Source organism: Streptomyces sp. NPDC093598 (genome assembly GCF_044764825.1).
In the GTDB taxonomy this organism is placed as follows: Bacteria; Actinomycetota; Actinomycetes; order Streptomycetales; family Streptomycetaceae; genus Streptomyces.
Map to the genome: position 1 here is coordinate 168,029 of NZ_JBIWIV010000012.1, position 54,559 is coordinate 222,587.

Annotated in this window: 56 protein-coding genes and 3 pseudogenes (2 of these 59 cut by a window edge); 33 read left to right on the forward strand and 26 right to left on the reverse strand. The window is 72.8% G+C overall.

Features of this window, described 5'->3' with window-relative positions; genetic code table 11:
* The 7 genes from ACIRDU_RS28945 to ACIRDU_RS28975 form a co-directional block, all read right to left on the reverse strand.
* Positions 1–142: the 5' end (the start) of a glycosyltransferase gene (locus ACIRDU_RS28945; RefSeq protein ID WP_403584597.1), read on the reverse strand. 824 nt of this gene lie to the left of the window's left edge; only the first 142 of its 966 coding nucleotides appear in the window; the start codon lies at positions 140–142; the stop codon falls past the left edge of the window.
* Entirely contained in the window at positions 139–1,212 is a 1,074-nt protein-coding gene (locus ACIRDU_RS28950) for a glycosyltransferase family 9 protein (protein ID WP_403584599.1), read from the reverse strand. Before ACIRDU_RS28950 ends, ACIRDU_RS28945 begins: the two co-directional genes overlap by 4 nt.
* Positions 1,209–1,817 carry a D-glycero-alpha-D-manno-heptose-1,7-bisphosphate 7-phosphatase gene (locus tag ACIRDU_RS28955; RefSeq protein ID WP_403584601.1) on the reverse strand — a complete coding sequence of 203 codons (609 nt, stop codon included), beginning with the start codon at positions 1,815–1,817 and terminating at the stop codon, positions 1,209–1,211. Before ACIRDU_RS28955 ends, ACIRDU_RS28950 begins: the two co-directional genes overlap by 4 nt.
* Positions 1,814–2,887 (reverse strand): glycosyltransferase family 2 protein, encoded by a 1,074-nt coding sequence (locus tag ACIRDU_RS28960; protein ID WP_403584603.1) that lies wholly within the window; start codon positions 2,885–2,887, stop codon positions 1,814–1,816. Before ACIRDU_RS28960 ends, ACIRDU_RS28955 begins: the two co-directional genes overlap by 4 nt.
* A complete protein-coding gene (locus ACIRDU_RS28965) occupies positions 2,884–4,560 on the reverse strand; it encodes a carbamoyltransferase (protein ID WP_403584606.1) in 1,677 nt (558 codons plus the stop codon). The genes ACIRDU_RS28960 and ACIRDU_RS28965 overlap by 4 nt, the downstream gene beginning before the upstream one ends.
* 64 nt (positions 4,561–4,624) lie before the next feature.
* Positions 4,625–5,590 (reverse strand): NAD-dependent epimerase/dehydratase family protein, encoded by a 966-nt coding sequence (locus tag ACIRDU_RS28970; RefSeq protein WP_403584608.1) that lies wholly within the window; start codon positions 5,588–5,590, stop codon positions 4,625–4,627.
* A 392-nt stretch (positions 5,591–5,982) separates the two neighbouring features.
* Positions 5,983–6,510: a hypothetical protein gene (locus ACIRDU_RS28975; protein WP_403584611.1), complete on the reverse strand. Its 528-nt coding sequence runs from the start codon at positions 6,508–6,510 to the stop codon at positions 5,983–5,985.
* Between the two features lie 193 nt (positions 6,511–6,703).
* On the opposite strand from ACIRDU_RS28975, the gene ACIRDU_RS28980 reads away from it, so the two are divergent.
* Together ACIRDU_RS28980 and ACIRDU_RS28985 are read left to right on the forward strand one after the other, a co-directional pair.
* Positions 6,704–7,393: a hypothetical protein gene (locus ACIRDU_RS28980; RefSeq protein WP_403584755.1), complete on the forward strand. Its 690-nt coding sequence runs from the start codon at positions 6,704–6,706 to the stop codon at positions 7,391–7,393.
* Entirely contained in the window at positions 7,390–7,923 is a 534-nt protein-coding gene (locus tag ACIRDU_RS28985; RefSeq protein WP_403584614.1) for a hypothetical protein, read from the forward strand. Before ACIRDU_RS28980 ends, ACIRDU_RS28985 begins: the two co-directional genes overlap by 4 nt.
* Positions 7,924–7,939: 16 nt before the next feature.
* Here ACIRDU_RS28985 and ACIRDU_RS28990 read toward each other — a convergent pair whose 3' ends face one another.
* Positions 7,940–8,263 carry a hypothetical protein gene (locus ACIRDU_RS28990; RefSeq protein ID WP_403584617.1) on the reverse strand — a complete coding sequence of 108 codons (324 nt, stop codon included), beginning with the start codon at positions 8,261–8,263 and terminating at the stop codon, positions 7,940–7,942.
* Positions 8,264–8,398: 135 nt separating this feature from the next.
* On the opposite strand from ACIRDU_RS28990, the gene ACIRDU_RS28995 reads away from it, so the two are divergent.
* On the forward strand, positions 8,399–9,253 hold the full coding sequence (locus ACIRDU_RS28995) for a fructosamine kinase family protein (RefSeq protein WP_403584620.1): 855 nt from the start codon (positions 8,399–8,401) through the stop codon (positions 9,251–9,253).
* A gap of 4 nt (positions 9,254–9,257) precedes the next feature.
* Here ACIRDU_RS28995 and ACIRDU_RS29000 read toward each other — a convergent pair whose 3' ends face one another.
* The 3 genes from ACIRDU_RS29000 to ACIRDU_RS29010 all read right to left on the reverse strand — a co-directional run bounded on the left by ACIRDU_RS29000 (position 9,258) and on the right by ACIRDU_RS29010 (position 12,127).
* Positions 9,258–10,916: a catalase gene (locus ACIRDU_RS29000; RefSeq protein WP_403584623.1), complete on the reverse strand. Its 1,659-nt coding sequence runs from the start codon at positions 10,914–10,916 to the stop codon at positions 9,258–9,260.
* A gap of 147 nt (positions 10,917–11,063) precedes the next feature.
* On the reverse strand, positions 11,064–11,219 hold the full coding sequence (locus ACIRDU_RS29005) for a hypothetical protein (protein WP_403584626.1): 156 nt from the start codon (positions 11,217–11,219) through the stop codon (positions 11,064–11,066).
* A complete protein-coding gene (locus tag ACIRDU_RS29010; protein ID WP_403584628.1) occupies positions 11,201–12,127 on the reverse strand; it encodes a hypothetical protein in 927 nt (308 codons plus the stop codon). The genes ACIRDU_RS29005 and ACIRDU_RS29010 overlap by 19 nt, the downstream gene beginning before the upstream one ends.
* Positions 12,128–12,329: 202 nt before the next feature.
* Here ACIRDU_RS29010 and ACIRDU_RS29015 point away from each other — a divergent pair, with 202 nt between their 5' ends.
* Positions 12,330–12,728, forward strand: a complete 399-nt coding sequence (locus ACIRDU_RS29015) for a hypothetical protein (RefSeq protein WP_403584630.1) — start codon at positions 12,330–12,332, stop codon at positions 12,726–12,728.
* A 55-nt stretch (positions 12,729–12,783) separates the two neighbouring features.
* Here ACIRDU_RS29015 and ACIRDU_RS29020 read toward each other — a convergent pair whose 3' ends face one another.
* Positions 12,784–13,020 (reverse strand): hypothetical protein, encoded by a 237-nt coding sequence (locus ACIRDU_RS29020; protein WP_403584632.1) that lies wholly within the window; start codon positions 13,018–13,020, stop codon positions 12,784–12,786.
* 246 nt (positions 13,021–13,266) lie between these two features.
* Here ACIRDU_RS29020 and ACIRDU_RS29025 point away from each other — a divergent pair, with 246 nt between their 5' ends.
* The 6 genes from ACIRDU_RS29025 to ACIRDU_RS29050 are packed head-to-tail and all read left to right on the forward strand — an operon-like array spanning position 13,267 to position 18,717.
* Positions 13,267–14,883 (forward strand): ATP-binding protein, encoded by a 1,617-nt coding sequence (locus ACIRDU_RS29025; RefSeq protein WP_403584634.1) that lies wholly within the window; start codon positions 13,267–13,269, stop codon positions 14,881–14,883.
* Positions 14,880–15,302, forward strand: a complete 423-nt coding sequence (locus tag ACIRDU_RS29030) for a roadblock/LC7 domain-containing protein (RefSeq protein WP_403584636.1) — start codon at positions 14,880–14,882, stop codon at positions 15,300–15,302. The genes ACIRDU_RS29025 and ACIRDU_RS29030 overlap by 4 nt, the downstream gene beginning before the upstream one ends.
* Positions 15,299–15,661: a DUF742 domain-containing protein gene (locus ACIRDU_RS29035; RefSeq protein ID WP_403584638.1), complete on the forward strand. Its 363-nt coding sequence runs from the start codon at positions 15,299–15,301 to the stop codon at positions 15,659–15,661. The genes ACIRDU_RS29030 and ACIRDU_RS29035 overlap by 4 nt, the downstream gene beginning before the upstream one ends.
* A complete protein-coding gene (locus ACIRDU_RS29040; RefSeq protein ID WP_403584641.1) occupies positions 15,633–16,259 on the forward strand; it encodes a GTP-binding protein in 627 nt (208 codons plus the stop codon). Before ACIRDU_RS29035 ends, ACIRDU_RS29040 begins: the two co-directional genes overlap by 29 nt.
* The gene (locus tag ACIRDU_RS29045) at positions 16,256–17,494 is read left to right on the forward strand and encodes a cytochrome P450 (protein WP_403584644.1); all 1,239 of its coding nucleotides are present in this window, start codon (positions 16,256–16,258) and stop codon (positions 17,492–17,494) included. Before ACIRDU_RS29040 ends, ACIRDU_RS29045 begins: the two co-directional genes overlap by 4 nt.
* The gene (locus tag ACIRDU_RS29050) at positions 17,491–18,717 is read left to right on the forward strand and encodes a cytochrome P450 (RefSeq protein ID WP_403584646.1); all 1,227 of its coding nucleotides are present in this window, start codon (positions 17,491–17,493) and stop codon (positions 18,715–18,717) included. The genes ACIRDU_RS29045 and ACIRDU_RS29050 overlap by 4 nt, the downstream gene beginning before the upstream one ends.
* A gap of 228 nt (positions 18,718–18,945) precedes the next feature.
* Here ACIRDU_RS29050 and ACIRDU_RS29055 read toward each other — a convergent pair whose 3' ends face one another.
* The gene (locus ACIRDU_RS29055; protein ID WP_403584648.1) at positions 18,946–20,439 is read right to left on the reverse strand and encodes a helix-turn-helix domain-containing protein; all 1,494 of its coding nucleotides are present in this window, start codon (positions 20,437–20,439) and stop codon (positions 18,946–18,948) included.
* Between the two features lie 170 nt (positions 20,440–20,609).
* On the opposite strand from ACIRDU_RS29055, the gene ACIRDU_RS29060 reads away from it, so the two are divergent.
* The 10 genes and pseudogenes from ACIRDU_RS29060 (at position 20,610) to ACIRDU_RS29105 (ending at position 30,168) form a co-directional block, all read left to right on the forward strand.
* Positions 20,610–21,230, forward strand: a complete 621-nt coding sequence (locus tag ACIRDU_RS29060) for an L-threonylcarbamoyladenylate synthase (protein ID WP_248511045.1) — start codon at positions 20,610–20,612, stop codon at positions 21,228–21,230.
* Between the two features lie 157 nt (positions 21,231–21,387).
* Complete coding sequence (locus ACIRDU_RS29065; protein ID WP_403584651.1) at positions 21,388–22,143, forward strand: dienelactone hydrolase family protein; 756 nt, start codon at positions 21,388–21,390, stop codon at positions 22,141–22,143.
* A gap of 118 nt (positions 22,144–22,261) precedes the next feature.
* Positions 22,262–23,092 carry an MHYT domain-containing protein gene (locus tag ACIRDU_RS29070; RefSeq protein WP_403584654.1) on the forward strand — a complete coding sequence of 277 codons (831 nt, stop codon included), beginning with the start codon at positions 22,262–22,264 and terminating at the stop codon, positions 23,090–23,092.
* Positions 23,093–23,140: 48 nt separating this feature from the next.
* A complete protein-coding gene (locus tag ACIRDU_RS29075; RefSeq protein WP_403584657.1) occupies positions 23,141–24,646 on the forward strand; it encodes a metallophosphoesterase family protein in 1,506 nt (501 codons plus the stop codon).
* Positions 24,640–25,099, forward strand: a pseudogene (locus ACIRDU_RS29080) (hypothetical protein); the annotation flags it as partial. The gene ACIRDU_RS29075 and the pseudogene ACIRDU_RS29080, both read left to right, overlap by 7 nt.
* Before the next feature lie 451 nt (positions 25,100–25,550).
* On the forward strand, positions 25,551–25,661 hold the full coding sequence (locus ACIRDU_RS29085; protein ID WP_107047813.1) for a keywimysin-related RiPP: 111 nt from the start codon (positions 25,551–25,553) through the stop codon (positions 25,659–25,661).
* A 26-nt stretch (positions 25,662–25,687) separates the two neighbouring features.
* On the forward strand, positions 25,688–27,538 hold the full coding sequence (locus ACIRDU_RS29090) for a lasso peptide isopeptide bond-forming cyclase (RefSeq protein ID WP_403584660.1): 1,851 nt from the start codon (positions 25,688–25,690) through the stop codon (positions 27,536–27,538).
* Between the two features lie 37 nt (positions 27,539–27,575).
* A complete protein-coding gene (locus tag ACIRDU_RS29095; RefSeq protein ID WP_403584663.1) occupies positions 27,576–27,830 on the forward strand; it encodes a lasso peptide biosynthesis PqqD family chaperone in 255 nt (84 codons plus the stop codon).
* Entirely contained in the window at positions 27,827–28,264 is a 438-nt protein-coding gene (locus ACIRDU_RS29100) for a lasso peptide biosynthesis B2 protein (protein WP_403584666.1), read from the forward strand. The genes ACIRDU_RS29095 and ACIRDU_RS29100 overlap by 4 nt, the downstream gene beginning before the upstream one ends.
* Complete coding sequence (locus ACIRDU_RS29105) at positions 28,261–30,168, forward strand: ABC transporter ATP-binding protein (protein ID WP_403584669.1); 1,908 nt, start codon at positions 28,261–28,263, stop codon at positions 30,166–30,168. The genes ACIRDU_RS29100 and ACIRDU_RS29105 overlap by 4 nt, the downstream gene beginning before the upstream one ends.
* Positions 30,169–30,396: 228 nt before the next feature.
* Here ACIRDU_RS29105 and ACIRDU_RS29110 read toward each other — a convergent pair whose 3' ends face one another.
* Complete coding sequence (locus tag ACIRDU_RS29110; protein ID WP_403584672.1) at positions 30,397–31,371, reverse strand: TauD/TfdA dioxygenase family protein; 975 nt, start codon at positions 31,369–31,371, stop codon at positions 30,397–30,399.
* 149 nt (positions 31,372–31,520) lie between these two features.
* Between ACIRDU_RS29110 and ACIRDU_RS29115 the strand changes: the two genes are divergently transcribed.
* Entirely contained in the window at positions 31,521–31,877 is a 357-nt protein-coding gene (locus ACIRDU_RS29115; protein ID WP_403584674.1) for a hypothetical protein, read from the forward strand.
* Here ACIRDU_RS29115 and ACIRDU_RS29120 read toward each other — a convergent pair.
* Positions 31,867–33,408 carry a glycoside hydrolase family 32 protein gene (locus ACIRDU_RS29120; protein WP_403584677.1) on the reverse strand — a complete coding sequence of 514 codons (1,542 nt, stop codon included), beginning with the start codon at positions 33,406–33,408 and terminating at the stop codon, positions 31,867–31,869. The two genes, ACIRDU_RS29115 and ACIRDU_RS29120, sit on opposite strands and share 11 nt — an antisense overlap.
* A 163-nt stretch (positions 33,409–33,571) precedes the next feature.
* Here ACIRDU_RS29120 and ACIRDU_RS29125 point away from each other — a divergent pair.
* From ACIRDU_RS29125 to ACIRDU_RS29140, 4 genes and pseudogenes are all read left to right on the forward strand, one after another.
* Positions 33,572–34,980 (forward strand): annotated as a pseudogene (locus ACIRDU_RS29125) (extracellular solute-binding protein).
* Entirely contained in the window at positions 34,977–35,933 is a 957-nt protein-coding gene (locus tag ACIRDU_RS29130) for a carbohydrate ABC transporter permease (protein ID WP_403584679.1), read from the forward strand. Before ACIRDU_RS29125 ends, ACIRDU_RS29130 begins: the two are co-directional and overlap by 4 nt.
* A gap of 17 nt (positions 35,934–35,950) precedes the next feature.
* Positions 35,951–36,805, forward strand: a complete 855-nt coding sequence (locus ACIRDU_RS29135; protein ID WP_403584682.1) for a carbohydrate ABC transporter permease — start codon at positions 35,951–35,953, stop codon at positions 36,803–36,805.
* Positions 36,802–38,178 carry a glycoside hydrolase family 32 protein gene (locus ACIRDU_RS29140; protein WP_403584686.1) on the forward strand — a complete coding sequence of 459 codons (1,377 nt, stop codon included), beginning with the start codon at positions 36,802–36,804 and terminating at the stop codon, positions 38,176–38,178. The genes ACIRDU_RS29135 and ACIRDU_RS29140 overlap by 4 nt, the downstream gene beginning before the upstream one ends.
* Here ACIRDU_RS29140 and ACIRDU_RS29145 read toward each other — a convergent pair.
* Positions 38,141–39,205, reverse strand: a complete 1,065-nt coding sequence (locus tag ACIRDU_RS29145) for a LacI family DNA-binding transcriptional regulator (protein ID WP_403584758.1) — start codon at positions 39,203–39,205, stop codon at positions 38,141–38,143. The two genes, ACIRDU_RS29140 and ACIRDU_RS29145, sit on opposite strands and share 38 nt — an antisense overlap.
* A 109-nt stretch (positions 39,206–39,314) precedes the next feature.
* Here ACIRDU_RS29145 and ACIRDU_RS29150 point away from each other — a divergent pair, with 109 nt between their 5' ends.
* Positions 39,315–40,145, forward strand: coding sequence for an aldo/keto reductase (locus ACIRDU_RS29150; protein WP_403584688.1), 831 nt, complete (start codon positions 39,315–39,317; stop codon positions 40,143–40,145).
* A 38-nt stretch (positions 40,146–40,183) separates the two neighbouring features.
* Positions 40,184–40,798, forward strand: a complete 615-nt coding sequence (locus ACIRDU_RS29155) for a DNA polymerase ligase N-terminal domain-containing protein (RefSeq protein WP_403584691.1) — start codon at positions 40,184–40,186, stop codon at positions 40,796–40,798.
* Positions 40,799–40,833: 35 nt separating this feature from the next.
* On the opposite strand, the gene ACIRDU_RS29160 is transcribed toward ACIRDU_RS29155, so the two are convergent.
* The 4 genes from ACIRDU_RS29160 to ACIRDU_RS29175 are packed head-to-tail and all read right to left on the reverse strand — an operon-like array spanning position 40,834 to position 44,893.
* On the reverse strand, positions 40,834–43,176 hold the full coding sequence (locus ACIRDU_RS29160; protein ID WP_403584693.1) for a SpoIIE family protein phosphatase: 2,343 nt from the start codon (positions 43,174–43,176) through the stop codon (positions 40,834–40,836).
* 60 nt (positions 43,177–43,236) lie between these two features.
* Entirely contained in the window at positions 43,237–43,704 is a 468-nt protein-coding gene (locus ACIRDU_RS29165; protein ID WP_403584696.1) for a peroxiredoxin, read from the reverse strand.
* Entirely contained in the window at positions 43,701–44,081 is a 381-nt protein-coding gene (locus tag ACIRDU_RS29170) for a DoxX family protein (RefSeq protein ID WP_033311794.1), read from the reverse strand. Before ACIRDU_RS29170 ends, ACIRDU_RS29165 begins: the two co-directional genes overlap by 4 nt.
* Before the next feature lie 50 nt (positions 44,082–44,131).
* On the reverse strand, positions 44,132–44,893 hold the full coding sequence (locus ACIRDU_RS29175) for an AraC family transcriptional regulator (protein WP_403584698.1): 762 nt from the start codon (positions 44,891–44,893) through the stop codon (positions 44,132–44,134).
* Positions 44,894–44,983: 90 nt separating this feature from the next.
* Between ACIRDU_RS29175 and ACIRDU_RS29180 the strand changes: the two genes are divergently transcribed.
* Positions 44,984–46,141: an MFS transporter gene (locus tag ACIRDU_RS29180; protein ID WP_403584760.1), complete on the forward strand. Its 1,158-nt coding sequence runs from the start codon at positions 44,984–44,986 to the stop codon at positions 46,139–46,141.
* Here the strand turns inward: ACIRDU_RS29180 and ACIRDU_RS29185 are convergent.
* A pseudogene (locus tag ACIRDU_RS29185) lies at positions 46,131–46,681 on the reverse strand (MarR family winged helix-turn-helix transcriptional regulator). The gene ACIRDU_RS29180 and the pseudogene ACIRDU_RS29185 overlap by 11 nt on opposite strands.
* Here ACIRDU_RS29185 and ligD point away from each other — a divergent pair.
* The 3 genes from ligD to hemC all read left to right on the forward strand — a co-directional run bounded on the left by ligD (position 46,656) and on the right by hemC (position 49,636).
* Positions 46,656–47,636 (forward strand): non-homologous end-joining DNA ligase, encoded by a 981-nt coding sequence (gene ligD, locus ACIRDU_RS29190; protein WP_403584700.1) that lies wholly within the window; start codon positions 46,656–46,658, stop codon positions 47,634–47,636. The pseudogene ACIRDU_RS29185 and the gene ligD overlap by 26 nt on opposite strands.
* A gap of 141 nt (positions 47,637–47,777) precedes the next feature.
* Positions 47,778–48,551 (forward strand): NPP1 family protein, encoded by a 774-nt coding sequence (locus tag ACIRDU_RS29195; RefSeq protein ID WP_403584703.1) that lies wholly within the window; start codon positions 47,778–47,780, stop codon positions 48,549–48,551.
* Between the two features lie 149 nt (positions 48,552–48,700).
* A complete protein-coding gene (gene hemC / locus ACIRDU_RS29200) occupies positions 48,701–49,636 on the forward strand; it encodes a hydroxymethylbilane synthase (protein ID WP_403584706.1) in 936 nt (311 codons plus the stop codon).
* Positions 49,637–49,660: 24 nt separating this feature from the next.
* Here hemC and ACIRDU_RS29205 read toward each other — a convergent pair whose 3' ends face one another.
* From ACIRDU_RS29205 to ACIRDU_RS29220, 4 genes are all read right to left on the reverse strand, one after another.
* Complete coding sequence (locus tag ACIRDU_RS29205; RefSeq protein WP_403584709.1) at positions 49,661–50,182, reverse strand: hypothetical protein; 522 nt, start codon at positions 50,180–50,182, stop codon at positions 49,661–49,663.
* A 191-nt stretch (positions 50,183–50,373) separates the two neighbouring features.
* Positions 50,374–51,234, reverse strand: a complete 861-nt coding sequence (locus ACIRDU_RS29210; RefSeq protein ID WP_403584711.1) for an ABC transporter permease — start codon at positions 51,232–51,234, stop codon at positions 50,374–50,376.
* A complete protein-coding gene (locus tag ACIRDU_RS29215; RefSeq protein ID WP_403584714.1) occupies positions 51,194–52,075 on the reverse strand; it encodes an ABC transporter ATP-binding protein in 882 nt (293 codons plus the stop codon). The genes ACIRDU_RS29210 and ACIRDU_RS29215 overlap by 41 nt, the downstream gene beginning before the upstream one ends.
* Complete coding sequence (locus tag ACIRDU_RS29220) at positions 52,072–52,527, reverse strand: MarR family winged helix-turn-helix transcriptional regulator (RefSeq protein WP_403584717.1); 456 nt, start codon at positions 52,525–52,527, stop codon at positions 52,072–52,074. The genes ACIRDU_RS29215 and ACIRDU_RS29220 overlap by 4 nt, the downstream gene beginning before the upstream one ends.
* Before the next feature lie 289 nt (positions 52,528–52,816).
* Between ACIRDU_RS29220 and ACIRDU_RS29225 the strand changes: the two genes are divergently transcribed.
* Positions 52,817–53,608, forward strand: a complete 792-nt coding sequence (locus tag ACIRDU_RS29225; protein WP_403584719.1) for an RNA polymerase sigma factor SigF — start codon at positions 52,817–52,819, stop codon at positions 53,606–53,608.
* A 37-nt stretch (positions 53,609–53,645) separates the two neighbouring features.
* Here the strand turns inward: ACIRDU_RS29225 and ACIRDU_RS29230 are convergent, their stop codons facing one another.
* Positions 53,646–53,966: an ANTAR domain-containing protein gene (locus tag ACIRDU_RS29230; protein ID WP_403584722.1), complete on the reverse strand. Its 321-nt coding sequence runs from the start codon at positions 53,964–53,966 to the stop codon at positions 53,646–53,648.
* Positions 53,967–54,212: 246 nt separating this feature from the next.
* On the opposite strand from ACIRDU_RS29230, the gene ACIRDU_RS29235 reads away from it, so the two are divergent.
* Positions 54,213–54,559: the beginning of a VOC family protein gene (locus ACIRDU_RS29235; RefSeq protein ID WP_403584724.1), read on the forward strand. 457 nt of this gene lie beyond the right edge of the window; 347 of the gene's 804 nt are visible here — the first part of the coding sequence; its start codon is at positions 54,213–54,215; its stop codon lies off the right edge, out of view.

The window sequence follows — 54,559 nt, forward strand, 5'->3', positions numbered from 1 at the left end:
CCGAGGCCGGCCAGGTGAAGGTGCGGGCCCGCCCGAGGCCGTCCGGGCCGCGGTCGGGGGTGACCGGGACGAGGTAGGTGTGCGGGCCCTGAACGAAGGCAGTCGTCCAGGAGCCGTGCACGTGCCACAGCAGGATGTTCATACGGCCGCTCCTCGTTCGGTCTGTTCTCCCCGGTCCGCCGGGTGGTCCGTGAGGGCCGCCACGGCGGCGAGCACCTCGGCGTCGCCGATGCCGTCGAGGCAGGGGTGTCCCGGCACCGGGCAGTGCCGTGCCCGGGTGTCCGCGCAGGCGGCGTGCGGGTCGCCGAGCAGGACGTGCGGCACGCCGTAGGGGGCCCAGCGCTCGGGCGGCACGACCGGCGCAAAGAGGCTCACGACGGGCGTGCCCACGGCGGCGGCGAGATGCGCCGGGCCGGTGTTGCCGGCCACCAGGGCCCGGGCCCCGGCCAGCACTCCGGCCAGTTGTGGCAGGTCGGTGGCGCCGCCGAGGTCCAAGGCGTGCCGTCCGGCGACCCGGGCGGTCAGGTCACGCTCGGTGCGCCCGCCCGTGACGACCACGCGGTGGCCCGCCGCGGACAGCGCGGCGACGGCCCGTGCCGCCCGGCCCGGGGTCCAGGCCCGCGCGGGTACGGCCGCGCCGGGGTGGAGGACGACGTACGGCTCGGGGCCGGTGAGGTGGGTGGTGCGCGGCGGCGGCAGGACGCGTGGCCGGCCGTCGTCCCCGGGCGGAAGCGCGAAACCCGCGGCCTCGGCGAGGTCGAGGGCGGCCCGTACCTCGTGCCGGTGCGGCAGCCTGCGGTGCCTGAGGTCGAGGAGCGCGCCGGGGTAGTCCTCGCAGTCGGCCGCGGTCCATCCGATCCCGGCGAGCTTCAGCAGCAGGGCGATCGGCAGCGGGCTCTGGTGGTACGACACCAGCACGAGCGCCCGGTCGAAGCGGCCTGCCGTGAGCGTCCGCATCAGCTGCCGGGTGGCCGCCCGCGTGACCGGCGGCGGTTCCAGCCCGACCCAGGGGGCGTCGTGGATCAGCACGTCGTCGACGCCGGGCAGCATCCGCCCGGCCGCTGCGCCCTGCGGTCCGCACAGCAGCGCGGTGTACGAGGATCCGGCGGCGACGGCGCGTACGGCGGGCCCTGCCAGAAGCACGTCCCCGGAGCTGTCGAGGCGCACCACGAGGGTGCGGGGAAGGCGGGCGCGGGACAGCAGGGGGCTCATCGCGCCTCCCCTGTCGGCACGGCCGAGTCCAGGGCGAGACGTACGGCCTCCGGCAGGTCCGCTGCCGTGGCGTCCGCCGCCATGACCTCCTCGGCACGAGTGACAGCCGTGGGGACCAGCACCCCGCGGGCCCCCGCCGCACGCGCGGCCTCCATGTCCGCTCCGATGTCGCCGATCACCACGGTGCGTTCGGGCGGAACGGCGAGCCGGCCGCAGGCCGCCAGGATCAGTCCGGGTGCCGGTTTGCGGCACGCGCAGCCCTCCCCCGGCCCGTGCGGGCACACGGCCCAGACGGCGAACGGCCCGAGCAGCTCCTCCACCCGCAGCCGTACGTCCGCCACCTCACGCCGGGTCAGCAGGCCCCGGGCCACGCCCGACTGGTTGGTCACGACGCCGACGGGCACCCCGGCGGCGCGCACGGTGTCCACGGCCTCCCGGGCACCCGGCATGGGCGCGACGCGCGACGGGTCGCCGTTGTAGGGCACGTCGGCGACGAGCGTGCCGTCGCGGTCGAAGAGGACGGCCGCGGGGAGCGGGCTGCCCGGGTCGTGGGGGTGCTGCCGCACGTCCCCGGGGAGCAGCCACGGGCGAAGGGGCGGCGTCATGACCGCAGCCGTTCCCGGACCGCCGGGCGGGGCGCGGGCGCCGGTTCACCGCTGCCGAACGCGGTGTGCGGCCGGGCCTTGCGGTGCACGAGCCGCCCCCGCAGCCAGTGCCAGGTCGCCGCGGGCGGAACGAGGACACTGGTCACCGTCATGGTGAGGACCTCGTCGCGGGTACCCGGTCCGGGCAGGATCCGGGCGAGGGCGAACTCGGTGGTGCCGGCCAGCCACGTGGCGGCGCAGGCCGCGGCGGCCCGGTGCCGGCCGAGCAGGGCGCAGCCGAGCGCCGTCACGCCCGCTCCGGTCACCGCCAGATGCAGGGGCAGGCGCCCGCGGGGTGCATCCGCCCGGCGCCACCAGTGACGGCCGTGCAGCCGGGTCATCAGCACGTCGTCGGCGTTGCCTGCCTGGAGCCGGACGGAGACCCAGCGCCCGGCGGGCCGGACGGGGTGGGTGGTGGTGCGCCGGCCGGCGGTGAGGGTCCATCCGGCGTCGAGCATGCGCAGGGCGAGGTCGGCGTCCTCCCGGAAGGCCCGCCGGAAGCGTTCGTCGAATCCGCCCACTGCCGTCAGCGCGGCCCTGCGGTACGCCATGTCGGCGGTGATCCAGCGGGCGCCGGCGAGTCCGGCCGTGTTGCGTTCCCAGTCCGTGGGGCGCCGGTCGGCGGGCAGGGGCACCTCGATGCGGGCGGTGATCCCGGCGGCCCGCTCGGTGGCCGCGGCCAGGTCCAGGGTCAGGTCGTCGCCCCAGGTGGGCCCGGGGACGACGTCGTCGTCGAGGAAGACGATCCAGGGCACGTCACCGGCGGCCCGCCAGCCGAGGTTGCGTGCGGCGGCGGGCCCGCGCGCCCCGCCGGGAACGACGATGGTGCGCGCGCGCAGGGAGGGCGGCACGTCGGCGGTCAGCGGTACCCGAGTCGCGTCGGGCCGGTCGTCGACGAGGACCACCCGGACGGGGCCCGGCCCGGACGCCTCGGCGAGGGCGTGCAGGCAGGCGCCCAGGCTGGGCCGGCCGAGCGTCGGGATCACGACGGCGTACTCGGCGTCGCGCGCCATGGCTTCGGGTGCGGTCATCGGGGGCCTCCGGCGTCGTCGCTGCGGGAGTCGGTACGGAAGAGGTCACCGCGCCGGATCGCGTACGGGCCGATGGCCAGCAGGTCGACGGGCGAGGAGCCGAAGCACTCCAGGGCGTCGCGCGGGTCGTCGACCATGGGCCGCCCGGCGGTGTTGAGGCTGGTGTTGACGACCACGGGCACCCCGGTGAGCCGCTCGAACTCACCGAGCATCCGGGCGACGAGTGGTTCGCGGTCCGGGTCGACGGTCTGGATGCGGGCGGTGCCGTCCACGTGCACGACGGCGGGGATGCGGTCCCGCCAGGCGGGGGCCACGTCGTGCACGAACAGCATGTACGGGCTGGGCAGCGGGCCGTCGAAGATGTCGGCGGCGCGGTCGGCGAGGACCATCGGGGCGACGGGCCGGAACTGCTCACGACCCTTGACGTCGTTGAGCCGTTCCAGATTGCCCGCGTGCCCGGGGTGGGCCAGCAGGGAGCGGTGGCCGAGCGCCCGGGGGCCGTACTCGGAGCGGCCCTGGAACCAGGCGACGATCCCGTTGTCCGCCAGGGCGCGGGCGACGGTCGCGGCGATGTCCGGCGGCCGCTCGAAGGGTACGGCCGCGGTCTTCAGCCAGGCTGCGAGCTCCGCGTCGGACCATTCCCGGCCGAGGTCGGCTCCGGCCATGGCCTCCGGTTCGTCGCCCTCCACGGCGGACAGCAGCAGGGCGCCGCCCAGCGCGGTACCGGCGTCTCCCGCCGCGGGCTGCACCCACACCCGGGAGAAGGGGCCCTCGCGGGCGATACGGGAGTTGGCGACGCAGTTGAGGGCGACGCCGCCGGCGAGGGTGAGCACCCGGTCGTGGGTCCGCCCGTGCAGCCAGCGCACGAGGTCGAGCAGGGTCTCCTCCAGCACGGCCTGGGCGGCGGCGGCAACGTCGGCGTGGTCCTGCGTCCACGGCTCGTCGGGCCTGCGGGGCGGACACAGCTCGTGCCAGGGCACGCCGGTGGCGTGGAAGCCGCCGTCACCGGTGGGGTACACGTGGCGGCGCAGTTCGGCGAGCATGCGCGGGGTGCCGTGGGAGGCGAGGGCCATCACCTTGAACTCGTCGGAGGAACGCAGGAATCCGAGGTGTTCGGTGAGTTCCTCGTAGACCAGGCCGAGCGAGTGCGGCAGGTCCTGGGCGTGCAGCGCCTCCAAGCGGTCGCCCACGCGCCGGGCGGCCAGGTGGGAGGCTCGTTCGCCGCGGCCGTCGAGGACCAGGACGGAGGAGTTCCCGGCGTCCGGTGCGGCGAAGGCACTGGAGGCCGCGTGGGCCATGTGGTGCGGCACGAAGCGGACGACGCCGGGGTCGAGGCCGGGCAGGGCGGTCGTGAGGAAGCCGGGTGCCTCCCGGGCGTAGGTCAGCCGCAGGTGGTCCCACGGGTCGTCCAGGCCCATGTCCTCGGCCGGCCGGGCGAGGGCCGGGTCGAAGGAGTAGGTGACCGCGTCGAGGTCCTGCGGACGCAGCCCGGCCCGCTTCAGGCACCAGGCCGCCGCCCGCTCGGGCAGTTCCCAGGCGGAGAACGGCAGGGGCCTCTTGCCGTGCTTGCGCCGGGAGAACCGCTCCTCCTCGGCGGCTGCGACGGTCCGTCCGTCGATCACCAGGGCGGCGGCGGGGTCGTGGAAGAGGGCGTTGATTCCGAGGATGCGCATGGGGAGGCGGGCCTTTCGGCGGTGGGGGGATCCGGACGCGGCGGTGCGGGGTGCCCGGGCGGGGTCACTCCTCGGTGCCGGCCTCGCGGAACCAGGCGATCGTGCGCCGCAGCCCCTCCTCGGCACGCACCTGCGGTTCCCAGCCGAGCTTGTCGCGGGCCAGCGTGATGTCCGGACAGCGCACGGCCGGGTCGTCCACCGGGCGTTCGATGTAGCGGATCTCCGAGGAGGACTCGGCGAGTTCGACGACGAGGCGCGCCAGATCGAGCATGGTGATCTCGGTCGGATTGCCGATGTTGACGGGGCCGCGCATGCCGTGCGCGGCGGCGGCGAGGATGCCGCGCACGGTGTCGTCGACGTAGCACAGCGACCGGGTCTGGCGGCCGTCGCCGGTCACGGTGAGCGGCTCGCCGGCCAGGGCCTGCCGCACGAAGGTCGGCACCGCGCGTCCGTCGTGCCCGCGCATCCTGGGGCCGTAGGTGTTGAACAGCCGCACGATGCAGGTGTCGGTGCCGTGGGTGTCGGCGTGGGCGGTGGTCAGCGCCTCCCCGAAGCGCTTGGCCTCGTCGTAGACGCTGCGCGGTCCGACGGGGTTGACGTTGCCCCAGTAGCGCTCGTCCTGCGGGTTCTGCTGCGGGTCCCCGTAGACCTCGGAGGTCGAGGCGAGGACGAAGCGGGCGCGGGAGGAGTGCGCGAGCTCCAGGGCGTTGCGGGTGCCGAGGCTGCCGGTCTCCATGGTGTGCAGCGGGAGGCGCAGGTAGTCCGCCGGGGACGCCGGGGAGGCGAAGTGCAGGACCAGGTCCGGCGGCCGCTTGATCCGCAGCCCCTCGGTGACGTTGGCCTGCACCAGCGTGAAGCCGGGCTGTTCGAGCAGCGGCGATATGTTCTCGGGCCGGCCGGTGCTGAAGTCGTCCACGCAGGTGACGGCAGCGCCCCCGTCCAGCAGGGCGGCGCACAGGTGGGAACCGACGAACCCGGCGCCGCCGGTGACGACGGCGTGTTCCCAGTTGCGTGAGAGGGCGGTGGTCATGTCGGTCTCTCCTCCGTCGGCGGCGCAGCACGGCACGACGGGTGCGCCTCGGTCCGGCGAACGCGGGCCGGAGGGCCGTCGAGCCCACGATCAGCGTCCGCCGACCGTGCGAGCGCGGCACGGTCGCATACGGCAAACCGGTGAGTCACGGAGGGTGAGGTGCGCGGCCGACGGGTTGTCTGCCCAGGTCAGCGGGCCTGGCCGGAGGCTCGCGGGGAGGGCCGGGGTAAAGGCCCGCCCGCGCGGGCCCGGAACGGAGGCCGGGCTCGGACGCAGTGCGGGGCGAAGAACCGTCCGCGCGGGCAACCGTCCGCGCAAGCAACCGTCCGCGCAGGCAGAGACCCGCCCGGGGCCGGCGTACCGGCCGGCGAGCCGTGGCGGCGCGGGGTGGGTCAGGCGATGAGCGTGCGGCCCGGGTTCAGGCGGTCGAGGAGCTGCTCCTGGTGCAGGTCCGCGACGGGCGCGAGCAGGTCGGGGTGGCGCAGCAGGGCGGCGGCCTTCCGGTCACTGTCGTCGGGGGCGATCAACCGCCGGAACTCGGCCCGCGATCCGGTGCTGTGGCTGCCGTCGGCGAGCGCGGCCACGGCGCGGGCGGCCAGCTCCCGGTCCGTGAGCAGGCAGGCCGCCCAGCTCGCCACGACCTCGTCCACCCAGGTGCGCCAGGCGTGCGCGTCCAGGTCGTCGCCGAGGGCCGCGTCGGCGCCGGTGACCCAGTCGAGCCGCCCGGAGCCGCCGGGGCCGGCGATGCCGAGCAGGGCCGCGTCCATCGCCGTCGGGTACCTCAGCCACGCCGCCACGGTCACGGCCTGCCGTGCCTGGACCTCGCACAGGGCGGAGGCCAGCGCACCGCCGGAGGCGGGAAAGGCGCGGGTCAGCCACTGGGCGGTCGCCGCTATGACAGGGGAGAGATCTGCTTGCACTGCCGGACCGTCCGAAGGAAGGGAGCGGGATCTGGTCGTAGACGGTAACCGCCGCTTCCCGCACCCGGACGTGATCGGGACCTCGTCCGGGGCGTGGCCTCGGCCACACCCGCCGACGACGCAGCACCCCGCGGCGGGGCCGGTGCAGCACCTGCCGTTTCGCCGCAGGGGGGCCGGGCACCCGGCCCGCGTGCTGTCTTACGGACCCGGACCCGCTGGTCCGGCCCGGCGTGCAGGAAGCCGGTCGCCGGCGCGCTCGCTGCGTTTCGACGGCTGGATCGCGGGGATCGGCACGGCCTCCGGCGTCCGTGTGGTGCTCGGGCACTGGCCGCGCTCACCGTTCGGGCCGTTCAGCGATGTGATGGTCGAGGGGGCCGACGGGCACCGGCTGCTGCTGGCGCCCACGCGCGAGACCGCGGACTTCGTCGCCGGCACGTACGTCTTCGACGAGGTCCGGGTCGTACCGGTCGAGGTGCGGGTCGCCGACCGGCGGCACTGGACCGTCACGGCCCCACCGTTCGGCCTGCGCTTCACCACCGGCCGCCGGACCCTGCCGGGCCTCGCCCTGCGCGCGGTACCGGGCCGGCTCGCCTCGCAACCGGGCTGGATCGCGCTGTGGGACCGGCCGGCCCGTCTGCTGCTGGGAGCACGGACTCATGGCAGCGCCCGGGCCGGACGGCACCAGTGGTACGGCGCCCGGGATCTGCACCCGGTCACCTCGGCCACCGTCGTCTGCAAGGGCGAGAGCCTCGGCGCCCTCGCCCCGGTCGAGCCGCCCGTGCGCTTCGGGTCCGGCTCGACACCCCGCCATCCCTGTCTCGTACGGATCACCACGAGGGTGGCCGTGGGGCAGGGCCGGAGTACGACAGGAGTCGCGCCATGACGCAACAGCGAGCGGATTCGCCGGACGCCCAGCGTGCCCCGGCCACCGACATGTCCCTGCTGGGGATCTACCTCAACGATCATCTCGCCGGTGCCACCGCCGGGACCGCGCGCGTGCGGTATCTGCTGCGCTCGTGCCGCGGCTCGGCGCTCGCCGACGCCCTGGCCCCGGTCGCTGCCGAGATCGCCGACGACCGGACGAGCCTGCTCCACATCATGCGGAGCCTCGACGTCCCGGTGCGCCGCTACAAGGTCTACGCGGGCCGGGCGGCCGAGCAGGTGGGGCGGCTGAAGAGCAACGGCAGCCTGGTGCGGCGGTCACCGCTGAGCACGCTGTGGGAGTTGGAGGCGCTCGCGCTGGGCGTGGAGGGCAAAATCGCGGGCTGGGAGACCCTTCGTGATCTCGCCGCCACGGACGGACGACTCGACGCGCGGCAGCTCGACGAGCTCATCGAGCGGGCCCGGCGGCAGCACACCACGCTGGAGACGCTGCGCCACAGGCAGGTCGAAGTCGCCTTCCGCGGAGCCTGAGAGTCCGGGTCCGCCCTCACCAGAACCTGCTGCTGAGGGCGGGCTGGTGGGCCAGTTGCACGGCGTCGCGCAGCCGCAGCGCGACGCTGATGGTGGCACGCAGGGCGGACGGGCGGACGCTCTGGGCGGTCTCGGTGGCGAGGACGAGCAGGCAGGCCGCCGCCTGCTCGACGACCGAGACGGGCAGGACGAAGTCGTTGTCGGCGGCCGTACGGAAGGCCTTCAGGGGGATCGCGGCGCCGTCGATGGCCCGGTGCGCGGCCTGCTCCAAGTGCTGTGCGGCCTGTTCGCACACGGGGGCGGGCAGGGCGATGGTGCGCTGGAACGGTGAACTCGTCATGACCCGACTGCTCCCCCGGCGGTGGCCGGTTCTGTCGGCCGACGGCGGGATTTCACCGTCCCGCGTGACCGGCACACGGCGAACGTCTCTGTCCTACGCTGAGTGCCGATCGACCGGCGCTGAGAGGGAGTACGGATGACCGCCCGTGCGGATGTCGTGGCCCGGCTCACCGGGAGGGCGGTCAGCGGCGAGCGGCCTCTGTCGGGGGCTCTCGCCGAGGTCACCCTGGACGACGGGCGGGTCGTGGTCGTCAAGCGGTCCGACGCGCCGGGGGCGGCTCGGGCCGAGGCGTCGGGGCTGCGGTGGCTGGCCGCTGCCGGGAGCGTGCGGGTGCCGGTGGTGCACGGGCACGAAGAGGGCTGGCTGGTCCTCGACCGGGTCGCGGAAGGGCGGCCGGGCGGGGAGGCGGCGGTGCGGTTCGGCCGGGACCTGGCGGCGCTGCACGCCGCCGGGGCACCCGCGTTCGGGGCGCCGCCACCGGACGGACCGGCGGACGCGTACATCGGGCTCGCGCCCATGCGCAACGAACCCGGTACCGACTGGCCGCGCTGGTACGCCGAGCAGCGTGTGCTGCCGTATCTGCGGCAGGCGGTCGATCAGGGCACGGTCCGGGCCGGCGAGGCGGCCGTCGTGGAGCGTGTGTGCGAGCGGCTGCCGGCGATGGCGGGGCCGGCCGAGCCGCCCGCGCGGCTGCACGGTGATCTGTGGAGCGGCAATGTGCTGTGGGCGGCCGACGGGCAGGTCCGGCTGATCGACCCGGCCGCGCACGGCGGGCACCGGGAGACGGACCTGGCGATGCTGAGGCTGTTCGGCTGCCCGCATCTGGAGCGGGTGGTGGACGGCTACCAGGAGGTCGCGCCGCTCGCCGACGGCTGGGCCCGACGCGTCGGCGTGCACCAGCTGTTCCCGCTGCTGGTGCACGCCGTGCTGTTCGGCCGGGGCTACGCGGAACAGGCGCTCGCGGCGGCCCGTTCGGCCCTGTCGGGGTGACCGGTCAACGGGTCACGACGTGCCGTTCGTCGGGGACGCAGTGGGTCATGGTGAGGCCCTCGACGTCACGCGGCTTGTTCTTGCCGAGGTTGGCCAGGCGTTCGCGGTCGTCGTCCGTGAGGTCCTGGCTCGCCAGCGGCTCCAGGCCGGCCACGTCCTCCGGGCCGATGCCCAGTCCCTCGCCGACCCGCAGGCCGAGGTCGTTCTCGACCAGCAGGAAGTGCCAGACCATGCGCTCCTGGATCGCCCGGTCGCACCGGGACAGTTGACCGATGAAGTTCTTCACCAGGTCGTCGCGCTCCCAGTCCTCCAGCAGCAGATAGCGCTGACCGGCCTGGAGGTAGTCGTTGGTGCGGGGGATGCGCTTGCGGGTCACCCGGCCGTGGATCTCGGGGCCCTGCTCGTCGTGGGTCGGGTAGCGGGCCTCACGCAGGCCCCCGGTGATGGACGGCTCGTAGTTGACCTGCGGGTTCTCTCCGCCGCCGTCCTGGTGGTACGCCATCTGGCCGTCGCGCTGGTTGGTGCGCACCTCCGCGTTCTTGGCCTGGTTGACGGGCAGCTGGAGGTAGTTCGGGCCGACCCGGTAGCGCTGGGTGTCGCTGTAGGAGAAGGTCCGGCCGACGAGCATCTTGTCGTCGGAGAAGTCCAGGCCGTCCACGAGGACGCCGGTGCCGAAGGAGATCTGCTCGTTCTCGGCGAAGAAGTCCTTCGGCATCCGGTCGAGCACCATCCGGCCCACCGGCTTCGGCGGGAAGTCCTGCTCGGGCCAGGTCTTGGTGTCGTCCAGCGGGTCGAAGCCGAGCTCCGGGTGGTCGTGGTCGTCCATCATCTGGACGAGCAGCTCCCATTCCGGGTGATCGCCGCGGGCCACGGCCTCGTACAGGTCCTTGGTGGCGTGGCCGAGGGTGTCGGCTTGGACGTTGGCCGCGTCCTCCTCGGTCATGCTGCGGACGCCCTGTTTGGGCATCCAGTGGTACTTGACCAGCTTGGTCTCGCCGTCGGCGTTGACCCACTTGTAGGTGTTGACGCCGAAGCCCTGCATGTGGCGGTAGTCGGCGGGGATGCCGCGCGGGCTGAACAGGTTGACCAGCATGTGCATGGCCTCCGGCGTCTGCGACATGAAGTCGAAGATCCGGTTCGGCTGCTGCTCGAAGGTCACCGGGTCCGGCTTGAGGGCGTGGATGACGTCCGGGAACTTGATGGCGTCGCGGATGAAGAAGACGCCCAGGTTGTTGCCGACCAGGTCCCAGTTGCCGTCCTCGGTGTAGAACTTCACGGCGAAACCACGCGGGTCGCGGGCGGCCTCGGAGGAGTCCCGGCCGCCGATCACGGTGGAGAAGCGGACGGCGACATCCGTGCGCTTGCCGCTCTCCTGGAACAGTTTGGCCCGGGTGTAGCGGCTGATCGGCTCGTCACCCCAGGTGCCGTAAGCCTCGAAGTGACCGTAGGCGGTGACGCCGCGGGCGTGCACGACGCGCTCCGGGATGCGTTCCCGGTCGAAGTGGCTGATCTTCTCCAGGAACTGGTAGTTCTCCAGCGTGGCCGGGCCGCGGGCGCCGACCGTGCGCTGGTTCTGGTTGTCGTAGACCGGATGGCCCTGGCGGTTGGTGAGTACCTTGCGGTCGTCGCCCGGTGCGGGGCCGGTGCCGGATACGTCCGTCATATGCGTGGGCTCCTTCGGCTTGTGGCCGGCGGCCGGCCGGGTCGGCATCGTGAGACGACGGCCCGGCCGGTCCTGGCGGGGCGGGCCGAGTACCCGACGGGACGGGGTCACTCACGTGTCAGAACCTCATCCGGGACGGTGCCGTCACTACGCTCCGTCACATGCGCCCGGGCAGAGGGACCAGACCTCCCTGAGGAGGGCGGGCCAGTTCTCACCGTATGTGACGACGGCCGCGTACGCCGCGTCCACGGCCGCCTGGAGCGTGTCGGGTTCGGCGGCTCCGGTCACGGCGGGCAGAGCCATGTGCGGCTGCGAGATGCGCGCGGACGGGTCCGGCGGGCCGAGGGTGACGAACAGGCCGTACGGACCGTCACCGCCTCCTGGGGCGACAGGGCGCCCAGGGACGAAGGCGAGGGCCGGAAGGGCGGCCGTTCGGGCGGGACCGCCCGGCCGACGGTCCGGTCCGGGAAGCCCGGATCGGAGGCGAGGGCATGCCACATGCGGGCGTCGTCGTCGAAGGGCGGCGGCAGGGGGCGGCCCTCGTCCAGGGCCGTGAGGGCGTCGGCGACCCAGTCCAGGGCGGTGAAACCCGCGGCCTCACAGGCCCGGTGGGCCGCGAACCGGGCCACCGCCCGCTGGACGGCGGGGCCCGCGGCGTCGAGGGCGTGCAGGAAGGCGGGGTCGAAGTCGCGCAGGCCACTGACATCGCCCCGGACGTCGCGCAGGGCCGCGCTCGGCATCCGGCCGCCCCACCGGTGGCGTTCGAAGGCCAGGAGGCGTTCCCGTTCCGCCGTCTCACGGGCGAGACGGGCCCTGCGTTCGGCCTCGGCGCGTTCGGCCGGAGTCGGCGGGGGCGGCAGCTTCCGGGCATAGTCGTGCCAGTAGGCGGCGCTCCGCGACGTCTGCCTCAGCACGCGGTCGCGCTCGGGCGGGGCCGGCCGGAACTGAAGCAGGTAGCGGTCCAGTTGGGGTTCGCCTTCGAGCCGCGTGTCCTTCTCGCCCGCCCGGTCCATGCCCTCGGCGCAGTACCGCACGCGGTAGTCGGTCTCCCCCAGACCGAGCGGCCAGGAGGCCTCCCCCGCCCACTGCACGAGCGCGCTGTCCGCGGAAGCCGGGCGGAAGGACACCTCGACCGCGTCCTCCCAGGACGGGTCCAGCGGGGGAGCCCGGTCGTGCACCTCGACCGTGAAGCCGACGTCGCCGGTGTGCAAACCGGTGTTCAGCCACAGGGCGCGGGGTCGCCGCCCCGCACAGGCCCGCTCTCTGCCCGGCGAACGCTTCGGCCAGACCCGGCGCGTGGTCGTCCGGGTCGCTCTCGACGTAGATCTGCCCGTGATGCACATGGAAGCGGTGCGGGCACGTCCACATGGCCATGGACATGACGAACGGTGGGTCGACCGCTCCCCCGCGATCATGCTCGAGACGTTCCACCGGTTCCGGGGCGAGGCCTTCGGCCTGATTCTCGAGGATCTCGCGCGCCTACCGCGCCGGACGCCGGTCGTCGTCGTTGGATTCGGGCTGCTGCCGCACCTGATGGAGCCGCTGCTCACCGAGCCCCGACACGCGGTGTGGCCGCTTCCCACACCGGAATTCCGCCAGGTCGCGTTCGGGAGCCGTGCCCTGCCGGAGGGAACCTTCACGCGGAAGAGCGATCCGGAGCGGGCCGATCGCGACATCGCCCTGCGGGACACCATGTACACGAGGCGGCTGCACGAGGAGACCGCACGACTGCGGCTGCCCGCCATCACGGTGGACGGCACGATGACGGAGGGCGAACTCGCCGAGCGGGTCAGCGAAGTCTTCCGGCTCTGACAACGAGAAGGGCCCGGACCCCGGCAGGGTCCGGACCCTGGAGGGCCGGTGCGCCTCAGCCTCCGTCGAGGCGCGCGCGCAGCAGCCTCTTGCCCAGTTCGGCACCCTTGCGGCTGTCCGCCTGGGCCTTGCGGAACAGGTCCGCGACCTCGGTGTCCTTGGCGCGCTCGGCGTCCTGGATGTAGCTCTCCAGGCGCAGGGCATTGTTCAGGCACGCCTCGACATACCAGATGAGGTTGTAGTCCTTGTCCTGCGTACCGGTCACACCGCCGGTCTCCGATCCACTGCTCATGCGGGCCTCCTTCTCGCGGAGCGGACCTCTTCAGGCGCCGGACGGGTACCCGCCCTCGGATCGGACACACAGCCTGAATGCGTCACAAGGAGTGACCTCTCTGTCGACCCAGACACCGATCACTTTCGGAACGAAGTGGCGCTCCACCGTGCGAGACCGGTCGATGACGGTGTGTACTGTGCTGCGGGTGGCTCGCCAGAGCACCTCGGACTCAGCCCCGCCCGACTCCCTCCTGGAATCGACTCGATGATCGAAGTACCGGACCTGGCCGTCGGCGCCCTCGCCCTCGGCACACTGTCCGCGTTCGCCCTCGGCGGCGGGCTGCTGCGCTCACGGCGGCAACTGGCGGCGCAGCGTGCGAAGACGGCCGCGTTGCGGGCACAACTCGACGGCACTTCACGGGCGTTCACCGCCGAGGTCGAGCACCTGGCGGCGCGGCGGGTGCCCGCCGCGGCCCGGCAGGCCGCACATCCCCACGTCACCGAGCCCGGCCCGCTGAACCCGCAGTTGGCCGGTTCGCCCCTGGGTCGCGCCCTCGAGCAGGTACTGAAGGGGCTGCACGCCGAGCTGACCGCGCAGCGCACCCGCATCGACGCGGCCGCGCAGGCCGGAATGCGCGGGGCCACCCGGGAGATCCAGGCGGCGCTGTACCGGCTGCAGGACGCCCTGCGCGGACTGCAACACCGCTACGACGACCCCGAGTTGGCGCAGACCCTGTTCGAACTGGACCACGAGAACGAGCAGTCGCTGCGGCGCGCCCAGATCGCCGCGGTGGTGTGCGGGGCCTGGGTGGGGCTCGCCCGGGAGGAGTCCCATCTCGTCGACGCGGTGACGGGCGGTCAGGCCCGGCTCGCGGGTTACCGGCGCGTCCGGGTCAGCAACCACCTGGCGCCCGGTACGGCCCTGGTGTCCCATGCCGTCGAGCCGGTCGCCATCATCGTCGCCGAGCTCCTCGACAACGCGCTGCGGCACTCCGCGCCCGACACCGACGTCGTGGTCAACCTCGAGGCGGTCCACCACGGCGTCTGTGTCACGGTGGACGACGCCGGCCTGGGCATGACGCAGGACGAACGGGCGCGGGCCCAGCGGATGGTCGCCGGTTCCGATCCGATCCTGCTCACCGAGCTCGGCGACCCGCCGCGCATGGGGCTCGCGGCCATCGGCCGGCTGACCCGGCAGTTCGGTCTGAACGTGGACCTGTCCTCCCCGTCCCCGTACGGCGGCGTGCGGGCGGTGCTGCGGGTCGACCGTCACCTGCTGACGCGGATCGACCCCGAGGAACTGCCCCCGGCCGCCGGCGCCCCGCGCACGACCCGGAGGAAGACGGTGCGGGACGCGGGGAGCGCTGCCGACGCGTCCCGAGCTTCGGACCCCGGTGCGTCCGCTGCGCCCCGGGCCGCCCCTGCCGTCCCGCCGCACCAGCCCGACCCCACCCCGATCGCCGCGTCCGACGACTTGGACCCGACCGCCGAGCCGCGCAGGCCCGAGCCGCTCCCCGCCGCCGCGGACGACGATCACGGCTACGGCGGGGAGCAGGACGCCGACACTTCCACCCCGCTCCCCGGCCACCACGGCCCGCGCGACGGCGGCGGCCTCCCCCAGCGGCGGCGCCGCAACCGCGCCACGACCTCGGCAGGCCCCGCTGCGGCCGAACCCGCACCACACCGCCGCTCACGCCGCCCGGAGGAGTCCGCCGCCGCCCTCGGCGCCCTCCAGTCCGGCACCGCGGCAGCGCGGAGCGCCGCCGGGTCGAACATCGGCGCCGTCCCAGCCGTACCTGAGGGTGCCCCGGCAGCGACCACGGCCGACGGGGCCCGCGAGGACACCGACAGCGACGACCACGAAGGGGGAACGGCGGGATGACCAGCCGCGCAGCGGGGGACACGGCATGGGTGCTCGAACCGGTCCTGGAGGTGCCGCACGTCGTGGCAGCCGTCCTGCTCACCCGGGACGGACTCGTCACGGGCTACACCGACGCGCTGTCGCGGCCGTCGGCCGAGCGGGTCGCGGCCATCACCAGCACCGTGCAGGGCGCCTGCCGTACCGCGGCGGCGGCGTTCGCCGACACCGACCGGGCCGACATCCGGCAGGTCGTCATCGAGTCGGACCACGGCTATGTGCTCATCGTGCCGACGGACCACGGCACCTGCGTCGCCGCGTACGGCGATCCCGAGGTGCGGCTGGACCTGCTCGCCCACCGGGTGCACTCCCAGGTCGCGCGCCTGGGCGAGAAGGCGATGGCCGCCGGGCCCCGAGGTGCCGACGGCGACGCGACGGCATGACAGGCCGCCGGGGCGGCCGTCCCCTGGTTCCCGCGTATCTGTCGACCGGCGGGGTGGCGCGGCCCAGCCGTACGCATCTGGAGCGGCTGTCGGTCCTCACCGGCAGCGGTGAGCCGGCCCCCGCCGAACTGCCCGCCGCCCAGGCGGCCCTGCTGGAGGAGCTGGAGTACGGGTCGCTGACGGTGCTGGAGGCCGCGGCCCTGCTGCGGCTTCCGGTCTCCGCGGTGCTGGTGCTGGCCGCCGACCTCCTCGACCGCGACCTGGTACTGGCCCGCGCGCCGATCCCGCCCGCCCGGCGTTTCGACCCCGACCTGCTGAAGAGAGTGGCCGATGGCCTCCGCGACCTCAAGCACCGTTGACGCCGAGCCGGGGAGTACGGACGTCCATCTCCCCGACGCTGCCCGGGACTTGGTGAAAATCCTGATCACAGGGCCTTTCGCGGTGGGCAAGACCACCCTGATCCGCTCGGTGTCCGAGATCCGCCCGCTGCACACGGAGGAGCAGCTCTCCGAGGCGTCCGCACAGGTCGACGATCTCGCCGGTGTCCGGGACAAGTCGACCACCACGGTCGCCATCGACTTCGGCCGGATCAGCCTGCCGGGCGGCATCGTGCTGTACCTGTTCGGCACGCCCGGGCAGGAGCGGTTCCGGGCGCTGTGGGACGACATCGCCTACGGGGCGCTCGGCGCGCTCGTCCTGGTCGACGCCCGCCGGATCGACGCCTCGTTCGACGTGCTGGGGACGGTGGAGGAGTCGGGACTGCCGTACGCGGTCGCCTTCAACAGCTTCCCCGACGCGCCCCGCCACCACACGCCGGAGCAGTTGCGCGCCGCCCTGGACCTGGAGCCCACGACCCCGATGGTGACCTGCGACGCGCGGGAGGCGAACTCCTCGATCGACGCCCTGCTCGCGCTGGTGCAGCACCTGATCGACCACCACCCCCCGGAGCCCCGGTGACCCACCCGTCCCCTGCCGAGCAGGCCTTCTCCCTCACGGCGCCCGTCCGCCTGTGGGAGGACGGCTTCGCCCGCGACCCGCACCCCTACTACGCCGCCCTGCGCCTCCACGGCCCCGTCGGCTGGGCGGAACTCGCACCCGGTGTCCCGGCGTACGTCGTCACCGACCGGCGAGCGGCGCTGAACCTGCTGCACGACACGGAGACGTTCTCGCACGATCCCAGGCCGTGGGAGGCGACCGTCCCCGACGACTCGCCGGTGCTGGGCATGATGCGCTGGCGCCCCAACACCCTGTTCGCCGACGGCGGCGCCCACCTGCGCTACCGCACCTCGCTGCTCGACGCCTTCGATCTGGTGGAGCCGCACGATCTGCGGGCCCGCGTGCACCGAGCGGTGCATCTGCTGGTGAGCCGGTTCGGGCCGAGCGGCGAGGCCGACCTGGTGGGCGACTTCACCCGGCCGCTGATGGCGCTGGTGTTCAACAGCCTGTTCGGGCTGCCGGACAGCGCGAGCGACCGGCTGAACGCCGCGCTGGGCAAGCTGATCGAGGGCGGCGCCCAGGCGGCGCAGGGCGAGGCCGAGTTCGGCGGGTACGTGCTGGAGCTGATCGCCGCCAAGAGGGAGCGGCGCGGCGACGACCTGCCGAGCTGGCTGCTGGACCATCCGGCGGGACTGACCCCCGAGGAGGTCACCTGGCAGGTGTTCCTCACCCTCGGCGCGGGCCACGAGCCGACGGCGAACCTGGTGTCCAACGCGCTGTCCAGGATCCTCGGCAACCCGGCCTACTACTCGACGCTGACCAGCGGAGCCCGCCCCGTGTCGGACGCGGTGCTGGAGGTGCTGCACCACGAGACGCCCCTCGCCAACTACGGCATCCACTACGCCCGAACGCCGGTCACCTTCCACGGGGTGCGGATCAGGGCCGCGGTGCCGGTGGTGATCTCGTACGGGGCGCTCGCCCAGGCCGCCGAGCGGGAGCGCGGCGAGGAGCGCCACCCGTCCGACGCCTCACACCTGTCCTGGTCGGCCGGCCCGCATGCCTGTCCGGTCAAGCAGCACACCCTGCTCATCGCCACCGAGGCGATCGAACGGCTCACCCAGTGGCTGCCCGACCTCGAACCCGTACTGCCCCGCGAGCGCCTCACCTGGCGGCCCGGTCCGTTCCACCGCTCGCTGACGGCGCTGCCCGTCCGTTTCCACCCCCGCTCCCCCGACCAGCCAGGAGGACGCCCGTGACCACGACCGACCGCATCGCTCTCGACCCGTTGGGCGCCGACATCGCCGCCGAGAGCGCCCGGCTGCGCGCCCTCGGCCCGATCGTGCCCGTGGAGCTGCCCGGAGGCATCCCCGCCTGGGCGCCCACGCGGTACGACACGCTGAAGGAACTCGTCCTCGACCCGCGGGTCAGCAAGGACCCGCGGCTGCACTGGCGGCTGTGGCCCGAGATCGACGAGAACCCTTCCTGGGCCTGGATCCTGGGCTGGGTCGGCGTGGTCAACATGCTCTCCACCTACGGCCCGGACCACACCCGGCTGCGCAAACTGGTAGCGCCCAGTTTCACGCACCGGCGCACCGAGGCGATGCGGCCCCGGGTGGAGGCGATCACCACGGAGCTGCTGGACGCGCTGGAGGCCGCCGACGGCGAGGTCGTGGACGTCAAGGAGGGGTTCGCCCATCCGCTGCCGATGCGGATGATCTGCGAACTGATGGGAGTGCCGGACGCGTTACGGGAGGACACCGGCCGGCTCATCGCGGCCATCATGGACACCTCCGACCCGAGCCCGGAGCACGCCGCGTCCGTGCAGCGGCAGATCGGGACAGTGCTCCCCGCGCTGATCGCGCACCGGGCCCAGCACCCCGGGGACGACATGACGACCGAGCTGATCCGGGTCCGGGACGAGGACGGCGGCCGGCTCAGCGACGAGGAGCTGCTGTACACGCTGCTGCTGGTGATCGGGGCCGGCTTCGAGACCACCGTGAACCTGATCGGCAACGCGGTCGTCGCCCTGCTCCGCCGTCCCGAGCAGCTGGCGGCGGTCCGGTCCGGGGAGATCGGCTGGGACGCCGTCGTCGAGGAGACGCTGCGCGCGCACCCGTCGATCGCGTCGCTGCCGCTGCGGTTCGCCGTCACCGATCTGACGGTCGGCGAGGTCACGATCCCGGCCGGCGACGCCATCATCACGACGTACGCCGCCGCGGGGCTCGATCCCGAGCGCTACGGGCCGGGCGCCGACCACTTCGACGCCACACGCGGCGCTGATGACCATCTGGCGTTCGGGATCGGCGTCCACCGCTGCATCGGGGCACCGCTGGCCCGCCTGGAGGCCCTGACCGCGCTGCCGGCCCTGTTCGACCGGTTCCCCGGCCTGCGGCTGGCCACCGGCGACGAGGATCTGCGGCAGGTGCCGTCGTTCATCGCCTTCGGCTGGCAGGAGATCCCGGTGCGGCTTCGGGGCTGACCACATCGAAGGCACACCGCCAGGGCAGCGCACGGGAGCGCGACCGGTCCCCCGTTCCGGTCGTGCCCCCGCGGTTGGTTGAACTTACGTCCACGGCCGAGGCCTTGTGAACCGTGTTGATGCCCACTGCACGCTCAGCAGGGCTCACCCGTGCACAGGTGAGTCCGGATGGCCCGGTTTCGTCCCGCCCGGACCAGGCGAACCGGTTGCCCCTGAGGCAAGAAGGGCTCACGCGGGACGCGGGAGCGCCGGCAGGTCGAGGTCGCCCAGGGCGAGGTGCGCCAGCACGACCTCGTACAGGTCGGTGCCCGCGGCGAGCAGCTGGCGTTCCAGGACGGGTTCGGCGCTGCGGACGTGTTCGCGCACGGTCTGGGCATGCACGCCCAGCGCCTGCGCGGCCCGTTCGGCGTTGCCTCCGGCGGCGATCCAGGTGCGCAGCGTCCGGCGCGGGTTCCTGGCGTCGGCGTCCAGCCGGCCCAGCAGGTCCTGTGCCCAGGTGCGCAGGGCGGGACCGGACAGCAGGTCGGCGAGCCGCAGACCGGGGTCGCCGGTGCCGTCGGTGACCCGGGCGTCGGGCAGGCCGATCTGGGTGTTGAGCGCCAGGTGGACGACCGCCCGGATCGTGAGGTCGGCGAAGTCGGTGCCGAGCAGGGTCTCGACGCGTTCCATGCGGGCGCGGACGGTGTTGCGGCTGACGCCGAGGACCTTGGCGGCGTTGACGGCGGTGAACTCCAGGCCGAGACGGCTGGTGGCGAGGAGTTCGGCGCGGGTGTGGTGCGGCAGGGCGTCGAGCGGGCGCAGCACCCGGGACGTCCAGCCGCGCAGCGCCACCGGGTCCATCAGGCGTTCGGGGTGGGTGCGCTCGGCGTAGACGGCCGTCTTGTCGGGGCGGAAGTGCGCGACGGCGAGGGCGCTGACGGCCTGACCGTAGGCGGTGGCGGTCCGGGCGAGGCTCTGCCGGACGCTGCCGCCGAGGAAGAGGTCCGGGTGCCGTCCGACCAGGGACCGAAGGGCGTCGCCCGTGGTGTCGCGGGGGCTGACGACGATCACGTGCCCGTCCATGGCCGGGCAGCGTACGACCAGGGCGTCCTCCCGGGTGCTGTCGAGGCACTCCTCGGCGATGCGGTCGCGTACGGCGGGGGCGGACTCGACGACGTACACGCACGCCGTCTCGGCGTCGAGCAGTCCGGGCCAGAGTCCGGCGGCGACGCGGCGGGCGGCGACGGTGTCCTCGACCATCAGCAGTTGCAGGATCGCCAGCCGCAGGTCGGCGGTGGCCCGGCGCAGCCGGTGCCCGGCCGCGGCCGACTCGCTCGCCGTCAGCAGCAGCTCGAGCACCTGGGCGGTGTGCGTGACGACGTCGGAGGCCCGCCGGTCGAAGGGGGCCTGCCGGGAGAGGGCCAGCACGCACGCGTGGGACGGGTGCTCGACCCTGACCAGGCGCACGTGGCGCTCCCGGCTCTCCCAGGCGGCGGAGGCGATCCGGCCGGCGGTGATGTCCGTGACCAGGTCCTCGTCCAGGGGGAGCCGGTTTCCGGCGACGAGGTTCCCGGCGGCGTCCTGGAGGGCCACGGTCGCGCCCACGGTTCCGGAGAGCCAGGCGACGACTCTGCGGACGTCCCGCCCGGCCGGGCGCAGGTGCTCGAGCAGCTCCTCCGCCCACGCCGGTCCCGTGCCGGCCTGTGTCTCCCGCTGCCGGTTCCCGTCCTCTCGGCCAGCCACCTCGGCCTTCCCCTCGTTCCTCGCGCCGCCTCCGGCACACCGGTCGGGGACGTTACCTCACGTCCGCCGGGCTCTCATCCCGGCCCGAACGCCGGACGGCGGGCGCATCGCCCCCGCTCCGGTACCCCTCCCTGCGCCGCCGACCCGTAGCGGCGGCATAAGCTCGGCGGATGGCGAAGTACTACGACGTGCACCCCGACAACCCCCAGCCCCGCACCATCGGCCAGATCGCCGACAGCATCCGCGCCGACGCTCTTGTCGCCTACCCCACGGACTCCTGCTACGCGCTGGGATGCCGCCTCGGCAGCCGTGACGGCATCGACCGGATCCGTACGATCCGCAAGCTGGACGACCGGCATCACTTCACCCTCGTGTGCCAGGACTTCGCGCAGCTCGGCCAGTTCGTGCGGATCGACAACGACGTGTTCCGCGCGATCAAGGCGTCGACGCCGGGCAGTTACACCTTCATCCTGCCCGCGACGAAGGAGGTGCCGCGGATGCTCCAGCACCCCAAGAAGAAGACGGTCGGCGTGCGTATCCCCGACCACGTCGTCACGCAGGCCCTGCTCGCCGAGCTCGGTGAGCCCCTGCTGTCCAGCACCCTGCTGCTGCCCGGCGAGGAGGAGCCGATGACGCAGGGCTGGGAGATCAAGGACCTGCTCGACCATGTGCTGGACGGGGTGGTCGACTCCGGCGACTGCGGTACCGAACCGACGACGGTCATCGACTTCTCCGGCGGGGAGGCCGAGGTCGTGCGGCACGGCGCGGGCGATCCCTCACGGTTCGAGTAAAACGCGAACCAAGGGCCATTCACGGTTCAACCACATGCCGGGGGTGGGCGAAATGCCCCGGGAACGGGCGTGTCACGATGACCATGATCCGCCCGGTCACGCGGACGGGTTCCTGTTCCCCACCCCCGCGCCCCACCCCCAGAGAGGCAGCTCAGCCATGACCTCCGTACAGGGAACCGCTGTCGACATCACCACCGACGACGGCACCGCCGACGCGTATCTGGCCCACCCCGCCGACGGGGCCGCCCACCCGGCGGTCCTGCTCTTCATGGACGCCTTCGGTCTGCGTCCGCAGCTGCGGTCCATGGCCGACCGGCTGGCTGCCGAGGGCTACACGGTGCTCGTACCGAACGTGTTCTACCGGCACGGCCGCGCCCCTCTGTTCGATCTGCCGGAGTTCATCGACCCGGGGGCGCGTCCGGAGATATTCGAGCGCATCGTGCCGGTCATGCAGGACCTGACGAACGAGCGGGCGATGCGGGACGCCGATGCGTATCTGCGCCGGCTTGCCGGGTCCCCGGCCGTGGCCGACGGCCCGGTCGCGCTGACCGGCTACTGCATGGGCGCCCGCCTCTCGCTGCTCACCGCCGGCACCTACCCGGAGCGGGTCGCGGCCGCGGCCGGCTTCCACGGCGGACGGCTGGCCACGGACACCCCGGACAGTCCCCACCTGGTGGCCGCCAAGGTCACCGCCGAGCTGTACTTCGGCCACGCCGACCAGGACCCCTCGCTGCCGCGGGAGCAGATCGAGCGCCTGGAGGAGGCCTTGACGGCGGCGGGCGTCCGCCACCGGTGCGAGGTGTACACGGGAGCGCCCCACGGTTTCACGCAGGCCGACACCGCGTCGTACCACCGGGAGGGCGACGAGCGGCACTGGTCGGCGCTGCTCGATCTGCTCGAGCGCACATTCTGACCCCAATCGGGACCTGCTGAGAACGAGTTGCCGGCCTACCGACGGTAAGGGCTTGCCCTCCACGATCCCTGCGCGTAGACCTTGCTGAAACCAGCCATGACTCGGGGGGAGTTGGCTCATGGACGGCACGGTCGACGGGTTCCGCTACGGTGCGGTGACTCCGGTGGCGGCCTATCTGATGGCCTGTCTGGGAGGGGCGCTGGGGCTGCGGTGCATCGTGCGCTCGCTGCTCGAAGCGCGGTCCTGGAAGGCGGGTTGGCTCGCGTTAGGCGCCGCCTCCATCGGATGCGGCATCTGGACGATGCACTTCATCGCCATGATCGGCTTCCACGTGGAGGAGACCCGGGTCCGGTACGACGCGGCCACGACGGTGCTCAGTCTCGTCGTGGCCGTCGCCGTGGTGGGAGTCGGCGTGTTCATCGTCGGCCACCGCGGCACGAGCGGCGTCACCCTGGCGGTGGCCGGCGCGGTCACCGGCCTGGGCGTGGCGGGCATGCACTACCTGGGCATGGCGGCGATGCGGCTGAACGGCGAGGTCGGTTACGACCCGGTCGGTGTCGCGCTGTCCGTGCTGATCGCCATCGGCGCCGCGACCGCCGCGCTCTGGTCGGCCGTCACCATCCGCGGCTTCCTGACGAGTCTCGCGGCGAGCCTGGTGATGGGCGTGGCGGTGTCCGGGATGCACTACACGGGCATGGCCGCCGTCAGCGTCCATGTGCACGACACGACCGGCGGGACCTGGGCGGGTGACTCGCCCACGTCCCTGCTGCTGCCGATGCTGCTGGGGCCGGTCGTCTTCCTGCTGCTGGCCGGGGTCGTGGTGATGTTCGATCCGCTGCTCGTGCTGGGCGAACGACCTTCCGCCCCTCAGCCGGGCCCGGCAGCCAACTCCGTTGCATCGCCCCGCCCTTCGTGGCGCGAGCCGGCCGCACCCACGCACGAGCGATGAGGAAACCCGCCTGCGGACGGGGCCTGGCTCGATTGTTACGGTGCACCGGTGTCTGACTCCTCACGCGATACCGCCGAAGGCGCCGGCTGGGGTTCCACCGAACGGGGCGCGTACCAGCGGTTGATGCCGCCGAAGGCCGAGAAGATCTCCTGGCTGAACCCCAGGATGCTGTGGGTCGCCCGCAACGGCGTGCTGGCCTCTTGGTTCGGGGACCCCGTCGGCCGCACGCGCAGCCGCTGGGTGGCGCAGCGGGCGGCCGCCGGCGCACCCGCCGACAAGGTGATCCGGCGCGACGACCCGGACCGCTTCTCGTTCCTGGTCATCGGCGACACCGGCGAGGGCGACGACCCCCAGTACGCCGTCGTACCGGGCCTTCTGAAGACCGGTCAGGACACGCGCTTCGCCGTACTGGCCAGTGACGTGATCTACCCGGTGGGCAGCGCGGACGACTACGGCACCAAGTTCTTCCGTCCGTACCAGGACTACCGGGCGCCGATCTATGCGATACCCGGCAATCACGACTGGTACGAGGACCTCGGCGGTTTCATGCGCGTCTTCTGCGACGACGCCCCGCCGCTGCCGCCCGAGCCCCGGCCGCGCCCTCTCACCCGGGCCTGGCTGCGGTCGCTGCTGTGGCACCGGCCGCGTCCGGACGACGGCCGGCACCTCGCCGAGGCGCGCACGCTGCGCTCCTCCGCCGCGCAACAGGCCGTCCAGCCGGGCCCGTACTGGGCCATCGACGCCGGCCCGGTGCGGATCATCGGGATCGACACGGGGCTGCTCGGCACCCTGGACGCGGAGCAGGGCGCCTGGCTGCGCGAGGTCTCCCGGGGGCCCCGCCCCAAGATCCTGGTCACCGGCTCGCCCCTGTATGTGGACGGCCGGCACGAGCCGTGTGCCATCGAAGGGGGCGGGACCGTCGACGCCATCGTCCGCGACCCGGACCACCACTACGTGGCGGCGATCGGCGGCGACATCCACAACTACCAGCGCTACCCGGTCCGGCTGGACGACGGACGCACGCTCCAGTACGTCGTCGCGGGCGGGGGCGGCGCGTTCATGCACGCCACCCACACGATCCCCCGCGTCAACGTCGCGGGCGTCACCGAGCAGGACTTCCGCTGCTATCCGCTGCGCGGCGACTCCCTCGCCTTCTACAGCCGGCTCTACGGCCGCCGGTTGCGGATGCCCCGCTTCTTCACGCTCACCGAGGCGGAGGCGGCGGCCGTGATCGCCGAGCGCCTCGCCATCCGGCCCACGCGCACCCCGGGCGCCCCGACCCGTGTCACCCGGCGCGTCCGCCTGGTCTCCGGGCTGCTCGGCACCGGCCGCCGCCCCGACAAGGCCAAGCGGTTCCGGCTGCCCGTGCGGAAGATCTACACCTCGTTGTTCTCGCCGAGCTCGGCGACGTACAGCCCGCCGTTCTTCAAGTGCTTCCTGCGCCTGGACGTCTCCCCGGAGTCGGTCCGGCTGCGCTGCTACGCGGCCACCGGCAATCGCGCTCAGGAGATTGCCCCGCCGGTCGAGGACGAGGTGACGATCCCGCTGTGCTGACTCGGCAGAGACGAGTCCCGCTGGAAATCATCGAGCTGGGCGAACGGCTCGGCTTCGACAGCGCGTGGGTGCGTCACCGGCATCCCCAGTACGGCATCTCCTCCCGCTCGGCTGGAAGGACCCACTGCGACTGGCCGAGGACTTCGGCTACGGGCGGGTGGAGCGGCTGAGGGACGATCCGCGTCTTCCGCACCGCCCACCCCGACGGCGAGGCCGCGCGTGTCTCGCAGGGCCTGGTCGCCTTCCCACGGACTCGGCCTCGCCCGGGCAACGCGGAAAGCGCGCCTGCTGTTCACGCCGGACCCGGTCGGCACCTCGGCGGAGATCGCGGAGCGGCTGCACGCGCACACCGCGTTCCGGGAGGAGGACGAGGTGGCGTTCGCCCTGCCGTTCACGCAGATCCTCACCGACATGGCAACGAAGCTGGGCCCGGCCCCGGGCCGGCACCCGGGCACCCAGGCGGTTACCGCTGTCGGTGGCCGTACTCGGCGAAGAAGTTCAGGGTCTTCCAGGCGAAGGGGAGCACGTCGTAGGCGCGGAGCGCGCCCCGGCGGCGCCCACCCGGGCGGTCGTCGGACCGCTCCTGGCAGGTGCCGAGAGCAACTGCCGAAGGCGCAAGTCAAAACGTTCATTCGAACCCGTGCACACCCGGGTCGCACCATCGGACTGCGCCGGCGTCGGCCGAACGAGAGCCGGCGCACAACCCGATAGATTCGGATTTTGCCTATGATCCGAGCTTTGCACGGGCTCTTGCCTGGATCTCACGCTCTGCAGCTAGCTATTGCTGCGTCCGCTTCCTGGCCCGGGTTCCCGATGAGCCCGGCGCCGACCGGCAGCACCTGGGCCAGGCCCCAGGCCCGTCGGTCAGGGAGGCGGTCGGCAAACCTGCATGTGAGGAGTGGTCATGAAGAAGGCATACGAGGCACCGACGCTCGTCCGGCTCGGTACGTTCCGGAAGGAGACGGGGCTCCTTCAGCGCTCCGGCAACGACCGGCTGATCCTGAGCAAGAACTGACGACCGACGGTCCTTGACCCGACGTCATGACTGAACTGCACGAAAGTGCGGGGACGGGCCCCGGCGACGCGCACTTCACGGTCTTCACGGACCGTGCGGACGCGGCCGCCGCGGCCCGCTCCTTCGCCCGCCCCGGAAGCCGGACCCTCGCGCACGCGTCGGGCCGGCCCTGGCTGGTCGGCCACTGGCACGACGACGAGGTCGTCACGGCGAGCGTCCGCGGCGCCTCCCTCGCCGTCGTCGGCTGTTGCCCCATCGACGCCGACGAACTGCGGCGCCGGGCCGCGCGGTTGCGTGATCTCGCGGAGCTCGACGCCCTGGCCCGAGCCCTCCCAGGCAGTTTCCACCTCGTCGGCGCCCTCGACGGTCGGATCAGAGTGCAGGGCACGGCCTCCGGACTGCGGCTCGTCTTCCACGCCGAGATCGACGGCGTGCGCGTGGCCGCGACCCGCGCCGACGCCCTGGCCACCGCCTTGGGTCTGGAGCCCGACGTGGAGGAACTGGCCGTAAGACTCCTGTGGCCCGCCCCGTACCCGCTGTTCGAGACATCGATGTGGCGTGCGGTCACCGCCGTTCCCCCACAGACTGCCGTCGTCGTCGCCGCGGACGGGCGCACCGTACGACACACTCGGTGGTGGACGCCGCCGGAGCCGGTCCGGCCGCTTGCCGAAGCGGCGCCCCTGATCCGGACGGCACTGGAGGAGGCCGTCGGCGCGCGTACCCGTCAGGGCGGCGTGGTGAGCTGCGATCTGTCCGGGGGCCTGGACTCCACCTCCGTCTGCTTCCTGGCCGACCGCTCCCCCGCCCGCGTGGTGGCCAGTACGTGGCCCGGGCGGGATCCGGCCGACACCGACCTGTCCTGGGCCGAGCGGGCGATGAGGTACCTGCCGGACGTCGAGCACGTGGTCTGGGACGCCGACGCCTCGCCGCTGGTCTACGAGGACCTGCTCGGCATCGACGACCTCCTCGACGAGCCCACCATCGGCGTCATGGACCGCTCCCGGGTGCTGCACCACCTGCCCGGCCTCGCCGCCCGCGGCAGCCGGTTGCATCTGACCGGCATCGGCGGCGACCACGTGGCATGGTGCTCCGAGGCGTACTACCACCGGCTGCTGCGCACCCGTCCGCTGTTCGCCCTGCGCCAGTTGCGCGGGTTCCGGGCGCTGTGGCAATGGCCGCTCGGCGGCACACTCCGCGCTCTCACCGACTCCCGGCCGTACCGGAGGTGGCTCGCCGACGCCGCCGATGACCTGCGTGGCCCGTTGCCCCGGTCCGTCGCGACGGGTCTCGGCTGGGGGATGACCCCGCGCCTCTTCGGCTGGGTGACTCCCGAGGCCGAGCGGATGGCCCGCCGGGCACTGCTCGATGCTGCGGCGACGGCCTCGCCGCTGCATCCGGACCGTGGGCTCCACACCGACCTGGAGCAGATCCGCTCGTGCACTCGCGTCATCCGGCAGTGGGACCGGATGGCGGCCCGCGCCGGCCTGCCGATGGCGTCTCCCTTCCTGGACGACCGCGTCATCGAGGCATGTCTCGCCGTACGTCCGGGCGAGCGCGTCACGCCCTGGCGGTACAAGCCCGTCCTGAGCGCCGCGATGCGCGGGATCGTGCCCGAGGAGTGCCTGCGACGCAGCAACAAGGCCACGGCCTCCATGGACGCCTCCAATGGACTGCGCGAACACCGCGCCGACCTGCTGGCACTGTGGGAGGACTCACGGCTGGCGGAGCTGGGCCTGGTGGACGGCGCCGAGCTGCGCCGCCTCGCCCGGCGGCCCGCCTCCCCGGGGCTCTCCGACGCCATCCTCTACTCCACGATCGCCGCGGAGGTGTGGCTGCGAGGGCTCGCCCGCGGCCGCGCCCGCGTCCCGCACCCCTAACCGCACCCCCCGTCAGACACGTCAGAAAGGCCCCCACATGCCCCTGCGGTTCGGCGTCAACGTCTCCACGGCCGAGACCGACTACGGCACGGTTCTGCTGGACGAACAGGTCGGTGCCTATTGGGAGTTGAACCCGACGGCCACCTTGGTGGTGCGGACGCTGCTGGACGGCGGCGAGGAGGCGGACGCGGCCGCCGCCCTGGTCCGGGAGTTCGACATCGGCGAGGCGCAAGCCCTCCAGGACGTCGAGACGCTCGTCCGCGAGCTGCGCGACTCGGGGCTCGCCTCATGACGACGCCCAGCGCGCTGGAGCGACCCACCGGTGTGCCCTGGGCCCGGCGTCTGACCGCCCGCCTCGTCCTGCTCCCCGCCGTCGCCCTCGCCCTGCTGCCGCCCCGCCACATCCGCACCGTGCTCGGCATCCTGCGGCGCGGCGCCGCACCGGCGACCACCGGGCAGGCCCAGAACGCACGCGACGCCATGTGCGCCGTCAGCCTGCGCTGCGCCGGGCCGAAGGGCTGCCTACCGCGCTCCCTGGGAGCGGCACTGCTGTGCCGGCTCGGCGGAACATGGCCGACCTGGTGCACCGGCGTACGGGTCACCCCGCCCTTCACCGCGCACGCCTGGATCGAGGCTGAAGGCCGTCCCGTCGGCGAGGGAGTCCCGCAGGGCTACTTCGCCCGGCTGGTGGCCGTCGCCCCGCTGCCAGGGCCCACCGACCGATGACCGGCGCGACGGTCCCGCGCGGCGGCCGGGCCGCGATCGCCGAAACCGAAACCGAAGCCGAAGCCGACAGGTCCACCCTGGCGGCCGTGGCCACGATGTACCGGCTCACCGCCGGGCATCGCAGCGCCATAGCCGTCGCCAGCGTACTGACCCTCGTCGGCTCCGCCCTGGGACTGGCCCAGCCGCTCGTGGCCAAGCAGGTCGTGGACGCGAGCGGCCGCGGACAGGTCATCTGGCCGCTGCTGGTCCTCCTGGGCACGCTGTTCGTCGTCGAGGCGGCGACGGGGGCAACGGGGCGCTTCCTCCTGGAACGGATGGGTGAAGGCGTCGTACGCCAACTCCGGCACGGGCTGGTGGGCCGGCTGCTCCGACTGGAGATGAGGGAGTACGACCGCCACCGGAGCGGCGACCTCATCTCCCGGGTGACCGCCGACACCACCTTGCTGCGGGAGGTCGTCTCGCAGGCCCTGGTGGATCTCGTGACGGGAAGCCTGGTCGCGGCCGGGGCGATCGCCCTCATGGCGTGGCTGGACCCTCTGCTGCTGCTCCTGGTCGTCGTGACCGTGGCGGCGGCGGCCGTGGTGGTCGCTTCACTGCTCACGGGCATCAGGAACGCGTCCGAACACATGCAGGGCTCGGTCGGTGCCGTCGCCGCCGATCTCGAACGCGCCCTGAGCGCCCTGCCGATGGTCCGTGTGCACCGAGCCGAGGAGCGGGAGGCGGCCGGCATCGGCGCCCGCGTCGATACGGCCTACGGCGCGGGGGTACGCACCGCGAAGCTCGCCTCGGTGATGAGCTCCGCCGTCGAACTCGCCGTGCAAGGCTCGTTTCTCATCGTCCTGGTCGTCGGCGGCCTGCGCGTCGGCGGTCACGCCGGCTCCCTCGGTGACCTCGTCGCGTTCCTGCTGTACGCCTCGTACCTCGTCCTGCCGTTGTCCTCCGTCTTCCGCGCGGTGGGCCTCGTCCAACGCGGAATGGGGGCCTACCAGCGCATCGACGAGGCACTGCGCCTCCCTGTGGAACCCAGCGCGCCCCCGAACCCGACAGACCGCGCACCCACACCGCGGCCGACCGGACCGTCCGGCACTCGCGAACAGCCCGTCCTCGCCCTGCGTGACGTCCACTTCGGCTACGACCCGGAGCGGCCGGTCCTCCGCGGTGTTTCGTTCACCGTCCCGCAGCGTCGGCACGTGGCCCTGGTGGGCCCGTCCGGAGCCGGCAAGAGCACGGTGTTCGCCCTGGTCGCGAGGTTCTACGAGCCGGATGCGGGCACCTTGCTCTTCAGTGGGCGGCCGGCGAGCGAACTCACTCGTGGTGACTGCCGCCGAGGCATCGCCGTGGTCGACCAGAACACCCATGTGGTCCACGGCACCTTGCGCGACAACATCACCTACGCCGTGCCCGACGCCACGGAGGCGGAGATCCGGCGCGTCGTCGAACTGGCCCGGCTCGACGAGGTCGTCGACCGGCTGCCCGGGGGCCTGGCCGCTGTCATCGGTGAACACGGCTGCAACCTCTCCGGCGGCGAACGTCAACGTGTCGCCCTCGCGCGCGCGTTGCTGGCCCGGCCCGCGCTGCTGCTGCTGGACGAGCCCACCTCCCACCTCGACGCGATCAATGAATCGGCGCTCACCACCGTCATGAAGGACGTCGCCCAGGAGTGCGCCCTGCTGGTCATCGCCCACCGTCTGTCCACCGTGCAGCACGCCGACCACATCGTGGTGCTCCAGGACGGCCGCACGGCCGCCGGCGGACGTCACGAGGAGCTGCTGGTCAGCAGTGCCCTCTATCGCGAGCTGGCCGCGAGCCAGATGCTCCGGGCGGGTGGGGAGCCCAAGAGAAGGGCGCCCGACCGGGGCACATGCCCCTCAGGCGCCCCTACCGGCGATGGAGGACCGGCCTAGGCGGTTCGGTTGTCCGCACCCGGGGACCGACCGGGCCCGACACCGGGCCGGCGCCCGGACAGCCCGGACTCCCGGCGACCCGCCGCGGCCCGTTCCCGGCCCGGCGCCCCGGTGGCCTGCGGCGGCCCCTCTTCAGCCCCGCCCGGCTGAGCGACCACGGCACGCCCCCGTCCGAGGTGGCCGACGAGGGGGCGCACCCGCAGCCCGGGCCTCCGGTCCGGCCCAGGGTCACCAGCGGCCGGGCGCGGTCCCGGTGATCGGCTCCGACGGCGTGCCGTCCACCCCTACGGGCACGTCCCCGGCGAGCATCACACGGTGCATGATCCGGGGATGGTCGAGGTGGGCGGTGTCACCGGGGACGAGGTGCATGGTGGCGCGGTTGTCCCAGAACGCCACGCTGCCCGGCTCCCAGCGGAACCGGACCGTGTACTCGGGCCGGACCGCCTGCTCCAGCAGGATCTCCAGGATCGCGCCGCTCTCGGGCCGGGAGAGGCCGGCGATCTGCTCGACGTAGTAGCCGTTGACGTAGAGGATCCGCTCCCCCGTCTCGGGGTGGACGCGCACCAGCGGGTGCAGTGAGGCGACCTGCCGGTCCAGCAGGTGCCGGACGTACGCGTCGTCGCCGGGCCGTGGCTGGTAGCCGACGCCGAGCCGGTGCTCGGCGCGCAGCCCGTCGACGAACTGCCGCAGCGGCGCGGAGAGTCCGGCGTACGCCGCCGCCAGGTTCGCCCAGGTGGTGTCGCCGCCGTAGGGCGGTACGGTCTCCGCGCGCAGGATGGTCGCGGCGGGCGGGTCGACGCGAGCGCCGTGGTCGCAGTGCCAGCCGCGCAGCAGGGTGTGGCGGCGGCGGCGCAGCCACTCGTCGTGCTCCATCCCGAACCGCCCGCCCAGCTCCAGCCGGTCGGCGGTCGTCTCGATCTCGGGGAAGTCGGGGGGCGAGGCCTTGCCCCGCCGGGGCAGCACCACGGTCTCGCCGAAGCGCCGCGCGAACGCCACGTGCCCGGTGTGGTCAAGGCGCTGCCCCCGGAAGAACACCACCTTCCACCGCAGCACCGCCGCCCTGATCGCGGCGACCACGGCGTCATCGAGATCCCCTGCCAGATCGACCCCGCTGATCTCGGCCCCGATGTGCCCGGCGACCGGCCGCACCTCCACCCCGGCCTCCCGCGCCGCCTCGTCCGTCGTCCGGTTGTCCGTCGTCATGAGCGCTCCGCTGGTCGTTGACCTGGTCCTGCCTTCCCGAAGATCGTGACAGTGATCTCCGTCGAGGGCGACCACGCCGTGACGAGCCGGTCGGGGCTGCCGGAAAAGCGGTCGAGGCGGGCGGACCCGCGTCGGTAGCGTCAGGTCCCATGACCTTGACGGACCTGCCGGCGGGCTTTCGCGACGAGGAGCAGCGCGGATACGTGCGCCGTGTGATCCACGACCGGCTCGCCGACGACCGCGACCAGCAGGAGTGCCGCTACCTCATGCGGTTCTGGTGGCAACTGGGCATGAGCTACCAGGAGGTGACGCTCGACCAGCTCAGGGCGAACCTCGGCGAGGCCACACTGCGGCTCGTCGAGGAGCTGGTCGACGCCGTGCGCACCTCCCCCGCGGCGATCGACGACTGGGTCGACACGGTGGAGGGGACCCTCCCCGTCGTCCACGACCGCGGCTTCGAGGAGGCCGGGACGTGGCCGGGCGGTAGCGCCCGCCCTACACCCTGAACTCGCGGATCACGGTGTTCCGGAACACCGCCTTCCCGTCGACCGTGAACAGCGCGAGCCCTGCGTCGACCAGGTACGGGAAGGCCGCCGACGAGTGCACGTACCGGCCGTCGTCCACGAACAGTTCCACGGAGGTGCGGTCGACCAGGATGCGCAACCGCACCGCCCGCCGGGCCGGGTCGAACGGGCTGCGGCTCTCCTGCCATCTGCCCGTCATGTCGGGGGACACGGTGGGGCGGCGGTTGAGGTAGGCGTAGTCGCGGTGGACACCGGCGTCGATGTGCCGGACGCCGTCCGGGGAGCGCCGCAGTCGTACGCCCGCGCCCGTGAGCTCGTCCCATGCGATGTCGCAGGTCAGCTCGTAGGCGGTGCCCCGGTAGTCGAGGACGCGGGTGCCCTCCACCTCCAGGTCGCCGAGCCGCACCGTGCGGGAGACGTACCGGTCGAGCGCGGCGACCGGACGGGACGCCAGGAAGTACGTGCCGTCGCTCGCGCGCTTCAGTGTGATCTCGCGGACGATCGAGTCGGTGCCGTTGAAACCGTCGCTGTCGATCGTGGGCGTGATGTGGGCGTAGTCCCAGTTGTTCAGCCAGCCCAGGGCGTAGCGGGTGCCCTCGTCGAGGGTGCCGTCGGCGCCGCGCTTGTCGAAGGTGACGGCGCCGTACCAGTCCCAGCCGTGGTCCAGCCACTGCGGCTCCGTCGCGTCGGCGGTGAAGGCGCTGCCGTCGAAGGAGCCCGTCCAGTACGCGTAGGTGTTGGGCAGCCCGGCTCCCTTGCCGTTGGCGCTCACCCCGAGCACCCACTTCGACGTGCCGTCCCCGGCGCGGATCCGGAACAGGTCGGGGCACTCCAGCACCCCGATGCCGCCCTTGACGAACCCGCCGACGTACGTCCAGGACGTGAGGTCGGCGGAGTGGTAGAAGCCCACCTTGTCGTTCTCGGCGAGGGTCATCACCCACCGGCCGCGTTCCTCGTCGCGGATCACCTTCGGGTCGCGGAAGTCGCGCACGCCCGGGTTGGGCAGTACCGGGTCGGTTCCGTGCGGGGTGAAGGTGCGACCGCCGTCCGTGGAGTAGTACAGGTACTGCGCCTGGTCGGCCGGGCCGTCGTGCGGTGACATCGTTGCCAGGACGACGACCGCGCCCGCCCCGAAACCGGCCGTGTCGCCGCTGTCGACCACAGCCGAACCCGACCAGACGTCGCCGTTGGGGGTGGTGTCCTTCGGCACGGCGATCCCCCGGTCCGTGAAGGAGACCAGGTCGGTGCTGGTGGCCAGGCGCCAGGCGGTGCCGACCGCGCCGGACAGGTAGTCGGCGTTGTGAAGGTAGTAGTAGTGATACCTGCCGTCGATCCACACCGGCCGCTGCGGGTCGTTCTTCCACTGCTCGGGGACGGTGAAGTGGTACCCGGCCCGGTAGCTCGCCCGGGCCGTCCCGGGCCGGGCCTCGGCCGGGCCTGCTGCCGGCAGCAGGGCACCGGCCGCGCCCACGGCCGACCCGGCGAACAGCGTTCTCCTGGTGATCCCGCCCATCACACACCTCGATCCTCTCGTCGGAAACGGCGGCTCATGGGATCAGGACTTTCGGACCTAACTCGTTAAAGGTCAAGCGGTCGCACGCCTTGACAGGCCCGTTCCGCCCTCACATCATCTGGGGCATCAACCCACGGCTAACACGAGTTAGGCCCCACACACGATGACCGACTCGCACCTCACCCGCCGCGCCCTGCTGCGGTACGGCGCCTACGGCGCGGGAGCCGCCGCCCTGGCCGGCACCGCCGCGAGCTGGGACCGGCTCACCGGAGCCGACATCCCCGGCCGGGACGACGGCTCCCTCGTCGTCGCCACGCTGAGCCCGCCTACGGGCCGGAGGCCATCCGCACGCTCCGCGAGGGCTTCGCCGAGCTGCATCCCGACATCAAGCTCCGGATCAACGCGGTCCAGGCCGTCGACTGGTCGGACTTCTTCGCGAAGATCCTGACCCAGGTCGCCGCGGGCACCGCTCCCGACCTCGTCTACGTCGCCACCGAGGGCGTGCAGTTGTTCGCGCAGCGGCTCGGGGTGGCCCTGGACAAGTGGGTCAAGCGGGACGCGGCCGAACTGAAGGAGTACTTCACCGACGTCCACCCGTCGCTGGTGGAGTCGATGATGTACGAGGGCAGCCTCTACCAGCTGCCGGTGGAGTTCAACGCGGCCGACATGTACTTCAACCGCCAGGTGCTGCGCCGGGCGGGGGCCGAGTTCCCGCCGGCCGACTGGACCCGTGACGACTTCACGTCGCTGCTGCGGGACATGAAGAGGTCGAGCGGCTCCCGCTTCACGCCGTACTTCTGGACCAACCGGCTGTGGGGCGGCGTGGTGCCCTGGCTGTTCGCGAACGACACCAATCTGCTCGCCGAGTCCAAGGCGCCCGGCGGCGACTGGCTGTGGGACGGCTTCTACCCGGCCGGGCAGCGCAAGGGCCGCGGCGGAGGCTTCCGCTGGACGACACCGCAGGCCACCCACGACCGCGTGGAGGAGGCCTACGACTATCTCGCCTCCCTCATCCAGGACGGCCTGTGCACCCGGCCCGAGGGGGGCAACGGGCAGAACCTCATCGGCGTGTTCTCCACCGGCCGGGTCGGTGTCACCCCGGCGGGCGGCTTCTGGGCGGGCGGCCTGCACCTGGCCGGCATGGAGCGGGACGGCTTCGACGTGCAGTACTTCCCGCGCTGGCGCACCCAGCGGATGCAGTACGGAGCGGCGGGCTACGCGCTGCTGCGCACCTCGAAGATGCAGGACGAGGCGTGGGAGTTCATCAAGTACGCCGCCCGCAAGGACACCCTGGAGCGGCTGTTCGCCACCAACCAGACGACCCCGGCCCGCCGCTCGCTGCTGACCGCCGACCGCTACGAGAAGACCGGGCCCGCGCACTGGCCGGTCTTCTACGACACCCTCGACCGGTTCCCCGACACGGGACCGATCCCGGCGCCGCCGCAGGTCGCCGAGGTCGAGCAGGTGCTGCTGAAGCACACCGGCACGGCCCTGGCCTCCCCGCGCTCGGTGCGTCCCGCGCTGCGGCGGATGCAGGGCGATCTGGAGAAGGCCATGGAGCGTGACGTATGACGAACACCCAGATACCGCCCGCGCGTGCCGAACGCCCCGCGGCCCCGCCGGCTCCGGCGCCGAACGGCCCCTCCGCCCGTGACCGTGGCACCCGGCTGCTGGCCACGCTGTTCCTGGCCCCGACGATCGTCGGCATCGTCGTCTTCACGATCGTGCCCATCGTCGGCTCGGTGTTCCTGAGCCTCTTCCACTGGAACGTCATCGACTCGCCGAGGTACGCCGGGCTCTCCAACTACGGGGAGGTCTTCGGCGACGAGACGGTGCTGGTGTCCTTCCGCAACACGCTGGTGTTCATGATTCTGGCCGTGGCGCTGCAACTGCTCGTCGCGCTGGCGCTCGCGCTGACGCTGAACGGGCGGATGCCGGTGTGGCTGCGGTCGGTGTTCCGCTCGGCGTTCTTCTTCCCGCTGGTGCTGTCCGCCGCGTCGATCTCGGTGGTGATGAAGTACCTGTTCAACCAGGACTTCGGGGTGATCAACTGGTTGCTCGGCTTCGTGGGGATCGCGCCGGTGCCGTGGCTGACGTCGGAGAACGCGGCGATGGCGACGGTGGTCCTGGTCTATGTGTGGCAGCAGTTCGGCTTCTCGTTCCTGCTGTTCGTCGGAGGCCTGAACAACATCCCGAAGGAGATCCACGAAGCCGCCGCCCTCGACGGTGCGACGGGCCTGCGCAAGCACCTGACCGTGACCCTGCCCCTGTTGTCGCCGACGCTGCTGGTCGCCTCCGTGGTCGGCATCATCAACGCGCTCCAGGTCTTCGAGCAGCCGTACGTCCTCACCAACGGCGGCCCCGGCGACTCCACCCGCACGGTCGTGATGGTCATCTACGAGACGGCGTTCGAGCAGCTGCGCTTCGGTGAGGCGTCCGCGGTCGGTGTGCTGCTGTTCGTGCTGATCATGGCGGTCACGGCCCTTCAGTTCCGGCTCAGCCGGCGTTTCGTCCACTACCAGTGAGCCGGGTGAGTCTTCCCATGAGCCAAGCAACCCTGTCCTCCAGCCGTGTGCGGCACGGGCTCGCGCCGTGGGCGCGGATCGCCGGCCTCGCCGTGTGCGCGCTGCTCACCCTCGGCCCGGTGGTGTGGACGGTCTCGACCTCGCTGCGCACTCCGGCCGAGGCGTTCGACCTGCCGCCGCAGCTCATTCCGTCGAACCCCTCCACCGAGGCATATCGGGGGGTGTTCGACCAGATCGACGTCTGGCTGCTGGCGCTGAACTCCACTCTGGTCACAGGCCTGATCGCGGTCGGCCAGATGATCACGGCCGGGCTCGCCGGATACGCCTTCGCCCGGCTGGAGTTCCGCTTCAAGAAGCCGCTGTTCGGCCTGGTGCTGGCGACGATGATGGTGCCGTTGCAGGTCACCATCGTGCCGGTGTTCCTGGTGCTGAAGTCGATGAGCCTGACCGACACCCTGCTCGGGCTGATCATCCCGGCCTTTCCCACCGCGTTCGGCACCTTCCTGATGCGCCAGTACTTCCTGGGCATGCCCAAGGACCTCGGCGAGGCGGCGATGCTGGACGGGGCCGGGCCCTGGCGGACCTTCCGGTCCGTGTACGCCCCGCTGGCCGCGCCCGGCCTCGCGATCGTCGGCGTCCTGGCCTTCAACTACCACTGGAACGAGTTCTTCCGGCCGCTGATCCTCGAGACGTCGGGCCAGAACTACACGTTGCCGCTGGGGCTCGTCTCCCTCCAGGGCAACCTCGGCACCGGTTCCATCTCCGTGGTGCTCGCCGGTGTCGTCCTCTCCATGATTCCCGCCGTCGCCGTGTTCGTCGTCGGCCAGCGCCCTCTGCGTGAGGGCATCACGTCCGCAGGAGTCAACCGTTGAGCCTCGCCGCTCCCCCGCAGGACCCGCACGCCCCGCGCTTCCGGGTCCGCCCGCCCGCCAACTGGATGAACGACCCCAACGGCCCCTTCCGCTGGCGCGGCCGCCATCACCTCTTCTACCAGCACAACCCGGACGCCCCGGTGCACGCCAATGTCCACTGGGGTCACGCCTCCAGCCCCGACCTCGCCCACTGGGAGCACCATCCGATCGCGCTCACCCCGACCCCGGGCGGCCCGGACGAGGCGGGCTGCTGGTCGGGGTGCGTGGTCGACGACGGGGGTGTGCCGACGGCCGTCTACACCGGGGTCGACCGCGACCACACCGGGCTCGGCACGATCTGCCTGGCCCGGGCGGCGGACCCGGACGATCCCGCGCTCGCCGAGTGGACGCCGCTGCCCACGCCGGTGGTCACCGGTCCGCCCGAGGATCTGGACGTGGTGATGTTCCGCGACCCGTTCGTCTTCCGGCACGACGGACGCCGCTGGGCCCTGGTCGGCGCGGGTCACGCCGACGGCACGCCGTCGGTCCTCCTCTACGACTGTGACGACCTGGCCGACTGGCGGTTCGCGGGAGTCCTGCTGGACGGCCATGACCCGGCCGCCCGGGCCGCGTTCGGTGGCCGGGCGACCGGCTGGGAGTGCCCGCAGCTGTACGCCGCGCAGGGCGGCGAGTGGGTGCTGGTCGTGTCGCTGTGGGACGGTCACCCGTGGACCACCGGTTACCTGACCGGCCGCCTGGACACGGACCTGCGCTTCTCCGCCCGCACGGGCGGCGTGCTCGACCACGGCCGCGACTTCTACGCGCCCGCCGTGCTCCAGGAGCCGGACCGCGCCCTGATGTGGGGCTGGTCGTGGGAGGCCCGCGAGCCGGGCGCGGCCGACTGGGCCGGTGTCCTCACCGCTCCCCGTGTCGTCGACGTCCACCCGGACGGGGCGCTGCGCGTGACCCCGGCGCCGGAACTGCACGGGCTGCGGGCCGCCGAGCCGTTCGTCACCGCCCCGGGCCGGGCCACGCTGCCGGCGGCCTGCGACCTGACGGTCAGCGCCCGCTCCCGCGCCACGGTGAGCCTGCTGAGGTCGGCCTCGGGTGCCGAGCTGACGGTCCGTCTGGATCCGGGAGAGGGCACCGTGACCCTGGACCGGAGCGACTGGCCCCGCAGGGAAGCGGCGGAACCCGTCGTCGTCCGCGTACCGCCGCAGGAGGAGCTCACGGTCCGCGTCCTCGTCGACGGCTCGCTGTACGAACTGTTCGTCGGCGACCGGGCCACGGTCACCGAGCGCGTCTATCAACGCGCGGACGACACGCGGGAGCTGACCGTGACGCCCGGCGCGTCCGTCACCGGATGGGCGCTGGTCCCACCGACGCGCGGCTGATCACCGGGCAGGCCAGGCGCCGCACGGTGGCGGGCGGTGTCCGGCCCGTGGCGATGGAGTCGAGGAGCAGCCGCGCGGCAGCCTCCCCCATCGCCCGGTGGGGCAGCGCGACGGTGGTGAGGGGCGGCGCGAGGTGGGCGGCCATGTGCTCCTGGTCGTCGTAGCCCACCACGGACAAGTCGCCGGGGACGGCGATGCCGATCCGGGTCGCGGCGTGCAGGACGCCCGCCGCGACCCGGTCGTTGTAGGCGAAGATCCCGGTGGGCCGCTCCTCGGGCGGGACGCCGTCGAGGAGGCGCGTGGCGCCCTCGTGGCCGCTGGAAATCTCCCCTCCGGTCCGTACGACCCAGCCCCGGGGGACGGTGATGCCCTCGGCGCGCAGCGCGTCGCGGAAGCCGCGCAGCCGCTCGACCGAGGCGATGTCGTCCTGCCCGCCGACGAGCGCGACCCGCCGGTGCCCCTGCTCCAGCAGCAGCCGGGCCGCCGTGCGGCCGCCGGCACGCTCGGCGGGGATGACGGCGGGCAGCGAATCGTCCTCGGGCAGGCAGTTGGCCAGGACGGAGTGGGTGCGGTGCAGGCCCTCGGGGACACGGACGCTGCGCAGGGACATGGCCGCGTAGATGATGCCGTCGACGCGCCGGTCGAGGAGTTCGGCGACCGCCGCGTCCTCCTTGGCCGGGTCGCCGCCGGAGTCGACGGTGAGGACCAGGTGCCCGCCCGCCCAGGCGGTGTCCATGGCGCCGCGCAACAGCCGGCCCGCGAACGGCGAGGAGGCGATCTCGTCGGTGACCAGGCCGATCACGGCCGTACGGCTGCGGCGCAGGCCGCGGGCGACGGGGTCGGGCCGGTAGCCGAGCTGGGTGGCGGCCTGCCGGATGCGTTCCTGCGTGGCGGGCGAGAGGTTGCCGGCGGCGCGGCCGTTGAACACGAAGGACACGGCGGTGTGCGACACGCCGGCGAGCCGTGCGACGTCCCGCGAGGTGGGACGTCCCGACCCCGTCGCCGGCTTCTCCTCGGCGCTGCCCATGCCGTCCGCCGTCCTCATCCCCCACCTGTCCGGTTGATCATTGCTCACCCTATCCGTGACGCTGGAGGGACGACACAGTCGCACGCACCATCAACGGGAAGGTCCGACGGTGATCAGCATCCCGACGCACACGCTCAACGACGGTACGACGCTCCCCGCCCTCGGCCTGGGCACCTGGCCGCTCGGCGACGACGAGGCGCAGCAGGCGGTCCTCTCGGCCCTGGAGGCGGGCTACCGCCTGATCGACACGGCGACGAACTACCGCAACGAGACGGGGGTCGGCCGTGCCGTGGCCTCCGGCATGGCGCCGCGTGAGGAGATCGTCGTGACGACGAAGCTCCCGGGCCGGCACCACGGCTACGAGGAGACCCTCGCCTCCTTCGAGGAGTCCCGGGCCCGCCTGGGCCTGGAGTACGTCGACCTGTACCTGATCCACTGGCCGCTGCCACGCGTGGACCGGTACGTCGACTCGTGGAAGGCCATGATCAAGCTGCGCGAGGAGGGGCTCGTCAGGTCGATCGGCGTCTCGAACTTCACGGCCGGGCACATCGAGCGGCTGGAGAAGGAGACCGGGGTACTGCCCTGCGTGAACCAGATCGAGCTGCACCCCTTCCTGCCGCAGGACGACCTGCGCGCCTTCCACGCGGGCAAGGGCATCGCCACCGAGAGCTGGAGCCCGCTGGGCCGGGGCACGCCCCTGCTGGACGACCCGGCCGTGGCGCGGATCGCCGAGGCCCACGGGGTGACGGCGGGGCAGGTCGTGCTGCGCTGGCACACCCAGCTGGGCGCGGTGCCCATCCCGAAGTCGGCCAACCCCGAGCGGCAGCGCTCCAACCTCGACGTCTTCGGCTTCGAGCTGAGCGAGGACGAGATGCGGGCCGTCGCGGACCGGACGCACCGGCGGGCCGGTGGGGACCCCGAGGTGCACGAGGAGTTCTGACGGGTACCCGGGGCGCGCGAAACAGGAAGGAGCCGCAGGTGGCTGAGCGGGACCGGCTGCGGGACTACCGCGGCAAGCGCGACTTCGACCGGACCGGCGAGCCCCGGGGACGCGGCGCGTCGGCCGGGGACGAGCCCCGGTTCGTGGTGCAGATCCACGACGCGAGCACGATGCACTTCGACTTCCGGTTGCAGGTGGACGACGTGCTGAAGTCCTGGTCGATCCCCAAGGGCCCCTCGGCGGACCCGAAGGACAAGCGGCTGGCCGTGCCCACGGAGGACCATCCGCTGGAGTACGAGGAGTTCGAGGGCGTGATCCCCCGCGGCGAGTACGGCGGCGGCACGGTCATCGTCTGGGACCACGGCACGTACGAGCCGCTGTCCCACGACCGCGAGGGCCGGCCCGTCGACTTCGCGGAGTCGCTGGAGCGAGGGCACGCCACGTTCCGGCTGAGCGGTTCCAAACTGCACGGCGAGTACGCCCTGACCCGGTTCCGCAGCGGTCGGAGCGGCGACGGCGAGGAGGCCTGGCTGCTCGTGAAACGGGCCGGGGGCACGGCCCGGACGCACGGGGCCCCCGATCCCCGTCGGGCCCGCTCGGCCAAGTCCGGCCGCACACTCGCCCAGGTCGCGTCGGACGCGGCCGGGGAGTGAGGGCATCAGCGCGGGGCGCCGCGCGAGCGGGCCGGTCAGAACAGCGGGGTGAGGGACTGTTCGCACCAGATCGTCTTGCCCCGGGTGGTCTGCCGGCTGCCCCAGCGCTGAGTGAGCTGGGCGACGAGCAGCAGACCGCGGCCGCCCTCGTCGTCCTGGTGCGCCCGCCGCAGGTGCGGGGAGGTGGAACTGCCGTCCGACACTTCGCAGATGAGGGTCTGGTCGCGGATGAGGCGGAGCTGGATGGGCGGGGCGCCGTACCGGATGGCGTTGGTGACCAGCTCGCTGACGACGAGTTCGGTGACGAAGGCCGTCTCGTCCAGGCCCCAGGCGGTGAGCTGGTCGGTGGCGGCCTGCCGGGTGGCGGCCACCTCCGCGGGGTCGGGCGTGACGTCCCAGGTGGCGACCTGATCGGCGCCCAGCGCCCGGGTACGGGCCAGCAGCAGGGCCACGTCGTCGCCGGGCTCCTCCGGCAGTACGGCCTTCAGCACGGTGTCGCACAGGGCGTCCAGCGAGTCGGCGGGCACGGTCAGGGCCCGGCACAGTTCCGCGGTGGCGTGGTCGACGTCGCGGTCTCGGTCCTCGATGAGCCCGTCGGTGTAGAGGGCGACGACGGAGCCCTCGGGCAGCTGGAGCTCCGTCGCCTCGAACGGCAGCCCTCCCACGCCCAGCGGGGGCCCCGCGCTCATGGGGATCAGCCGGGTCGATCCGTCGGGCAGCACCAGGGCGGGCGCGGGGTGCCCGGCGGCGGCCAGGTTCAGTCGGCGTGCGACGGGGTCGTAGACGGCGTAGAGGCAGGTCGCGCCGAGCTCGGCGACCTCGTCGCCCTGGTCGTCGGAGGCGAGATGGGTGACCAGGTCGTCGAGGTGGGTGAGGAGCTCGTCCGGTGGCAGGTCCACGTCGGCGAGGGTCCGGACGGCCGTGACCAGCCGGCCCATCGTCGCGGTGGAGGGAATGCCGTGCCCCACGACGTCCCCGACCACCAGCGCGACGCGGCTGCCGGACAGCGGGATCACGTCGAACCAGTCACCGCCGATGCCGGCCGCCGAGCCGGAGGGCAGGTAGCGGTGGGCGACCTGGACGGCGGCCTGGCCGGGCAGGCCCCGCGGCAGCAGGCTGTGCTGGAGGGCGAGGGCGGTGGTGCGTTCGCGGGCGAAACGGCGGGCGTTGTCGACGCAGACCGCGGCCCGGCTGGCGAGCTCCTCGGCGAACACGGCGTCGTCTTCGGCGTAGTCGTCGGGCTGCGCCACGCGCACGGCCACGGCGACACCGAGCGTGGTGCCGCGGGCCCGCAGCGGTACGGCCATCATCGAATGGACGCCCTTGCGGTAAGGGCGTCCTTCCGGAGCGCGCGTGTTGCGCTCGGCGACCCAGCGCATGAACGCCGGCTCCCCCGCCTGGCTGAGGATGGCCCGGCCCTCCCGCATGGCCCGCGAGATCGGCGAGAACGAGGGGTAGACGTCCACTTCTCCCAGATGGACGGCGGCCTCCGGGGTGCCCTCGGTGACGGAGCCGTGGGCGACCCGCCGCAGCGTGATCTCCGCGGCCGACGCCGTGGGCGCCTCGTCCGCGCCGAGGACCCAGTCGAACAGGTCCACGCTCGCGAAGTCCGCGAACCGGGGCACCACGACCTCGATCAGCTCCTCGGCCGTGCGGACCACGTCGAGGGTGGTGCCGATGGCGGCCGCGGCCTGGTTCAGCAGGGCCAGCCGCTGGCGCGCCCAGTACTGCTCGGTGCTGTCGAACGCGGCCAGGGCGGTCCCGACAAGCTCGCCGGCGGCGTCCCGGACCGGCCACATCTCGGTGACCCAGGCGTGCTCCCGGTTGAGGGCCGGTGCGCCGGTGTAGCTCTCGTACCGCAGCGGCCGGCCGGTCTCGACGACGTGCCGCAGGTGCCAGTTGAAGCCGCGGCTGTGCTCCGCCTCCTCCACGGTCTCCGGGAAGTGCCGGCCGAGCAGCGTCTCCTCGGACACGCCCATCACATGGCAGGCGGCGTCATTGAGCCGGAGGTAGCGCTGGCTGGTGTCGAAGACGGACATCGACATGGACGCCTGCTGGAAGGCGCGGCCCGCGAGGGACGTCTCCCCGCGGCCGGGCGACGCGGCGGTGATCACATATCCGCCCGCTTCACCGTCCGGGCCCGTCACGGCGCAGGCTCTGACACGGAGCCCGACGAGATAGCCGTCGCGATGGCGCACCATGACGGTGCCGGACCGCGCGGACACCGCCTCGGGCGGCACGGCCTCGGCGAGCAGCTCCCGTACGGCCCTGCCCAGGGCCTCACCGGGCGGGTAGCCGGTCAGCCGCCGGGCACCCTCGCTCCACCCCGTCACAAAGCCGCGGGCGTCGATGATCGCAGCAGCGGAGGCGTCCTCCATTCGTCCAGGATCATCCCTTTGCCGCCCTCTATCAACCGCGACAGGGCATTCGTGACAGTGTCAGGCCCGGTGGGTGCGCAGCACGGCGAGCGCCCGGTCGGCGTGCGCGTTCATGCGTAGTTCGCTGCGTACGACGTCGAGGACGGTGCGGTCCCGCGCGATGACGAAGGTGGTGCGCTTGGTGGGCGCCAGGGAGAACCCCCGCTTCACCCCGAACCGCTCGCGAACGGCGCCGTCGGCGTCGGACAGCAGCGGCATGCCGAGACCGTGCCGTCCGGCGAACTCCTGCTGCCGCTCGACCGCGTCGCCGCTGATGCCGACGGGGCGTGCTCCGACGGCGGCGAACTCGGTGGCGAGGTCGCGGAAGTGGCAGGCCTGGGCGGTGCAGCCGGGGGTCAGGGCGGCCGGGTAGAAGAAGAGCACGACCGGGCCCTCGGCGAGCAGCCCGGACAGGCTGCGGAGGGTGCCCGTCTCGTCGGGCAGGGAGAAGTCCTCGGCCTTGTCCCCCCTCTCCACGCGCGCGGTCACGACCTGCCCTCCGCGTTCCGGGCGACACCGCGGGCCCAGAGCACGAGGGGAACCTGGAGGGGCAGGCGTCCGAACGCGGCGGCCTTCTGCGGCGTGGGGCGGTGGCGCCAGTCGGCGGCCATCTTGACGTTGGCCGGGAACACCCCGACGAAGAAGGCCGCCGTGGCCAGCGCGGCGGCCTTGCGCGTGCGTGGCAGCGCCAGGCCGGCGGCCAGCGCGAGCTCGGCGGCGCCGCTCGCGTAGGTCCAGGCCCTTGGCGTGCCGGGCAGGCCGCGCGGGATGGTCGCGTCGAACGGGCGTGGGGTGGCGAAGTGGGCGACTCCCGCGGTGGCCAGGAGGCCGGCGAGCAGCAAGGGTGAGCGTTCGGACCGGGGCACGGTTCCTCCTCTGAAGGCCTGCCGCGCATTATTACCGGACGGTAGACGGGTCAGTTCGCCGGGGCCGGGGAGCGCCGGTGACGACGGCCAGGCGTGTAGCCGAAGGAGCGGCGGAAGACGTCGATGAAGGCGCTGGCGGAGGACCAGCCGCAGCGGTGGGCCACGGTGGTGACGGGCAGGCCGTCGGCCAGCATCCGCAGGGCGTGGTAGAGCCGGGACTGGGTGCGCCACTGGGGGAACGTCATGCCGAACTCGCCGCGGAAGAGCCGGCTGAGGGTCCGTTCCCCCACCCCGGTCGCGGCGCCGAGTTCGGCGAGGGTGCGGGCGTCGGCCGGGTCGGCGTGCACGAGCGCGCAGACGGCTGCCAGGCGTGGGTCGGCGGCAGTGGGCAGGCGCAGCGGCTGCCCGGGCGAGACCCGGAGCTGGTCGCGCAGGACGGCGCGCAGCCGGCGGCGCTCGGGGCTGTCGTCGCCGGGGTCGCGGGTGTAGGCGAGGATCAGCTCGCGCAGCAGCGGGCTGACGGCGAGGACGGCCGGGCGGTCGAGGCCGAGGGGGTTGTCGTCGGCGGGCAGTCCGACGAGGTGCAGGTCGAGCCGGCCGTGGGCGCGGTGGGCGTGCACGGTGCCGGCCGGGACCCAGATGGCGCGGGTGCCGGGGGCGAACCAGGTGCCGGCGTCGGTGGTGACGGCGACGACGCCGGAGCCCGCGTAGACGATCTGGTGGTCGTCGTGCCGGTGCGCGTCGATGCGGTCGCCGGCGGTCAGCCGCTGGGCGCGGGTCGGGGCCGTGGGGGTGTGGCGGATCTTCGGCACAGTCAGGCAGATTATCGGAAGCGGGCCAGGTGTACCGCGGACGACGATCGGCGGGTGACCGCTTCGAGACACGACCGACCCGTCGCCCTGATGTCCCTGGGACACGCCTGCGTGGATGTCTACCAGGGGGCCGTGGCCGCCCTGGTTCCGTACTTCGTCGCCGAGCGTGCCTACTCCTATGCCGCCGCTTCGGGTGTCGTCCTGGCGGCGTCGCTGCTGTCGTCGCTGGTGCAGCCGCTGTTCGGGGTGCTCACCGACCGGTGGGCGATGCCGTGGCTGCTGCCGCTGAGCGCGCTGACGGCCGGGGCGGGCGTCGCCCTGAGCGGGGTGACCGGCTCGTATGCGCTGACCCTGGCGGTGATGGCGGTGTCGGGGGTGGGCGTGGCCGCCTACCACCCGGAGGCCGCCCGGGTGGCGCGGGCCGTCGCGCACGGCCGGCACACGGCGATGGGCTGGTTCTCCTTCGGCGGCAACGCCGGTTTCGCCCTGGCGCCCCTGCTGGTCTTCGCCGTGGGCGCCACGGGCGGGCTGCGGGCCTCTCCCCTGCTGGCCGTCCCCGCCCTGGCGGGGGCGGCGCTGTGTGCGGCGGCCGTGCGCTCGGCCGGGTCCGGCGCGAGGAGCGCCGGTGCGTCCGCCACCGCCGGGGAGGACGCCTGGGGTTCGTTCCTGCGGCTGTCCGGGGCCGTGGTCTGCCGCTCCGTGGTGTTCGTCGGCCTGAGCACGTTCGTCACCCTCTTCGTGCGGGAGCGCACCGGTGGCGGGGAGGCGGCCGGTACGGCGGCCCTGTTCGTGCTCTACGCGGGCGGGGCGATCGGCACGCTGGCCGGGAGCCGGCTGGCCGAGCGGTACGGGCGGATGGCGGTGGTGCGCCGGTCGTACGCCCTGACGGTCCCGGCCGTGGCCGGTCTGCTGCTGGTGCCCGGGCCGGCGGTGTACCTGTTCGTGGCGCTGACGTCGGCGGGCCTGTACGTGCCGTTCTCGCTGCACATCACGCTGGGCCAGGACTTCCTGCCCGGACGGGTGGGCACCGCGAGCGGGGTCACGCTGGGCCTGACGGTGAGCGTCGGCGGCCTGGCGGCCCCCGCGCTCGGAGCACTGGCCGACGCGACATCCCTCCACACGGCTCTGCTGCCGCTCATCGCCCTGCCCGCGCTGGGCCGGCTACTGCTGTGCGGGCTGCGCGAGCCCGCGCCACCGGGAACGGCGGTCGTGGAACGGAAGGATCCACAGAACCCGGTCACGCGGTGACGGGGGCTCCGGCACGGCCCATCGAGGACCGGGGTTCGGGTTCGTCGTCGACGGCATGGGCGAGGAAGTCGTCGACCATGCGGTGGAAGAGCGTCGCGAGCCGGCGCAGCTCTCCGGCGGACCAGTCCGAGAGGGCCATCTGCAGGCCGTGGACCCCGGCGGCGCGGACCTTGGCGATGGCCTCCCCGCCGGCGTCGGTGAGTTCGATGCGCTGGGCGCGACGGTCGTCCGGGTCGGGGACGCGGGTGACGACCCGGACTTCTGCAACTGCTGCACCGTGCGCGTGACGTGCGAGGCCTCCACGCCCAGCCGGGCGGCGAGCTCCCCCGGCCGCAGCGGCTCGGAGTCGGCGATCTGCCGTAGCAGCGCGGCGGCGGCACGGTCGAGCGGCACGCCCGCCAGGGCCATCAGCCGCTCGTGCCCGAGGGCCGCTGCCGGCCGGCTGTCGGCGCCGTTCAGGGGAAACAGCCGCACAACACGCGTGGCGGTGCGCCGATGCGTCGACACCTCACCCGTGGACCTGCCGCTGATCCCGCCCATGCTCGCCACGTCCGGCACCCTGCCGCCCGCCGCGCAGGACGCGCGCTGGGCCTACGAGACCAAGCAGGACGGCCAGCGCGTGGTGGTCTATCTGCCCGGGGACGGCAGCGTGCTGCTGCGGGCCCGCTCCGGGGACGACATCACGGCCGCCTACCCCGAACTCCGGCCGCTGGGAACCGCCCTCGGCACCACGCCCGCCGTGCTGGACGGGGAGATCCTGGCCCTGGACGAACAGGGCCGCGCGAACTTCCAGTTGCTCCAGTCCCGCATGGGCCTGGCCCACGCGCCCGCCCGGGCCGCGCGACGGGCGGCGGAAGTACCCGTCCAACTCGTGCTGTTCGACCTGATGCACCTGGCGAACCACTCCCTCCTCCGCCTCCCCTACACGCGGCGCCGCGCGGCACTGGAGGACCTCGGCCTCACCGGGCCCTCCTGGTCGACCCCGCGCGCACTCGTCGGCCATGGCGCCGAGGCCCTGCGCGCCACCCAGGAGCACGGCCTCGAGGGCCTGGTCTGCAAGCGGCTGGACTCGGTGTACGAACCGGGGGTGCGCTCGCGGGCCTGGATCAAGATCCGCAACATGCGCACCGAGGACGTCCTGGTCGGCGGCTGGCAGCCCGGCAAGGGACGGCTCACCGGCCTGCCCGGCGCGGTGCTGGTCGGCCAGCGTGCCGCGGGGCGGCTGCGCTACGTCGGGAGCGTGGGCACCGGCTGGAGCGAGGCCGAACGCACCGAGCTCGCCGGGCTGCTGCGGGCCGCCGCGACCGACGTCTGCCCCTTCCACCCCGCCCCGCGTGCTCCCGGCGCGCACTGGGTCGTGCCCCGCCTGGTCGGCGAGGTCCGTTACAGCACCCGCACCCGGGAGGGGCTGTTGCGGCAGCCGTCCTGGCTGCGACTGCGCCCGGATCTCGCGCCCGAGGAGGCGGCGGCCGACATCCCGGACGACCTGGTCTGAAACGACGGCAGGCTCCAACTGTTGGGCTGTGATTCACCCCCGGGATCCTCCACCCCTCTTGGCATGGACGCGTTCAACCTGGAAGCTGAACCTCCCTTTCCCCCACAGCCGTTGGGCTGCGCCCGGACCAAGGAGGACGCAGTGTCGTCACGCCCGTTCACCCACCGCAGGAGATGGCTCACCGGAGCTGCCGGTGCCGCCGCCCTCGTCCTCGCGTTCCCCGCCACGGCCTTCGCGGCACCGCCGTCGGCACTGCCCGCCAACGCGGACGCGCTGGAGCAGACGTACCAGCCCGCCTACGACTACGACACCGACGGCTGCTACTCCACGCCCGCGATCGGCCCGGACGGCACCGTGAACGGCGGACTGAACCCGACCGGCGCCCTGAACGGCAACTGCCGCGACGCGTCCGACCTCGACAACACCAACGGCTACGCGCGTTCCAAGTGCAACAACGGCTGGTGCGCCATCCTGTACGCCCTCTACTTCGAGAAGGACCAGGCCGTGGCCGGCAGCAGCATCGGCGGCCACCGGCACGACTTCGAGCACGTCGCGGTGTTCGTGCAGGACAACCAGGTCAAGTACGTGTCGACGTCCAACCACGGCGGGTTCACCGTGCACGCGGCGTCCGCGATCCGCTTCGACGGCACGCACGCGAAGATCGTCTACCACAAGGACGGCGTCCGCACGCACTGCTTCCGCGCGGCCAACTCCAACGACGAGCCGCCGGAGAACCACGAGCACACCTGGCAGTACCCGGCGCTGGTCGGCTGGAACGGCTACCCCGCCGGAGTGCGCGACAAGCTCACGTCGTACAACTTCGGCAGCGCCAACTTCGGCCTGAAGGACGCCAACTTCGCCAACCACCTGGCATCCGCCAAGCCCTCCGGCATCGCCTTCGACCCGTACGCCTGACGGCACCGGACCCGACAGGCCCCGGCCCGCCTGCCGAACCGGTCCGGGCCGTAACCGAGTGATCCACTCGTCCCGAACTGACGCCCGATGCCGAGCAGTCGGGGGAGGTACGGCATCGACGCTCCCGCGGAAGGGTCTATCGTGTCCGCATGTCCGTCCCCGAACTGATCCGCATCGTCTCCCGCGACTCCCCCATGGCCCTCGCCCAGGTGGAGCGCGTCAGGACCGAGCTGGCCGCCGCCCATCCCGGAGTGCGCACCGAGGTCGTCCCGGTGAAGACCACCGGCGACAAGTGGATGGGCGACCTGTCCCAGGTCGAGGGCAAGGGCGCGTTCACCAAGGAGGTCGACGCGGCGCTGCTGGCCGGCGAGGCCGACCTCGCGGTGCACTGCGTGAAGGACGTGCCCGCCGACCGGCCGCTCCCGGCGGGCACGGTGTTCGCCGCGTTCCTCGAGCGGGACGACATCCGCGACGCCCTGATCCACCCGGGCGGGCTCACCCTGGACGAACTGCCGGCCGGGACGCGGATCGGCACCTCCTCGGTGCGCCGGGTCGCGCAACTGGCCGCCACGCACCCCCACCTGGAGTGCGTGCCGTTCCGGGGCAACGCCAACCGGCGCCTGGCGAAACTGGCCGCCGGAGAGGCGGACGCCCTGCTGCTCGCGGTCTCCGGCCTGGAGCGCATCGGCCGCGAGGACGTGATCAGCGAGATCCTCTCGACCGAGACGATGATGCCGCCCATCGGCGCGGGTGTGCTGGCGCTGCAGTGCCGTGAGGACGACACCGCGCTGATCGACGCGGTGAGCGGTCTCGGCGACCCGGACACCCACCGGGAGACCACCGCCGAGCGCATGTTCCTGCATGTGCTCCAAGGGCACTGCAACAGCCCCATCGCCGGGTTCGCGCACGTGGACCGCAGCGGCGAACTGTCCCTGCGGGCCTGTGTGTTCACCCCGGACGGCAAGACCCGGCTCAACGCCCACGAGTGGGCGGGCAGGCTCGACCCGGCCACGCTCGGCACCTCGGTCGCCGTGGCCCTGCTGCGTCAGGGTGCCCGCGAGATCATCGACGGCATCCCGCACTGACCTCCCCGACGCCCTGACACGGGATCAGGCGGTGCCTTCCTCCGCCTGATCCCGCAGGAAGACGCTCACCTGGTGCGCCAGGCTGTCCCGCACCGGGCCCTGCTGGGCCCCGGCAGGGCCCTCCTGCGCACCGATACCGCCCGCCCACAGCCGGCGGTCGGTCCACTCCTCCTCGACCCGCAACTGCACCTGGACGTCCACGAGGCCCAGGGACGCCTCGGCGCCGGCCGCGTACAGCACGGCGGTGGCCCGGCGCAGTGGGTAGACGTCGAACCCCTCGATGAACTGCGAGTTGCGCCAGTCGATGAAGGCGCTCTCCCCGTCCGGGCCGAGCCGGACGTCGATCTGGCCGTCCTCGAGGTGGACGCCGAGGTGGCGGCTGCCGCGGTTCTCGACCGTGACGCGGAGGCAGAAATAGGTCAGCCCGGCCGCGGCGTCGTCCCGGCCGCGGGGCGGCTCGGCCAGTTCCAGACGGTGGACGCGGACGCGCAGACCGGCATGCTCGTCGTACTCCTGCCAGTCCCCGACCACGTTCGGCTCGTACACGCTGCACCTCTCGACCTCTGGAAGCTGCTTCCTATCTGTGGTCTCAGCGCACTGTCAAATGAGCAGAATGCGCTGTGGCCAGGCAGTTCATCCTTTTTGATCGGTGATCAAGCCGTGCCCAGCGGTTATCCGGAAACCATCGGGGAAAGCGCTTGCCCAGGCGTGCCGCACATCACTTCCACGAGTGAAGATCAACGGGCCAGCCGGCCCAGCAGAGCCGAGGCGGCGGTGACGCCGAGCGCGGCGGCGACGAACAGCACCGCGAAGTCGGACGCCAGATGATGGGGGGTGCCGAGGAGCAGGCCGCGCAGGGCGTCGACCTCGTAGCTGAGCGGGTTGGCCTTGCTGACGGTCTGGAGCCAGTCCGGCATCACGGACACCGGATACAGGGCGTTGGAGCCGAAGAACAGCGGCATGGTGATCGCCTGCCCGATGCCCATGAGGCGGTCGCGGCTGAGGACGATGCCGGCGATGGTCATCGACAGGCAGGAGAAGAAGGCCGAGCCGAGGACGACGATCGCCGCGACGGCCGGCAGCTTGAGCGGGTTCCAGGTCAGGGCCACGCCGAGCACGGCGGCGATGACGAGGACGACGACGGCCTGGACGAGCGACTTCACCCCGGCCGCGAAGGCCTTGCCGGTGATCAGTGCCGACCGCGGGGTCGGGGTGACGAGGAGCTTGTTGAGGACTCCGGCGTCGCGCTCCCAGATGATCTGGATGCCGTAGAAGATGGCGATGAACATCGCGGACTGGGCGATGATGCCGGGCGCCAGGTAGTCGACGTAGGGGATGCCGCCGGTGGGGATCGCCTTGATCCTGGTGAAGGTCTGACCGAAGATCAGCAGCCAGAGGGCCGGCTGGATCGCACGGGTGTAGAGCTCGGTGCGGTCGTGGCGCAGCTTCTGCAGTTCGACCGCGCACATCGCGCCGACGCGGGCGGGCAGCAGCCGCCAACCGGCGCGGGGTGCCGGGGGTTTCAGCAGCAGGTCGATGCCGTGGCCGCGGGCGGGGTCAGCCGACACGGCGCGCGGTGCGGCGGGTGCTTCGGACATCGCGGAAATCTCCTGCCTCGTCGTCGAGACCGCTGCCGGCCACGTTCCGGAAGACGTCCTCCAGCGTGGGCAGCGTGTCCGGGGCCGCGCCCGCGGCGCGGCGGCGGGCGCCGAGTCCCTCCCTGAGCTCGGCCGGGGTGCCGAGGGCCCGGATCCGGCCGCGGTGCATCAGGGCGACCCGGTCGCAGTACTGGTCGGCCTCGTCCATGTAGTGGGTGGTCACGAGCACGGTCATGCCGGTGGCCGCGCGCACGGCGCCGATGTGCTCCCACACACCGGTGCGGGCGATCGGGTCGAGGCCGATGGTGGGCTCGTCGAGGATCAGCAGGCGCGGGGCGCTGACCAGGGCCTGGGCCAGTTCGAGCCGGCGGACCATGCCGCCGGAGTAGGTGGCGGCCAGCCGGTCGGCGGCGTCGGCGAGGTCGACCGCGGCCAGGGCCTGTGCGACGCGCTCGGCGCGTTCGGCGCGGGACACGTCGAAGACGCGGGCGAACAGGGCGACGTTCTCCCGCCCGGTGAGTGCGGCGTCCGCGGACAGTTGCTGCGGTACGTAGCCGAGCAGCCGGCGTACGGCCATGCGGTCCCCGGCGGCGTCGTGGCCGAAGACACGGACCAGGCCGGCGGGCACGGGCAGCAGGGTGGTGATGCAGCGGATGGCGGTGGTCTTGCCGGCGCCGTTGGGACCGAGCAGCCCGAAGACCTCGCCCTGGCGGACGGTGAGATCGAGGCCGTCCACGGCGTTGTGGCCGCCGAAGGCGTAGGTGAGCCCGGTGCAGGCGACGGCGTCGGCTCCGAGTGGGGCGCTCCCGTCGGCCCGGGGTGGGGCGGTGTCCGTCGTCATGACTCCTCGGCCTCCTCGTGCAAGGTGTCGGCCAGCTTGCGCAGGGCCGGGAGCGCCGCGTGCAGCACCCGGCGGTCCGCCTCGTCGAGGCGCGACAGCCGGCTGCGGACGAGTTCGGCGCGGCGGCGTCGCCACTCGTGCAGCCGTGTCCGGGCGGCGGCGGTGGGCAGCAGCCGGGCGGCCCGCCGGTCGGCCGGGTCCGTCTCGCGGACCAGGTAGCCCGCCCCCGCCAGCTGATTGACCAGGGTGGACACGGAGTTGGCCGCCAGACCGAGATCCTTGGCCGCGTCCGAGATGCCGATGCCGGGGCGTGCCACCACCAGACGCAGCAGTTCCACCTCGGCTCCGCGCAGCCGCGGGTCGGGCATCTGCCGCCGCAGGCGCCGCCGGATCAGCCGCTGGACGCCGACGAGCGCGTCGGCCAGCTCTTCGGGGAAGGTCTCCGGCTCCATGCGGCCGAGATTAGCTCTGTAACAGAGCTAATCGGCCCAAGGCGCGGTCAAGGCAGGTCAAGAGATGCCCCGGGTGGGACAGCGGACCTGAGGGAGCCCGGGCCGCCCGATTGCCGTATTGTCTTAATTGTTTCGCTATGCCCCTGCCCGGGAAGGGGCAGGGAAGTGCTTCGGACAGGAGGCACGTGCGTGGGAGCCGGTAGGCCGGGCCCCCGGTGCTCTCCTGAGGCCCGAGTCCGCGCTCCCACGGTGTCTGTCCATTCAGCACCTGCTCAGGGAGGTGCGCACCATGCGTATCGCCGGCAGCACCCGAACGCACCCCCACGACGACGCCCCCGACACCGCCGCGGCGTTCGCGCGTCTCGTGCGGCTGCCCGAGGGACCCGAGCGCAAGGCCCTGCGGGACGAGCTGGTCGAGGCCTGGCTCCCCATGGCCGAGCGGATCGCCGTCCGCTTCCGGGGCCGTGGCGAGGCCCTCGAGGACCTGTACCAGGTGGCGGCTCTCGGCCTGGTGAAGGCCGTCGACCACTACGACCCGGCCCGCGGCAACGCCTTCGAGGCGTACGCCGTGCCGACGGTCACCGGCGAGATCAAGCGCCACTTCCGCGACCACATGTGGACACTGCACGTACCCCGCCGGGTTCAGGACCTGCGCAACCGGGTGCGGCATGCGGCCAAGGAGCTGTCGCAGACCACGCCGGGCCGCTCCCCCACGGTCGCCGAGATCGCCGAGTACGCCCAGCTCACCGAGGGTGAGGTGCGCACCGGCATGGAGGCCCTGGAGTGCTTCTCCGCGCTCTCGCTGGAGGCGGAGATGCCCGGGACCGACGGCTACGCCCTCGGGGACGCGATCGGCGGGCCCGATCCGGCCTTCGACATCGTCGTCAACCGCGTGGCCGTCAGGCCCTGTCTGGAGGCACTGCCGGAGCGCGAGCGGATCATCCTCTATCTGCGGTTCTTCAAGGGCATGACGCAGAGCCGCATAGCGGAGCAGCTCGGCATCTCGCAGATGCACGTCTCCCGGTTGCTCAGCGGCTGCTTCGCCCATCTGCGTGAGGAACTGCTGACCGAGACCCGGTGAAGCCGGGGGAAGACCTGGTTCCGCGTGCCGCCGGGGATCACGCCTCCGGCGGCGCACCGGGGATCTGCGTCGGTCCGGCACGGTCGAGGGCGTCTTCCAGCGCGACCCTGATCTCCTGCGGCATCACGCCCGTGCGCCCCCAGACGAGGATGAGCTCCGCGACGTTGCGCAGCTTGATGTTGGTGTGCTGGGAGACCTCCTTCAGTACGGACCACCCCTGGTCGGGGGAGATCCGGCCGAGCGCGACGACCATCCCGATCGCCTGGTCCACGACCGCGTGGGAGGCGACCGCCTCCTTCAGCTGCTGGACCTCTTCCTGCAGCTCGAAGATCCGATCCGAGCCCCCGTCCGTGGGCATGGTCACCTCCGGGTCCGGTGCGCCGCTGTCCCCGAGGCGCCACCGGGTGCTTGAGTACCTTGACGCAGTGTCCGACCCCTCCATCGTCGTCACTCGGACCGCCCGGTGCCACCGGGGCGGACCAGGCCGGATGCCGTTTCGGGGCCGCCGCCGGGGTACTCGACAGGCGCCCACAGCGGTTCCGGTTGGACACTGGTGTCAATCCTCCGGTGGCTGCCAGGCCGACGAGATCAGGACGCGACTGCCATGAACCACGACATGCCCACTCCCTCCCGCACGAAGGACGTCGTCTCATCACACTCCGTGTTCGGGGCGCCCTGCTGGGTGAGCCTGACCAGCCGGGACGTCAAGGCGACCGAGGAGTTCTACGGTGCCGTGCTGGGCTGGCAGTGGCGGCCGGCCAAGCTCGGCGACCGGTTCCGGATCGCGCTGGCGGACGGCTCGCCCGTGGCCGGGATCGCCGGGGTGGCGACGATGTGGCAGATGGCGGTGGCGTGGACGCCGTACTTCGCGGTGCGCAGTGCGGACGACGCGGTGGCGCGGGTGCAGGAGCGCATGGGCACGGTCGCGGTCGGGCCGATCTCGCTGCCGCC

Coding starts and splice junctions, on each gene's coding strand:
- ACIRDU_RS28950 (WP_403584599.1), bottom strand. CDS start 1,212: ATGAGCCCCCTGCTGTCCCGCGCCCGCCTTCCCCGCACCCTCGTGGTG.
- ACIRDU_RS28955 (WP_403584601.1), bottom strand. CDS start 1,817: ATGACGCCGCCCCTTCGCCCGTGGCTGCTCCCCGGGGACGTGCGGCAG.
- ACIRDU_RS28960 (WP_403584603.1), bottom strand. CDS start 2,887: ATGACCGCACCCGAAGCCATGGCGCGCGACGCCGAGTACGCCGTCGTG.
- ACIRDU_RS28965 (WP_403584606.1), bottom strand. CDS start 4,560: ATGCGCATCCTCGGAATCAACGCCCTCTTCCACGACCCCGCCGCCGCC.
- ACIRDU_RS28970 (WP_403584608.1), bottom strand. CDS start 5,590: ATGACCACCGCCCTCTCACGCAACTGGGAACACGCCGTCGTCACCGGC.
- ACIRDU_RS28985 (WP_403584614.1), top strand. CDS start 7,390: ATGACGCAACAGCGAGCGGATTCGCCGGACGCCCAGCGTGCCCCGGCC.
- ACIRDU_RS28990 (WP_403584617.1), bottom strand. CDS start 8,263: ATGACGAGTTCACCGTTCCAGCGCACCATCGCCCTGCCCGCCCCCGTG.
- ACIRDU_RS28995 (WP_403584620.1), top strand. CDS start 8,399: ATGACCGCCCGTGCGGATGTCGTGGCCCGGCTCACCGGGAGGGCGGTC.
- ACIRDU_RS29000 (WP_403584623.1), bottom strand. CDS start 10,916: ATGACGGACGTATCCGGCACCGGCCCCGCACCGGGCGACGACCGCAAG.
- ACIRDU_RS29005 (WP_403584626.1), bottom strand. CDS start 11,219: ATGGCTCTGCCCGCCGTGACCGGAGCCGCCGAACCCGACACGCTCCAG.
- ACIRDU_RS29015 (WP_403584630.1), top strand. CDS start 12,330: ATGCTCGAGACGTTCCACCGGTTCCGGGGCGAGGCCTTCGGCCTGATT.
- ACIRDU_RS29020 (WP_403584632.1), bottom strand. CDS start 13,020: ATGAGCAGTGGATCGGAGACCGGCGGTGTGACCGGTACGCAGGACAAG.
- ACIRDU_RS29025 (WP_403584634.1), top strand. CDS start 13,267: ATGATCGAAGTACCGGACCTGGCCGTCGGCGCCCTCGCCCTCGGCACA.
- ACIRDU_RS29030 (WP_403584636.1), top strand. CDS start 14,880: ATGACCAGCCGCGCAGCGGGGGACACGGCATGGGTGCTCGAACCGGTC.
- ACIRDU_RS29035 (WP_403584638.1), top strand. CDS start 15,299: ATGACAGGCCGCCGGGGCGGCCGTCCCCTGGTTCCCGCGTATCTGTCG.
- ACIRDU_RS29040 (WP_403584641.1), top strand. CDS start 15,633: ATGGCCTCCGCGACCTCAAGCACCGTTGACGCCGAGCCGGGGAGTACG.
- ACIRDU_RS29060 (WP_248511045.1), top strand. CDS start 20,610: ATGGCGAAGTACTACGACGTGCACCCCGACAACCCCCAGCCCCGCACC.
- ACIRDU_RS29065 (WP_403584651.1), top strand. CDS start 21,388: ATGACCTCCGTACAGGGAACCGCTGTCGACATCACCACCGACGACGGC.
- ACIRDU_RS29070 (WP_403584654.1), top strand. CDS start 22,262: ATGGACGGCACGGTCGACGGGTTCCGCTACGGTGCGGTGACTCCGGTG.
- ACIRDU_RS29085 (WP_107047813.1), top strand. CDS start 25,551: ATGAAGAAGGCATACGAGGCACCGACGCTCGTCCGGCTCGGTACGTTC.
- ACIRDU_RS29090 (WP_403584660.1), top strand. CDS start 25,688: ATGACTGAACTGCACGAAAGTGCGGGGACGGGCCCCGGCGACGCGCAC.
- ACIRDU_RS29095 (WP_403584663.1), top strand. CDS start 27,576: ATGCCCCTGCGGTTCGGCGTCAACGTCTCCACGGCCGAGACCGACTAC.
- ACIRDU_RS29100 (WP_403584666.1), top strand. CDS start 27,827: ATGACGACGCCCAGCGCGCTGGAGCGACCCACCGGTGTGCCCTGGGCC.
- ACIRDU_RS29105 (WP_403584669.1), top strand. CDS start 28,261: ATGACCGGCGCGACGGTCCCGCGCGGCGGCCGGGCCGCGATCGCCGAA.
- ACIRDU_RS29110 (WP_403584672.1), bottom strand. CDS start 31,371: ATGACGACGGACAACCGGACGACGGACGAGGCGGCGCGGGAGGCCGGG.
- ACIRDU_RS29115 (WP_403584674.1), top strand. CDS start 31,521: ATGACCTTGACGGACCTGCCGGCGGGCTTTCGCGACGAGGAGCAGCGC.
- ACIRDU_RS29120 (WP_403584677.1), bottom strand. CDS start 33,408: ATGGGCGGGATCACCAGGAGAACGCTGTTCGCCGGGTCGGCCGTGGGC.
- ACIRDU_RS29130 (WP_403584679.1), top strand. CDS start 34,977: ATGACGAACACCCAGATACCGCCCGCGCGTGCCGAACGCCCCGCGGCC.
- ACIRDU_RS29135 (WP_403584682.1), top strand. CDS start 35,951: ATGAGCCAAGCAACCCTGTCCTCCAGCCGTGTGCGGCACGGGCTCGCG.
- ACIRDU_RS29145 (WP_403584758.1), bottom strand. CDS start 39,205: ATGGGCAGCGCCGAGGAGAAGCCGGCGACGGGGTCGGGACGTCCCACC.
- ACIRDU_RS29160 (WP_403584693.1), bottom strand. CDS start 43,176: ATGGAGGACGCCTCCGCTGCTGCGATCATCGACGCCCGCGGCTTTGTG.
- ACIRDU_RS29180 (WP_403584760.1), top strand. CDS start 44,984: ATGTCCCTGGGACACGCCTGCGTGGATGTCTACCAGGGGGCCGTGGCC.
- hemC (WP_403584706.1), top strand. CDS start 48,701: ATGTCCGTCCCCGAACTGATCCGCATCGTCTCCCGCGACTCCCCCATG.
- ACIRDU_RS29210 (WP_403584711.1), bottom strand. CDS start 51,234: ATGTCCGAAGCACCCGCCGCACCGCGCGCCGTGTCGGCTGACCCCGCC.
- ACIRDU_RS29215 (WP_403584714.1), bottom strand. CDS start 52,075: ATGACGACGGACACCGCCCCACCCCGGGCCGACGGGAGCGCCCCACTC.
- ACIRDU_RS29220 (WP_403584717.1), bottom strand. CDS start 52,527: ATGGAGCCGGAGACCTTCCCCGAAGAGCTGGCCGACGCGCTCGTCGGC.
- ACIRDU_RS29225 (WP_403584719.1), top strand. CDS start 52,817: ATGCGTATCGCCGGCAGCACCCGAACGCACCCCCACGACGACGCCCCC.
- ACIRDU_RS29230 (WP_403584722.1), bottom strand. CDS start 53,966: ATGCCCACGGACGGGGGCTCGGATCGGATCTTCGAGCTGCAGGAAGAG.